General features: G+C 55.1%; 57 protein-coding genes (1 of these 57 only partly in view). 29 read left to right on the forward strand and 28 right to left on the reverse strand.

The features are described from left to right. Positions 1-610: 610 nt before the first annotated feature. The 6 genes from BTJ39_RS17285 to BTJ39_RS24625 form a co-directional block, all read right to left on the reverse strand. On the reverse strand, positions 611-1,279 hold the full coding sequence (locus BTJ39_RS17285; protein ID WP_241825937.1) for a hypothetical protein: 669 nt from the start codon (positions 1,277-1,279) through the stop codon (positions 611-613). Positions 1,280-1,311: 32 nt separating this feature from the next. Then, complete coding sequence (afaD, locus tag BTJ39_RS17290; RefSeq protein ID WP_078003936.1) at positions 1,312-1,761, reverse strand: AfaD family invasin; 450 nt, start codon at positions 1,759-1,761, stop codon at positions 1,312-1,314. Next, on the reverse strand, positions 1,758-4,376 hold the full coding sequence (locus BTJ39_RS17295) for a fimbria/pilus outer membrane usher protein (protein ID WP_078003937.1): 2,619 nt from the start codon (positions 4,374-4,376) through the stop codon (positions 1,758-1,760). The genes afaD and BTJ39_RS17295 overlap by 4 nt, the downstream gene beginning before the upstream one ends. Before the next feature lie 212 nt (positions 4,377-4,588). Next, entirely contained in the window at positions 4,589-5,347 is a 759-nt protein-coding gene (locus BTJ39_RS17300) for a fimbria/pilus periplasmic chaperone (protein WP_078003938.1), read from the reverse strand. Positions 5,348-5,451: 104 nt separating this feature from the next. After that, on the reverse strand, positions 5,452-5,796 hold the full coding sequence (locus BTJ39_RS25440; RefSeq protein WP_422386047.1) for a helix-turn-helix domain-containing protein: 345 nt from the start codon (positions 5,794-5,796) through the stop codon (positions 5,452-5,454). After that, a complete protein-coding gene (locus tag BTJ39_RS24625; RefSeq protein ID WP_139356372.1) occupies positions 5,757-5,984 on the reverse strand; it encodes a hypothetical protein in 228 nt (75 codons plus the stop codon). Before BTJ39_RS24625 ends, BTJ39_RS25440 begins: the two co-directional genes overlap by 40 nt. Positions 5,985-7,072: 1,088 nt before the next feature. Here BTJ39_RS24625 and BTJ39_RS17310 point away from each other — a divergent pair. Then, complete coding sequence (locus BTJ39_RS17310; RefSeq protein ID WP_078003940.1) at positions 7,073-7,537, forward strand: winged helix-turn-helix domain-containing protein; 465 nt, start codon at positions 7,073-7,075, stop codon at positions 7,535-7,537. 279 nt (positions 7,538-7,816) lie between these two features. On the opposite strand, the gene BTJ39_RS17315 is transcribed toward BTJ39_RS17310, so the two are convergent. Beyond that, positions 7,817-8,197 carry a winged helix-turn-helix transcriptional regulator gene (locus tag BTJ39_RS17315; protein WP_078003941.1) on the reverse strand — a complete coding sequence of 127 codons (381 nt, stop codon included), beginning with the start codon at positions 8,195-8,197 and terminating at the stop codon, positions 7,817-7,819. Positions 8,198-8,297: 100 nt separating this feature from the next. Here BTJ39_RS17315 and BTJ39_RS17320 point away from each other — a divergent pair, with 100 nt between their 5' ends. Both BTJ39_RS17320 and BTJ39_RS17325 read left to right on the forward strand, forming a co-directional pair. Continuing rightward, the gene (locus BTJ39_RS17320; RefSeq protein WP_078003942.1) at positions 8,298-9,029 is read left to right on the forward strand and encodes an SDR family NAD(P)-dependent oxidoreductase; all 732 of its coding nucleotides are present in this window, start codon (positions 8,298-8,300) and stop codon (positions 9,027-9,029) included. Positions 9,030-9,281: 252 nt separating this feature from the next. After that, positions 9,282-9,740 (forward strand): GNAT family N-acetyltransferase, encoded by a 459-nt coding sequence (locus BTJ39_RS17325; RefSeq protein ID WP_078003943.1) that lies wholly within the window; start codon positions 9,282-9,284, stop codon positions 9,738-9,740. Between the two features lie 26 nt (positions 9,741-9,766). Here the strand turns inward: BTJ39_RS17325 and BTJ39_RS17330 are convergent, their stop codons facing one another. The 4 genes from BTJ39_RS17330 to BTJ39_RS17345 form a co-directional block, all read right to left on the reverse strand. Then, complete coding sequence (locus tag BTJ39_RS17330) at positions 9,767-10,726, reverse strand: sugar-binding transcriptional regulator (protein ID WP_078003944.1); 960 nt, start codon at positions 10,724-10,726, stop codon at positions 9,767-9,769. Between the two features lie 108 nt (positions 10,727-10,834). Next, positions 10,835-11,767: a sugar phosphate isomerase/epimerase family protein gene (locus BTJ39_RS17335; protein WP_078003945.1), complete on the reverse strand. Its 933-nt coding sequence runs from the start codon at positions 11,765-11,767 to the stop codon at positions 10,835-10,837. Positions 11,768-11,780: 13 nt separating this feature from the next. Next, on the reverse strand, positions 11,781-13,316 hold the full coding sequence (locus BTJ39_RS17340) for a glycerol-3-phosphate dehydrogenase (RefSeq protein WP_078003946.1): 1,536 nt from the start codon (positions 13,314-13,316) through the stop codon (positions 11,781-11,783). A 40-nt stretch (positions 13,317-13,356) separates the two neighbouring features. Beyond that, positions 13,357-14,922, reverse strand: a complete 1,566-nt coding sequence (locus BTJ39_RS17345; RefSeq protein WP_078003947.1) for an FGGY-family carbohydrate kinase — start codon at positions 14,920-14,922, stop codon at positions 13,357-13,359. A 641-nt stretch (positions 14,923-15,563) separates the two neighbouring features. Here BTJ39_RS17345 and BTJ39_RS17350 point away from each other — a divergent pair. The 5 genes from BTJ39_RS17350 to BTJ39_RS17370 all read left to right on the forward strand — a co-directional run bounded on the left by BTJ39_RS17350 (position 15,564) and on the right by BTJ39_RS17370 (position 20,826). Further along, complete coding sequence (locus BTJ39_RS17350; protein WP_078003948.1) at positions 15,564-16,217, forward strand: DUF2291 family protein; 654 nt, start codon at positions 15,564-15,566, stop codon at positions 16,215-16,217. After that, a complete protein-coding gene (locus BTJ39_RS17355; RefSeq protein WP_078003949.1) occupies positions 16,214-17,752 on the forward strand; it encodes a sugar ABC transporter ATP-binding protein in 1,539 nt (512 codons plus the stop codon). Before BTJ39_RS17350 ends, BTJ39_RS17355 begins: the two co-directional genes overlap by 4 nt. Positions 17,753-17,778: 26 nt before the next feature. After that, complete coding sequence (locus BTJ39_RS17360) at positions 17,779-18,831, forward strand: ABC transporter permease (protein ID WP_078003950.1); 1,053 nt, start codon at positions 17,779-17,781, stop codon at positions 18,829-18,831. A gap of 77 nt (positions 18,832-18,908) precedes the next feature. Beyond that, a complete protein-coding gene (locus BTJ39_RS17365) occupies positions 18,909-19,862 on the forward strand; it encodes a D-ribose ABC transporter substrate-binding protein (RefSeq protein WP_078003951.1) in 954 nt (317 codons plus the stop codon). Positions 19,863-19,977: 115 nt separating this feature from the next. Beyond that, a complete protein-coding gene (locus BTJ39_RS17370) occupies positions 19,978-20,826 on the forward strand; it encodes a DeoR/GlpR family DNA-binding transcription regulator (protein ID WP_096777755.1) in 849 nt (282 codons plus the stop codon). Positions 20,827-20,828: 2 nt separating this feature from the next. On the opposite strand, the gene BTJ39_RS17375 is transcribed toward BTJ39_RS17370, so the two are convergent. From BTJ39_RS17375 to BTJ39_RS17395, 5 genes are read right to left on the reverse strand one after another with little or no spacing between them, the layout of a single operon-like run. After that, positions 20,829-21,623 (reverse strand): heme ABC transporter ATP-binding protein, encoded by a 795-nt coding sequence (locus BTJ39_RS17375; RefSeq protein WP_078003952.1) that lies wholly within the window; start codon positions 21,621-21,623, stop codon positions 20,829-20,831. Next, positions 21,616-22,587 carry a FecCD family ABC transporter permease gene (locus tag BTJ39_RS17380; protein WP_422386048.1) on the reverse strand — a complete coding sequence of 324 codons (972 nt, stop codon included), beginning with the start codon at positions 22,585-22,587 and terminating at the stop codon, positions 21,616-21,618. The genes BTJ39_RS17375 and BTJ39_RS17380 overlap by 8 nt, the downstream gene beginning before the upstream one ends. Positions 22,588-22,619: 32 nt before the next feature. Then, positions 22,620-23,435 (reverse strand): heme/hemin ABC transporter substrate-binding protein, encoded by an 816-nt coding sequence (locus BTJ39_RS17385; RefSeq protein ID WP_078003954.1) that lies wholly within the window; start codon positions 23,433-23,435, stop codon positions 22,620-22,622. After that, a complete protein-coding gene (locus BTJ39_RS17390) occupies positions 23,432-24,463 on the reverse strand; it encodes a hemin-degrading factor (protein WP_078004032.1) in 1,032 nt (343 codons plus the stop codon). Before BTJ39_RS17390 ends, BTJ39_RS17385 begins: the two co-directional genes overlap by 4 nt. Positions 24,464-24,512: 49 nt before the next feature. Further along, positions 24,513-26,918 carry a TonB-dependent hemoglobin/transferrin/lactoferrin family receptor gene (locus tag BTJ39_RS17395; protein ID WP_078003955.1) on the reverse strand — a complete coding sequence of 802 codons (2,406 nt, stop codon included), beginning with the start codon at positions 26,916-26,918 and terminating at the stop codon, positions 24,513-24,515. Between the two features lie 357 nt (positions 26,919-27,275). On the opposite strand from BTJ39_RS17395, the gene BTJ39_RS17400 reads away from it, so the two are divergent. From BTJ39_RS17400 to BTJ39_RS17415, 4 genes are all read left to right on the forward strand, one after another. Further along, entirely contained in the window at positions 27,276-27,566 is a 291-nt protein-coding gene (locus tag BTJ39_RS17400; RefSeq protein ID WP_078003956.1) for an Rdx family protein, read from the forward strand. 183 nt (positions 27,567-27,749) lie between these two features. After that, entirely contained in the window at positions 27,750-28,352 is a 603-nt protein-coding gene (locus tag BTJ39_RS17405) for a hypothetical protein (RefSeq protein WP_139356373.1), read from the forward strand. Positions 28,353-28,482: 130 nt separating this feature from the next. Continuing rightward, positions 28,483-30,495 (forward strand): NADPH-dependent 2,4-dienoyl-CoA reductase, encoded by a 2,013-nt coding sequence (locus BTJ39_RS17410; RefSeq protein WP_096777758.1) that lies wholly within the window; start codon positions 28,483-28,485, stop codon positions 30,493-30,495. 117 nt (positions 30,496-30,612) lie between these two features. Continuing rightward, a complete protein-coding gene (locus BTJ39_RS17415; RefSeq protein ID WP_078003959.1) occupies positions 30,613-31,353 on the forward strand; it encodes a purine nucleoside phosphorylase YfiH/LACC1 family protein in 741 nt (246 codons plus the stop codon). Here the strand turns inward: BTJ39_RS17415 and rlmG are convergent. Next, the gene (gene rlmG / locus BTJ39_RS17420; RefSeq protein ID WP_078003960.1) at positions 31,350-32,471 is read right to left on the reverse strand and encodes a 23S rRNA (guanine(1835)-N(2))-methyltransferase RlmG; all 1,122 of its coding nucleotides are present in this window, start codon (positions 32,469-32,471) and stop codon (positions 31,350-31,352) included. The two genes, BTJ39_RS17415 and rlmG, sit on opposite strands and share 4 nt — an antisense overlap. Before the next feature lie 186 nt (positions 32,472-32,657). Next, on the reverse strand, positions 32,658-33,470 hold the full coding sequence (locus BTJ39_RS17425; protein ID WP_078003961.1) for a hypothetical protein: 813 nt from the start codon (positions 33,468-33,470) through the stop codon (positions 32,658-32,660). 537 nt (positions 33,471-34,007) lie between these two features. Here BTJ39_RS17425 and BTJ39_RS17430 point away from each other — a divergent pair. After that, positions 34,008-34,310 carry a hypothetical protein gene (locus BTJ39_RS17430; protein ID WP_078003962.1) on the forward strand — a complete coding sequence of 101 codons (303 nt, stop codon included), beginning with the start codon at positions 34,008-34,010 and terminating at the stop codon, positions 34,308-34,310. Between the two features lie 105 nt (positions 34,311-34,415). Here the strand turns inward: BTJ39_RS17430 and BTJ39_RS17435 are convergent, their stop codons facing one another. Further along, the gene (locus BTJ39_RS17435) at positions 34,416-36,107 is read right to left on the reverse strand and encodes a chloride channel protein (protein ID WP_078004033.1); all 1,692 of its coding nucleotides are present in this window, start codon (positions 36,105-36,107) and stop codon (positions 34,416-34,418) included. Positions 36,108-36,282: 175 nt separating this feature from the next. Here BTJ39_RS17435 and BTJ39_RS17440 point away from each other — a divergent pair, with 175 nt between their 5' ends. From BTJ39_RS17440 to BTJ39_RS17490, 11 genes are all read left to right on the forward strand, one after another. Continuing rightward, positions 36,283-37,284: a Gfo/Idh/MocA family protein gene (locus tag BTJ39_RS17440; protein WP_078003963.1), complete on the forward strand. Its 1,002-nt coding sequence runs from the start codon at positions 36,283-36,285 to the stop codon at positions 37,282-37,284. Between the two features lie 225 nt (positions 37,285-37,509). Next, positions 37,510-38,481, forward strand: a complete 972-nt coding sequence (locus BTJ39_RS17445) for a TerC family protein (protein ID WP_078003964.1) — start codon at positions 37,510-37,512, stop codon at positions 38,479-38,481. A gap of 197 nt (positions 38,482-38,678) precedes the next feature. Next, complete coding sequence (gene sstT, locus BTJ39_RS17450) at positions 38,679-39,923, forward strand: serine/threonine transporter SstT (protein WP_078003965.1); 1,245 nt, start codon at positions 38,679-38,681, stop codon at positions 39,921-39,923. Between the two features lie 712 nt (positions 39,924-40,635). Next, positions 40,636-41,319, forward strand: a complete 684-nt coding sequence (locus BTJ39_RS17455) for a DedA family protein (RefSeq protein ID WP_078003966.1) — start codon at positions 40,636-40,638, stop codon at positions 41,317-41,319. Beyond that, positions 41,319-41,699 (forward strand): EnvZ/OmpR regulon moderator MzrA, encoded by a 381-nt coding sequence (gene mzrA, locus BTJ39_RS17460; RefSeq protein WP_176110354.1) that lies wholly within the window; start codon positions 41,319-41,321, stop codon positions 41,697-41,699. The genes BTJ39_RS17455 and mzrA overlap by 1 nt, the downstream gene beginning before the upstream one ends. Before the next feature lie 136 nt (positions 41,700-41,835). After that, positions 41,836-42,210: a DUF1090 domain-containing protein gene (locus tag BTJ39_RS17465; protein WP_078003967.1), complete on the forward strand. Its 375-nt coding sequence runs from the start codon at positions 41,836-41,838 to the stop codon at positions 42,208-42,210. A gap of 49 nt (positions 42,211-42,259) precedes the next feature. After that, the gene (locus BTJ39_RS17470) at positions 42,260-42,565 is read left to right on the forward strand and encodes an ElaB/YgaM/YqjD family protein (protein WP_078003968.1); all 306 of its coding nucleotides are present in this window, start codon (positions 42,260-42,262) and stop codon (positions 42,563-42,565) included. 2 nt (positions 42,566-42,567) lie between these two features. After that, positions 42,568-42,960 carry a phage holin family protein gene (locus BTJ39_RS17475; protein ID WP_078003969.1) on the forward strand — a complete coding sequence of 131 codons (393 nt, stop codon included), beginning with the start codon at positions 42,568-42,570 and terminating at the stop codon, positions 42,958-42,960. Then, entirely contained in the window at positions 42,960-43,244 is a 285-nt protein-coding gene (locus BTJ39_RS17480) for a YqjK-like family protein (RefSeq protein ID WP_078003970.1), read from the forward strand. The genes BTJ39_RS17475 and BTJ39_RS17480 overlap by 1 nt, the downstream gene beginning before the upstream one ends. A gap of 204 nt (positions 43,245-43,448) precedes the next feature. Beyond that, positions 43,449-43,841: a DoxX family protein gene (locus BTJ39_RS17485; RefSeq protein ID WP_078003971.1), complete on the forward strand. Its 393-nt coding sequence runs from the start codon at positions 43,449-43,451 to the stop codon at positions 43,839-43,841. Between the two features lie 81 nt (positions 43,842-43,922). Continuing rightward, positions 43,923-44,912 carry a glutathione S-transferase family protein gene (locus BTJ39_RS17490; protein WP_078003972.1) on the forward strand — a complete coding sequence of 330 codons (990 nt, stop codon included), beginning with the start codon at positions 43,923-43,925 and terminating at the stop codon, positions 44,910-44,912. A gap of 70 nt (positions 44,913-44,982) precedes the next feature. On the opposite strand, the gene BTJ39_RS17495 is transcribed toward BTJ39_RS17490, so the two are convergent. Continuing rightward, a complete protein-coding gene (locus BTJ39_RS17495; RefSeq protein WP_078003973.1) occupies positions 44,983-45,888 on the reverse strand; it encodes a LysR family transcriptional regulator in 906 nt (301 codons plus the stop codon). A 127-nt stretch (positions 45,889-46,015) separates the two neighbouring features. Here BTJ39_RS17495 and BTJ39_RS17500 point away from each other — a divergent pair, with 127 nt between their 5' ends. Together BTJ39_RS17500 and BTJ39_RS17510 are read left to right on the forward strand one after the other, a co-directional pair. Next, on the forward strand, positions 46,016-46,717 hold the full coding sequence (locus BTJ39_RS17500; protein ID WP_078003974.1) for a pirin family protein: 702 nt from the start codon (positions 46,016-46,018) through the stop codon (positions 46,715-46,717). Between the two features lie 717 nt (positions 46,718-47,434). Beyond that, complete coding sequence (locus tag BTJ39_RS17510; protein ID WP_078003976.1) at positions 47,435-47,659, forward strand: hypothetical protein; 225 nt, start codon at positions 47,435-47,437, stop codon at positions 47,657-47,659. A 35-nt stretch (positions 47,660-47,694) separates the two neighbouring features. Here the strand turns inward: BTJ39_RS17510 and BTJ39_RS17515 are convergent, their stop codons facing one another. The 4 genes from BTJ39_RS17515 to BTJ39_RS24905 form a co-directional block, all read right to left on the reverse strand. Further along, the gene (locus BTJ39_RS17515; protein WP_176110356.1) at positions 47,695-48,282 is read right to left on the reverse strand and encodes a Slp family lipoprotein; all 588 of its coding nucleotides are present in this window, start codon (positions 48,280-48,282) and stop codon (positions 47,695-47,697) included. 370 nt (positions 48,283-48,652) lie between these two features. After that, positions 48,653-49,171 carry an RcnB family protein gene (locus BTJ39_RS17520; protein ID WP_078003978.1) on the reverse strand — a complete coding sequence of 173 codons (519 nt, stop codon included), beginning with the start codon at positions 49,169-49,171 and terminating at the stop codon, positions 48,653-48,655. A gap of 148 nt (positions 49,172-49,319) precedes the next feature. Continuing rightward, positions 49,320-50,174, reverse strand: coding sequence for a DMT family transporter (locus BTJ39_RS17525; RefSeq protein ID WP_078003979.1), 855 nt, complete (start codon positions 50,172-50,174; stop codon positions 49,320-49,322). A gap of 92 nt (positions 50,175-50,266) precedes the next feature. After that, on the reverse strand, positions 50,267-50,407 hold the full coding sequence (locus tag BTJ39_RS24905; RefSeq protein WP_176110358.1) for a hypothetical protein: 141 nt from the start codon (positions 50,405-50,407) through the stop codon (positions 50,267-50,269). Between the two features lie 280 nt (positions 50,408-50,687). Here BTJ39_RS24905 and BTJ39_RS17530 point away from each other — a divergent pair, with 280 nt between their 5' ends. Then, positions 50,688-51,350 carry a YecA/YgfB family protein gene (locus BTJ39_RS17530; RefSeq protein ID WP_078003980.1) on the forward strand — a complete coding sequence of 221 codons (663 nt, stop codon included), beginning with the start codon at positions 50,688-50,690 and terminating at the stop codon, positions 51,348-51,350. Positions 51,351-51,414: 64 nt separating this feature from the next. Here BTJ39_RS17530 and BTJ39_RS17535 read toward each other — a convergent pair whose 3' ends face one another. Then, on the reverse strand, positions 51,415-52,014 hold the full coding sequence (locus BTJ39_RS17535) for a pentapeptide repeat-containing protein (RefSeq protein ID WP_078004035.1): 600 nt from the start codon (positions 52,012-52,014) through the stop codon (positions 51,415-51,417). A gap of 129 nt (positions 52,015-52,143) precedes the next feature. After that, positions 52,144-52,524, reverse strand: coding sequence for a hypothetical protein (locus tag BTJ39_RS17540; protein WP_139356374.1), 381 nt, complete (start codon positions 52,522-52,524; stop codon positions 52,144-52,146). 321 nt (positions 52,525-52,845) lie between these two features. Here BTJ39_RS17540 and BTJ39_RS17545 point away from each other — a divergent pair, with 321 nt between their 5' ends. After that, positions 52,846-53,256, forward strand: a complete 411-nt coding sequence (locus BTJ39_RS17545) for a putative T6SS immunity periplasmic lipoprotein (protein WP_078003982.1) — start codon at positions 52,846-52,848, stop codon at positions 53,254-53,256. A 38-nt stretch (positions 53,257-53,294) separates the two neighbouring features. On the opposite strand, the gene BTJ39_RS17550 is transcribed toward BTJ39_RS17545, so the two are convergent. Both BTJ39_RS17550 and BTJ39_RS17555 read right to left on the reverse strand, forming a co-directional pair. Then, positions 53,295-54,266 carry a YhfZ family protein gene (locus BTJ39_RS17550; protein ID WP_241825938.1) on the reverse strand — a complete coding sequence of 324 codons (972 nt, stop codon included), beginning with the start codon at positions 54,264-54,266 and terminating at the stop codon, positions 53,295-53,297. A gap of 6 nt (positions 54,267-54,272) precedes the next feature. Beyond that, entirely contained in the window at positions 54,273-55,124 is an 852-nt protein-coding gene (locus BTJ39_RS17555; RefSeq protein WP_078003984.1) for a class I fructose-bisphosphate aldolase, read from the reverse strand. Positions 55,125-55,293: 169 nt separating this feature from the next. Between BTJ39_RS17555 and BTJ39_RS17560 the strand changes: the two genes are divergently transcribed. After that, positions 55,294-56,493: the 5' portion of an FAD-binding oxidoreductase gene (locus BTJ39_RS17560; protein ID WP_078003985.1), read on the forward strand. Its footprint extends 198 nt past the window's final position; 1,200 of the gene's 1,398 nt are visible here — the first part of the coding sequence; its start codon is at positions 55,294-55,296; the stop codon falls past the right edge of the window.

Consider the following 56,493-nt stretch of genomic DNA (forward strand, 5'->3'; position numbering starts at 1 on the left):
TCGCGGAATTCAGGCGAATGCTGCTTACGGGGGTTCTTACTGGTTGATACGGATTTTGTCATGTGAGCTACCTCTGGTTGAGAGTTTACTCACTTAGTCGCGTGTCCACTAATGGTGGGTAAGATCAGTTTGCCAGCCTTGCCCTGTCATAGGTCAACGGCTTCTGTTGTTAACGTAAAAATATGACCGCTGACGATGATAGCGCCGTTACTGCAAAGACGGGATGGTTTGGCGGGTAAATAGGTTACTGCTGTCAGTAACGGGCAAAAATTATAATCTATGCTGGTGAGATTGCGTAAAAAAACAGCCCGCCGTAACGGTACATAATTACGATGGGCTGTGCTTTACAAAGTCGAACTCCGCCAGTATCTCCCCAACGTCCCCTTTAACGCCGCTTAACATGAATCACCCAAATTTACAGGGTTAATCCACACCCGGATGAGCCTGAAAACTATCTCATCCGGGCTGTCTGTCAGGGCGTATCCCTACGGGCCAATAGACCAGACTGAATGCCGTTATTTCGTTCCGGGCTGGCTAGCAAATGCAATACCAGCCTGCTCGATATATTACGGCGCCAGAGAACAGGAGCACTGGCTTTCAGACCGAGGTCTTACGGTGTTTTGGTGAACAACTCAAGAGTCATATTCCAGGTACCCGGTTCGACGACTGCGCCATCGAGCATGGTTAATTCAAATGTTTTTTCCGCACCAGCAGCAAGTTCGGCGTTTGATTTATAGGCTGACTCCTCGCCATTCCATGTGCCTCCCAATGCTGTGCCAGGTGCAGGAAACCTAGCAACTTTGCTATTGTCTGCATCGTTATACCAACGGATTGTCCCATCGCTTGCCAGAGACGCGCCGGCTCCCCGGATGTAATAAGTACCGGCAGTGGCCGTTCCGTTTTTGATAATAATGGTTGGTTTGTGATTAAGGATATCATCATTAGTGTACACGTTGCCCGAACCCAGGGTGCCTTCCGCATCCACGCCTTTCCGGATACTCCAGTCAGCGCCGGCGTTCAGGACAATACTCGTGGTAGCCGTGCCGTGAGAAGTCAGTGCCGCCATGCTCTGGGCGCTAATGGTGGCTAATACCGTAGCCAGAATCAGTTTATTCATACGCATTATTTCATTCCCTTTGTTATCAGTTAATGTTTTTACCGTTGTTTGGCCAGCTCGGGCAGGCATTGCTGCTACCGTGAACCAGCCGCCTATCATTGCCCCGAAACCGGGGCTTTTCCTGCAGAGCGCCGTCTTACGGCACCCTGCAAAAATCGTCATGACTTTCTTTTCGCACTGTCTGTTCCGGGCGTTTAAGGTACGATGGCCACCGCGTTAGCCGTAATCACGTACTCATCTGGCGCCGTCTCCTGGTTACCATCTACCACGATATTTACGCTCACCTGCTCATCTGTCGTCTGCCGTGTGAGCCCGCTCTGGCCGTCGTTAGCGTTCGCTGTCCAGCCCTCTCCGGTCAGCCTGATCTTCAGGTTATTCCTGGCGTCGTTTTTTCCGGTCAGCACATACCTGTCTGCCGCCGTAGCGCTTTTCTCCGCCTCAAGCCATACCTGGAACTCCGTATGCGGTTCCCGATACGTGACCCGGATACTGCCGATAAGACCGCCGTCGCGCAGGCGGTTATCCTGCGGTGAACGCATCGTTAAGCTCACCTCTGGGTCTGCGGCGCGCGCGTGGGGGGTGAGCAGTGCTGCGGCCAGCATGGTGGCCGTCAGCAGCAGCTGCTGAATTGTCATGTTTGTCATTTTGTTTCACCTTGTTCTGTCGCCGCCGCCGGGCGCTCTGCGTTAACGCTGGCATTTACGCTGCAGTCGGCCCGTAGGCTGTATACACCGGCCAGGCCTTTTTCCGCCGGCAGCTGGTAATCCGCCCGACAGCGGCTGTCGTCGCCCCAGACGGCCAGCAGGCTGCCTTTCTGCGGCAGACCGCTGAGATAAACCTCGCCGTTATCGCCAACAATGCCCGCACCGCTGCGGCTGCGCGCTTCGCCATCCAACGTCACCAGCGCGCCGTAGGGCACCGGCTGGCCGTTCGCCCGGGTCAGGGTAATCAGCGCCCGGCCACCGGTGCGGGTGACGAAGGTGGCGGGTATCACCGCCCCGGCCGTTGGCACCACCCGGCTGTCGGTTTGCGGTATCTCCGCATCCGGCGGCAGCGTGGTCGGGTCTAACGTCACCGTGTTCTCCTGGTACGGACTCAGGTAACCCAGCGTGGTATAGCCGCGCCAGTCGGTTCTTACCCCCGGCCAGCCGCCGGCCGAAACGCCCGCCGCGCCCGGTGCCTCTATCAGAGCAAGAGTCTGCCCCTGCGGCTGACCGGCGGTAACGCCGTGGCGATGAATGACCATCCCGCCGGCTACTCCGGCGTTCATCTGCCGGCTGCTCCGGCTGTAGCCGTAGCCGCCCTTCAGCTCGCCATAGGTGCCATGCCAGGTCAGATTCAGCAGGCTGCTGCTGCGGTCAGCGTAGCGGCTGCCCGGCGTCATGCGTTCACGAACGTCCCAGTTCAGCCGGCGATCCAGCGCGTCGCCGTTCAGCCCCAGTTCGTGCTGGGTATCGCGACCGCTGCCGCTCAGCGTCTGCCAGCTGGCGCGGGTGTTTCCGCCCAGCCAGCGGTCCAGCGGCAGGCTGAGCCACAGGCTGATCTCCTGCTCATTTTTACTCTCGCGCTGGCCGCTGGAGGCCGCTGTCTGGCGCTGGCGCTGCGTCAGATTGAGTGACCATGACGCGCTCCGGTAACCACTCCCCCAGGAAGCGGTCAGCTCGTCGCGGTGTTGCGACCGCTGCCAGTAGTTTTCCCGGCTGCCGCTCAGGCTGATATAGCCCAGCGCGCCGAGTGACTGGCTGAGCGCCAGGGTGGTGCGGGATCTTCGCTGGTCGCGGTCGCCCTCCTGATAGCGGAAATCGCTCGCCTTACCGCGATAGCTGTCCAGCACCTCAGACAGGCTTTTGAACCCCGATGAAGCATACTGGTAGCTGGCCAGCGAAAAACCGGTACCGGTGGCTTCAAACGTTTTGCTGTAGCGCAGCCGCCAGCTCTGCCCGCGATGGGTATCCTGCCCCCGCGTCTGCCCCTGCGACTGAATGCCATCGACGGAAATCGCGCCCGCATAGCCCAGAGAGGCGCCCAGCCCCAGCGTGGCGGCCTGATAATTCTCCGCTCCCTGCAGGCCGCCGTAAGCCGTCAGCCCCCAGGGCAAGCCGTACATGACGGTTGCCTGCGCCACGCCGGACTCTTTTGTGCCGGCATCTGCCGGCCGGTAACGCCCGGCCATCAGTCCGTATTTCAGGTAGCCTTCACGCAGCGCAATCGCCGGGGTGGTGGCCGGCACGGTGAATAGCTGCGCGCTGCCGTCAGTCTCAGTCACCCGGACCTGCAGGTCGCCGCCGCTGCCGGACAGCGGTAGATCGGTCAGGGCAAAGGCTCCCGGCGCCACGGTGGTGGTATAAATGATGTAACCGTTTTGCCGGACCTCAATCCGCGCCTGGCTACGAGCGATGCCGCGTACCACCGGCGCAAATTCACGCTGGTTAAAAGGCACCATCAGATCATCTGAAGCCAGCATCACGCCACGAAACGGCACGCTGTCAAAAACCTCTGACGAGGTGTAGCGGTCACCCAGCGTCAGCCGGCTTTTCTGCTGATACAGGCCGCGTTCGGCGTAGGTCCAGGCGGTTTGCCATTTTCCCTCTGCCCGCCCCTGCTTTTGCCAGGTTGTCAGATTACGCAGCCGCCACGGCCCGAGGTTCACCCCCGGCTCAAGCTGCGCATACAGCGCTTCGCTGGCCGCGCTGCCGTATCCGCGAGATTCAGAACGAGCGGCATTGGCGCGGTAGTTGAGCAAAAATGCCGGAATACCGTCGTCCCACAGCTCCTGAGGCGCAATCCCCTGCAGCTTAGGACGCAGCGCTACCTGGGGAATACTGAGCAGCAGCCGCTGGCTGTTAAACGCGAAGATCTCCTTCGCCTGCGGGATGGCGGACAGCCGGGCGCACTGCGCCGCATCGCTGCCAACCTCTCCTGCATCAGCAGGGAAAAGCTGCGGGTAAGCCTCCACCCTGACGCCATAGCGCGTCAACTGCGCCCGGGTCAGGCAGGTCTTCAGCTCCGGCCTGCCGTCCGCGTCCTTTGCCTGGTGAAACACCATCTCTCTGTTATCCACCCGCTCGCCGTTGAGCAGAATGTCAACCAGATAGATACCCGGCAGCTGGCCGCCCTGCTCAAATATGGCAATATCGGCGCTACGCCCGCCGCCGTTGAGCATCGACGGGTCAAAGCTCCAGCTATCGGCGTGTGCTGCGGGAGCATGCAGGCCAGCGCAGGCCAGCGCCAGCAATGAATATTTGAACGTAGTACGCATATCAGAACCCGGTAAACCTTAAAAAAAGGGAACGCCCCGCCGATGCCAGAAAATAAACGGCATGCCTGTTGACCAAAGCGAATATATAAGATGCCGTGCAATTTATATTATTTAGATAATTACTTACCGAATTACCATGACGCTATTTCAGATATCACGGTCTATTATCCGCCACGGAATATCGTTTATTTCACCGCAATAATAAAAACGACTTATTTAATGTTGCTCTGATAGGGCCCGCTTTCCCCACCGTAATCATTAACCACTTTCCATTCCACCCGGGCGCCGGTGGTACCGGCGGGCAGGCTGAATTCATGTGCGGAAAAGGGCGCGACGTAGCTGATATCTTTTACCGCCACGCCGCTTACCTTGAGCGAGGAAATATTCATATAAAACGGCGAGTCGTTAACGGCCCGTAACCGGCCGCCGCTGCGCTCAAAGCGCAGCTTTGCCATCATCTCGTCGGGATGCCCCTTAACCGCCGCCGGCCGTACCAGCAGCTTGATGCAGTTGTTAATTGAGAGCTGCACGTTCAGCGACACTTTATCTTTCGCGTCAGTCTTGTTCGCGTTGTCTTTGGCCCATGCATCGCCGGCTTTAGGCGGTATCCCCTTCACGCACAGCCAGTGCAAGGTCTCACGGTCAGCGGCAAAGCTACCACCGGTGCGAACAATGCGCAGGCGGCTTGACTGTTGGCCGTCCAGGCGCATCAGCGGCGGGGTGACCACAAACGGCGCCTTGCTTTTCATATCCTCGTTCAGCAGCTCCGACTGCACCAGCATCGGGTAGTCCTGCGGATTAATAACGGTCAGCGTCGTGGCGCTGGTTGCCGGGTCAAAAATAATGCGGCTGGCTCCCAACCTGACGGAGAATGACTGGGTCGCGCTATCCATGCTGGCAAAAGCCGTCGCGGGAGGCAGAGTTATAAACGCGGATAGCAAAGCAACGTTAAAGAATTTATTTATGTTCATACAAATACATTAACAACAGAGACTCTGTTATTTCCTGAAAATATAATGGGCCAGTTGATAATTGACTTATCAATATTTATTTATGTTATTTCCAAACTCTTCGCTCAGCAAAAATTACTAATAATATCTGCCGCACGCACCGCCGTCGCCATATTCTCATATGGCGAAATACTGAGTTTTGTCAGCGCCCGGTCTTTTATCGAGTACACGGTCTTTTGCGAAATATTGAGCGCGGTCGCAATATGACTAAAATTAAAACCTGCTGACAGCAGGCTGATAACCCGGCGTTCATCTTGCGACAGACTGCCTGCGCTTTTAATTACCGGCACGCACCCTTTAAGAGCAACAATAAGGTCCAGTAAAAAGACAAAAGACAGCGGCGGTATAAATGTAATACCGCTTTTACAACTTAACGGCTCATAAATTCCGCTTGATAGCTGGGTAAGCACCAGAACATCGCAACTGCTATTTTCCAGCAGAGCATAAAGTTTTTTTTTAAAAGTTCAGTACAGGCCAACTTAACAATAAATACATCGCCATGGCGAACTAAAGCGCCGCGTTCTGAATAGTGGCTGAAGCCACAGGCTCTTAGCCCTTCCCGGTAAAAAACATCGTCACTGATGACATATTTGCCCATTTTAATCCCTCACTTCCCGCACTCAGAATAATTAGTGACGGCGGACAATACCCCTGCAATTCATAGATGTATTTATAACATTCGGAAATTAAACTTAACAAGATATCAATAAGAAAAATAAGGAAAATAAGAAATCTTGTAAGAGAGTAGGTTTATAAAACCAGGAATATTCCCACCACTAACGAATAGCATTAGCTTTAATGCTATTCAGAACCATTGAGGCAATACTCTGCCGCTTTTGCACGTAGCCTAACTCCTTATTACTCAATAAAATATTTAAGTTCTCAACAACTCCTCATTTAGCAATGAGAATGTTCCACAGGATTTTTTATAGCCGAAAATTCTTAATTCCTTTCCAGCATAAGACCTGAAAATACGTTTATGCCGGCCGGCCACGATGGCTTTGACTGCGGATTACTAAAAATTTTTCTCCGGGTTTGATATTGCAACGCTACTGCTGATACCGATCTCCCTTAGCGCTATATTGGTTAATTCGACGTAGTTGATACGCCAGTCATCAAACAATAGTCTCCAGCCTGACGGCTCGAAAATGCAAAACGAGTCCATATCCATACCCGATGCCGATAATTAAACCGGCAAGAAATTTTTTTGATAACTACCCACTATCAGACTGATAGGCGATAGCTTTTATCAGGATATTCCGTCACCCAGTGATAATAACTCCCGTTAATATATTTCTTAATAAAAATGGGAAAATACCGGGATACACAAACTACATCAAATTAGTTAAAAATAACCCCAGCAAAATAAGTCATTAAATTTCAATTGGTTACATCAAAATTAAAGCTGTAGTAATTAAATTAATGAGGGTACATTTCAGCTATTTAACTTTGGTTTACGTTACATTTTGTAAAATTTTTAGAAATAAATACCACTTTTCCACTTACAATTAGAAAAATCACACTAACCATGGAGACTCTGTAGAAAATAAGACTTTATGGCGGACACAAAATTTTTATTCCGATTGCCAGCTAAATTTTGCTAGCTAAAAGCATTACTTGAGGAAGTCAGGTAGGTGAAAATCCTTTAGCACCTTGTATCGTTCATTAATTTAACCGGGCCATATAATGTTGTTATCTAAAGATTATTTCTGCATTGAGGACGATGTGATTCGTCTGGATGTCAACAATAACTTAATTTTCTTTAAGCATCTGAAGACTGACATTCAGCTTTCGACCCTCCAATGCCGTTTTTTGTTTTATCTTAAAAATGGAGTAACACGAAAAAACGATCTAATTGAAAAAATCTGGGTCGATAAGCATCGCTATATCAATGATAATAATTATCATCAGCTGATACATCAGTGCAGAAAACTGATGGCGCATAACAACATACCGCCTGACATTATCAGGACCGTTCACCGGCATGGCATTATCCTGGATTTATCAGTGCTTTCACGAGAGGCAACCGGGCAAACCTTAAGAAGCGCGTTGCTCCCCGGCGCGCCTGATAGCCAGGAAAAGCGCAGCAAAGAAGAGGCAATGAAAATTTATTCGTACTTTCTCGATTATATATTGTCTTTACAAAAATAAATTTCACAATGATATAACATGCTGGTTAATTCCCAGCGCTTCAGGCATAAGTTTAATGTCTATGTCTGACCCTTTATAACTAAAAAAGCATGACAGATTTACTTTTAAAAACTACATACAGCGTCTTTATCCGATCTGAGAATATTGAAAAATAGTCTGGCTGGGCAGTATTAAGCGCTTCCCCGCCCACCGGACTTATGCTGGCTTATCTGCCAGGTGATTTTTTGCCACGCCATCGCCGCTGGTGGCGCGCACGTCGATAACATTCAGCGCCACGTTTCAAGCTATTTCTTCTGCCCGACGCCGATCATAATCGCACTGCGCCTCTTCCAGCTCAGGCCCACGCACCAGCGCCCAGTGATAGAGCGCTTCAAACGGCTGGCGCAGCGAATGACCGAGTTCGGTAATACGGTACTCAACGCCAACCGGGGTTGTCGGCAGCACCTCACGCAATATTAAACCGTTTCGCTCCAGCCGCTTTAATGCATCGGCAAGCGCTTTGTGGGTGATACCGTCCAGCCGACGGCGGATTTCGTTAAAGCGCGCGGGCTGGGTGCAGAGCACGGTCAGGATTAATACTGACCATTTATTGGTAATGTTTTCCAGCACCATCCTGGTTTTTCCTATATCTTTCAAATTATTAGGCTGCATATTCGCCATAGCGATATATTCTCCGATATCTGATATAAACAAAGTGCGTAATTGATATTAAATATAAAATTTATATCATCTGGTTTCCACTCTTTTTGGAAAGCGAATTATGAGCAGACTTGAGAATAAAATTGCCCTGGTGCTGGGCGGCGCCAAAGGCATTGGACTGGCGATATCCAGCCGCTTTGCCGCCGAAGGCGCTACCACCTGGTTTACCAGCAGAAACGCGCAGGATCTGCAACTTGCCCGCCAGCAGATTGGCGATCGCGGTCATCCGCTGCAGGCGGAGCTTGAGCAGCCGCAGGCCTTAGAGCAGCTAATGGCGCAGGTTGATCAGCAGCACGGCCGGCTGGACGTTCTGGTTATCAACGCCGGGATGTCAGAATACGCCACGCTGGAAAGCGTCTCGCCAGAGGACTTCGACCGTCATTTCAGCCTCAACGTGCGCTCGCCGCTGTTTGCGCTGCAGGCCGCTCTGCCGCTGCTAAAACCGGGCGCCAGCGTGGTGCTAATCGGCTCGATCGCCGCCAGCATCGGCACGCCAGGCTATGGCGTTTACGGCGCGACAAAAGCCGCGTTGCGCTCTTTTGCCCGCAGTTGGACCAGTGAGCTTGCCGCGCGCGGTATCAGGATTAACGTCGTCGCGCCAGGACCAATTGATACGGCCATGTTCGCTTCAGTGTCCGATGAAATGCGCGAGGCCATCGTTAGCCGCATTCCCGCCGGGCGTATGGGCAAAGCGAGCGAAGTCGCCAACGCCGCGCTGTTTCTCGCCAGCGATGAAAGCAGCTTTATCGCTGGCGGCGAGCTCTGCGTCGACGGCGGCATGACGCAGGTCTGATGCCATGAGTCTGGCCCGAGGTTGTTAGCCGCTTTGCTCTCATCGCCGGGTTGTACATCAACGGCGGTATGACGCAGGTCTGATGCCATGAGTCCGGCCTGATGTTGTAAGCCGCTTTGCTCTCATCGCCGGGTTGTAGATCGACGGCGGTATGATGCGGCGCAATCAATCCCATAATAACGCCCGCCAGCCATAGTCCGAACCGGCTGTTTAAGGCATTATGCTGAAAACAGCCGGCAGGATAACAACACCATGCACACTGCGCTTCAATGGCATAAAGACCGTTTTCTGATTACCACCGACGTCGCGCAGCAGGACGTTGCGGCAATCCACCGCTATCTCACCCGATCGAGCTGGGCGGCAGGAATCGACCTGGAAACCGTGCAGCTTGCCATCGCCAATAGCCTTAATTTCGGCCTGTTTGACGGCGCTCAGCAGATCGGCTTTGCCCGCTTTGTTACCGATTACGCTACCTTTGCCTATCTGTGCGACGTTTACGTATTGGAAAAGTATCAGGGAGAGGGATTAGGCCGCTGGCTGGTTGCCTGCTGCCAGGCGCACCCGGTGTGTGAAAAGCTGCGTCGGATGCTGCTGTTTACCACCACCGCGCCCTGGCTGTACCAGAAGTTTGGCTATCAACCGATCAATCGCCCTGACTATGCCTGGACCATCACCCGGCCGGATATTTATCAGCTGAAAAAAGCCGACTGAGATGAACCGACCGCCAGGGGCATCGCTTACTCAGCCGCCAGCAGCGCCGTTGCGGTCAGCTCATCGGTGATCAAACCATGAAGAATGCCGCCGCACAGCACCGCGCGGATCGCTTCAATCTTGCCGCTACCACCAGCGATAGCCACGATGCGCTGCTTGCGGTTAGGGTCCAGCGACACCGCCAGAGTGCGAGAGGTAAGCTGGGTATTAACCAGATAGCCTTTTTTATCCACGAAGTGGCCGAGGATCTCCCCGACGCCGCCTGAAGCCGAGATGTCGCGGATTTCATCTTCCTGCAGCATGCCGGCTTCCACCAGCTGCGCGGCAGGTTCGACGCCGCCGATGCCGACCAGTTTTAGCGGCGCCCGCTCGGCCATGGCGAACACTTCACTCACCCCGCTTTGCGCCAGCAGTACCTGTTTATCCTGCTGGGTATTGGCAAAAAACGGCACCGGCATGATATAGGCAGTGGCGCCGGTCTTATCGGCAATGCGGTGCATAACATCGTGGGGATTGAGCGCATAGCTGCGAGTCAGGCAGCCGAGCAGTGAAACAAAGCGCACGTTGCGCGCGTCGGTGCGCGGCATCTGATGGATCATCGCCGCCAGCGTACGGCCGTGGCCCAGGCCGATTACCCCCTGCGGATCGGCCAGCAGCTGAGCGCGCAAAAAGGCGGCGCCGGCCATGCCGAGCGCCCGGACGGGCAAACCACTTTCAGCTAAATCCGGCGCAACCTGACAAAAGCTCAGACCGAAACGCTCGCGCAGCCGCTCCTCAAGTTCAAGGCATTCGACAATGTCGCCATCAATGCTGACTTTTACCGCCCCTTCGGCCACCACTCTGGCTATCATGCGGTGAGTTTTGACCGAAGGCAGCCCCAGCCGCTTCGCCACTTCCGCCTGCGTCAGGCCACCAACGTAGTGCAGCCAGGCGGCGCGCAGCGCCAACGAGTCCTCGGTTTCAGTCGACGTCACTGGCTGTTTCATTGCTCACTCCCTTTGCGGCCTGAAAAGGTGAATCTGCCCCGGCGGATAACACATCACTGCACCGATAATTTTCAAGTACCTTACCGTTTCGCTGAATGATGTCCAGCCTCACAGATGCAAATCTTCGAGGCCGGTATCAATCCACGGCTGCCAGAAGGCCACGCTTTCGGCAATATCCTCGACTACCCGGCGGTCGCTGGGTTCGCGCTCTTTGAAGCTGAGTTCAAGACAGATTTCATTATCAACCGCACCGCCGCGTTTAAACGCCTCCAGCAGCGGCGCAGGCTGAATGCGCCCGTTGGCATTATATTCGGCGGTGAACGGCCGATGGCCCCCTTTATCCAGCATGCTCTGCTTAATATGTATAATCGGCGAATATTGCGGTACGGCAGCGGCCCAGGCGTAGGGATCGTAATCCTGCGGATTCGTCGAGGTGACATCGCCGTGATCGATATCCGCCATCATCCACATAGGGATCGCCATCTGCGCCGCGCTCAGCCGCTGCTGCAGTTGCAGGCAGCTTTCAATGGTGGCACCAAATTCGCGCGCAACGCTCATCGGCTCCCAGAACAGATAGTCAAGGCCAGCGGATTTGGCATGTTCAGCCACCTCGGCCCAACATTCGATTGCGCGTTCGATCAGCGCTTCACGTCGCGTCGGCTGGTCAAAATCCTGCCAGGTAAAAATGGCGAACTGCGATCCCACCGATTTGCCCCCCAGTTCGGCGGTGATATCGGCGAAAGTTTTAAACCAGTCGACATAGTAGCGCCGCACATCGGCATCAGGATGACCGAAGTGATTCAGCCGGCCGTAAGGGCCGGTCATACCGGAGGTGACGCGCACGCCGGTTTGCACCAGTGCCGCGTTCATCCGCCGGGTCATGCTGCGGATCAACGGCGCCGGCCAGCCGGGATTAATAAACTCGTGCGTCAGCTGCAAATCGCGAATGCGGATGCTGCGCGCCACGGTGGTAATTAAGTCTTCAGGCTCGGCAAAGCGATTAACCAGCGGATTGGTGTTCAGCGAGAGCGTCAGCGCCATATTGTCACCCTCCCTATTGCGCACTGGCCAATTTTAACGCCGCGTCACTGCTAAACTGGGCGTTAAACCAGGCGTTAAACTGCTGGCGCTGTTCATCGCTGAGGTGCAATCCATGCTTGGTGCGACGAGTAAGAATATCCTCCGCCTGCTGCGCCCACTCATGGCTGACCAGATAGCGCACTTCCGCTTCGTAAAGCTGGCCGCCAAAGTGACGACCAAGCTCGCTGAGCTGCTGCGCTTCGCCCAGCAGCGCCCGGCAGCGGGTACCGTATAAACGCCCATAGTGTTTGCGCAGCGCGCGCGGCAGCCACGGATATTGCATTTTCAGGTGCTGGTTAAAGTTTTCAAAATCGGCATCGGCGATATCGCCGCCGGGCAGCACGGCATCGCGCGTCCAGTCAGCGCCCATCTGCGGAAAGTAGTTTGCCAGACGCTGTAATGCGTGCTCCGCCAGCTTACGGAACGTGGTGATTTTACCGCCGAAAACGTGCAGCAGCGGCGCGCCGCCTTTACTGTCGAGGTCAAACAGATAGTCGCGCGTTACCGCCGAGGGATTCCCCTTGCCATCATCAAACAGCGGGCGTACGCCGGAAAAGCTGGTGATAATATCGTCTGCGGTCAGCTTTACCTTAAAGTAGCGATTAACCGCGTCCATCAGATACTGGATTTCGTTATCCTCGGCCATCACATCTTCCGCCGCGCCGTCCCAGGCGATGTCAGTCGTGCCAATCAGCGCTTTATCCCCTTCATAGGGGTTAATAAAGATCACCCGCTTGTCATGGTTTTGCACCAGATAAGCCTGCTGCCCTTCCCAGAATTTCGGCACGATAATATGCGAGCCTTTCACCAGGCGTACCTTACGGCTGCTCTGGGTGTGAGTCACGTTATGAATAATATCCAGCACCCAGGGGCCGGCGGCGTTAATCAGCGCCTTCGCTTTCACCGTACGCGTACTGTCTTGTACGACATCGTGCAGGATGATTTCCCAGTGATCCGAATGGCGAACCGCCGCCTGACAGCGGGTGCGGGTCAGAATGGTCGCGCCGCGTTCCGCCGCATCCAGCGCGTTGAGCGTAACCAGTCGCGCATCGTCTACCCAGCAGTCTGAATATTCAAAGCCGCGCGTATAGCTATCCAGCAGCGGCGCCCCTTCCGGATCGCGCTGCAAATTCAGAGCGCGGGTGCCGGGCAACTTTTTACGCCCGCCAAGATGGTCATACAGAAACAGCCCCAGACGCACCAGCCAGGCGGGCCGGTCCTGCGGGCTATGGGGTAACACAAAGCGCATCGGCCAGATAATATGACAGGCCGAATTCAGCAGCACCTCGCGCTCGATCAGCGCCTCGCGCACCAGGCGAAACTCATAATACTCCAGGTAGCGCAGGCCGCCGTGGATAAGCTTCCCGGAGCGGGAAGAGGTTCCCTGCGCCAGATCGTCTTTTTCACACATCATCACACTCAGACCCCGGCCAGCCGCATCGCGCGCGATACCTGCGCCGTTAATGCCGCCGCCAATCACAAACAGGTCCAGCAGTGGTGCTTCACTCATGGTCTACTCCTCACGGGCTTTTATCCCGCCCTGTGTTACATCAGGATTCAAAGCGTTTACGTACATCATGCAACCCGCTCCACACCGGCGGCAGCAGCGTACGCGCCTGGCGGTAGCTGTCATACAGCGCGGTAAAGCGGGCCTGTTGCAGCGCATCCGGCTGTTCGCAGCTTCCCAGCAGCGGCGTGACCCAGCTGTCGATGCAGCTTTCCATATCCGCATAGGCGCCAATGGCGACCGCCGCCATCATTGCCGCGCCGGCGGCGCCCGCCTCTTCGCGCACGTTGACGCGCACCGGCGCGCCCAGCGCTGCGGCAAAAATCTCCCGCAGGCGGGCAGAGCGTCCGGCGCCGCCGGAGAGTCGGATTTCACGGGGAACCTCGCCCATCGCCTGATAGCAATCGCGCGCCGCCAGGCCGATGCCTTCAATAACGGCGCGTAGCAGATCGGCAAATCCATGGCGGGGGTTCAGACCAATAAAGCTGGCGCGCGCGTCGGCATTAACAAAGGGACCGCGCTCTCCGGCTTCGGATATATAGGGATGGAATAACAATGAGTCCGGCCGGGCTTCGCTTAGCCAGCGATCGATATGACTGACCAGCTTGCCGTGATCGACCTGACCGCCAAAGTCATTAATCAGCGATTCCGCCATCTGCAATGCCCAATCAAGGTTGAGAGTTGCCGCCATATTGGTCTGCACCTGGGTCACCATGCCAGGCAGCGGCAGCGCGATCACATAGCCGGTCTGCTCCTGGTTAAGCCAGACCTGTTCTGCGGACACCGCGCGCATATGGACGCCGGTCGAACCAACAATCGAACAACCCGTATTCTCTTCACCGGTATGAACGCCGGCGCCGAGGGCGGTCATTACCATATCCACGTAGCCAAGGCAGACCGGCGTTCCTTCATATAAGCCGGTGGCGTGCGCCGCTTCGGTCGTTAAAGGATGAACCGTCTGCGTTCCCTCGATGATTTCCGGCAGCAGGCGACGATGGGCGCTTAGCCCCAGCGCATCAATCACCCGATCGTCATAATGGCGATGGCGAAAGTTACCAAAGGTGAAGCTGGCCTCGGAGGGATCGGTAGCGCGTACGCCAGTCAGATTCAGATACAGCCAATCTTTACAGTGCAACGCCACTTCCGCGCGTTGCAGCAAATCGGGATAGTGCCGGGACATATGTGCCAGCTGCGCGCCTTGCTGGCAGGTATTAAGGCCGGTGCCGGTCGCTTCAAAGCGGGCGCGCGCCTGCGGCGAGGCGCTTAATGCCTGCACGGTCGGCGCGGCACGGCCATCCAGCCAGATCCAGGCATCGCTGACCGGCTGATTATTTTTCCCCACCAGCCAGCTGCCATCACCCTGGGCGGTAACCGCCAGCGCCGCGGTGCGCTGCGCAAGATTGGCAACGTCCAGCGCCAGCAGGCGAATGGCACGCACGCAGTCGCGCCAGGTCCGCGCCATATCCTGCTGGGCCGAACCGTCGGGGCCGCTGTGATAATGATTGCGTACCGCGCCGGTTCCCAACTGCTGGCCCTGCAGATCGAAAGCCACCGCTTTGACCACTGAAGTTCCAGCGTCAATGCCGATAATAATATCGCGATTATCCATGGAGGCCTCCGCTCAGCGGGCAAAACTCATGACGGCAGGTGGAGAGGATCATTTGTTATACCTGTGTATTAGTATTGTTAATCATCAACGGTAACCAGGGGCGCTTACCTCTATCACACAGTTAACATTAAAAGTGTATTTTTTTTCTATAGTGATAATAAATTTCTTTCAGTAAATCGGATCGGATCACATTTTGTTAGCAAAACAGCGCCCTTGTCGCGGGTTAAATCTGCGCCAGGCATCCCTGCCCGTAACGGCCAAAACAAAACGGTTTCCCGTCACTAACCACCCAACAAATAAAAATACAAATCAATAACTTAAAATTAATAATTCGTTTTTTTATCGCATAAAAATCCTCACTGATAACGGCCTGTTTTCCGGTTAAAAAATCGCGCCAGTGATAAAAAAATGCACAGAAGAGAGATCCAGATCGACTCCTGAAAAAAAAGCCTTACCCCATGTTGACAAGCGCCAGGTTATATAACATTTTTCATCTCACTAGTTATCACATTTATAACACATTAAATTCACAATCTCTGAGGTCCGTCTGCCTGCGGCAACGGAGCGCTGTCCGGATAATTCCGGCTCCCGCAGCTAACAGCATGTAATCGGCCCTGTAGCGTTATAACGAGGTCAGCACTATGAATACTGCGTCAGCTTTAACGGTGCAGGTCAACGCACGAACCCGCAAACGGGTGGCGATCGCCGCTGTTGTCACGCTGGTTGTGTTGGCTGCCATTGCTCTGGATACCAAAGTGGTGAAGGTCGGCTCGGCAGAAAACGTTGCCGAACAAGGTTTCTCGCCGGATAGCTATGGCAGCCGTACCTTCCCGGAAATAAAGAAAAGCGTTGAGGGACGTGCCGTTGAAGCCAGCAAACTGTATGACGCACTGAAAGCTGACCAGCAGGCGGCGACAAAGCAATATGGCGTTGGTTCGCCAATGCCGGTGTTCTCCGTCTCCTTTAGCGCCACCGGCGGTGAGTGCAAAAGCGGCTTCTGTACGCTGAAAGTCGCCGGACTACCGCAAGAGGTCCACGTACGGATACAAACCGGGCCGGCGATCAACGGCACCGATCTGCGCGACGCAACGGGTTCAATTCAGTTCGGCGATTTCAAAAACCAGATCGAATACCAGAACGCCGGTTCGGCAATTAACCGGGCGATGAAAGCCAGCGTACTGGAACCGCTGAAGGGGGAGAGTCTGACGGGAAAAGAGCTTAAAGGCACCGGCGTGTTTCGTCTGTTAACGCCGACTAACTGGCTTATTACCCCCGTCAGTCTGGAGGTAAAATGAGTAACGTTCAGCTGAAAAACAGCGAGCGCATCGGCGAAGTTATATTGTCGGCGCGTAACGTCAGCAAAGTATATGGCTCGACCCATGCGCTGAAAGGCGTCAACTTTGACATCCGTCGCGGGCAGGTCACCACGCTTTTTGGCGAAAACGGTGCCGGTAAGTCAACGCTGATGAAGATCCTCTCCGGGGTTATCCAGCCAAGCTCCGGCGAGATCCTGCTTGAGGGAGAACAGCGCACGTTTCATTCAACTAACGATGCCCGGGCCTGCGGCATCGCCATTATTCACCAGGAGCTGAATCTCGCGCTTAACATGAACGTGCGCGATAACATCTTTATCGGCCGTGAAATCATGAATGGCAGCGGCGTTGACTTCGCTGAAGAAGAGCGCCAGGCGCGTGAGCTGATGACCGAACTGGAAGAGGAGATCGATCCGCTGACGCCGGTAGAATCGCTGCGTCTCGGCCAGCAGCAGGTGATTGAGATCGCCCGCGCCCTGTCAGTCAACGCCCGCATCTTAATTATGGATGAACCCACGTCCGCGCTCAGCGCCGCCGAGGTGGAAGTCCTGTTCAAAATTATCCGCGACCTGACCGCGCGCGGCGTGGCGATTGTTTATATCTCACACCACCTGGAAGAAGCGCTGGAAATTACCGATCACGCCGTCGTATTGCGCGATGGCGCGATGACCGCCAGCGCGCCGCGCAGCGACATCGATCTGCCGTGGATCGTACGCAACATGGTTGGCGATCACTTTGACCTTGGCTCACCGCCGGATGGCTATGAAATGGGCGACGTGGCGCTGGAGGTCAGCGATCTGACGGTGACCAACCCGGCCGGCATTCGCGTTGTCGATAACCTTTCGCTGTCGGTCAGGGCCGGCGAAATCGTCTGTATTTACGGTTTGATGGGCGCCGGACGCACCGAGCTGATGGAATGCATCGCCGGACGCCTGCACGCCAGAGAGGGCGAAATTCTGCTACGCGGCACCTCCATCGCCGGGCTGAGCATCGCTGACCGCATTGAGAGCGGGCTGGCGCTGGTGCCGGAAGATCGGCAGCGCGACGGTCTGGTGCAAACCATGTCAGTAGGAGAAAACCTGACGCTGGCAAGCATCAGCGAGTTTATCCGCGCCATGGTGATGGTGCCCAAACGGGAAAAACAGCTGGTGAAAGACGCTATCCGTAACGTGACGGTAAAAACCGCCGGCGGCGAAGCGGCGATAGGCTCACTCTCCGGCGGTAATCAGCAAAAGGTGGTAATCGGCAAAATGCTGGCTACCCAGCCAAACGTCATCCTGCTGGATGAACCCAGCCGCGGTATCGACATTGGTGCCAAAGCCGAGGTTTTCCGTCTGCTGGCGGAAAACGCCCGTAAAGGCCTGGCCGTGGTGTTCTCCACCTCGGAAGTCAGCGAATGCCTGAGCGTCGCGCATCGCATTATTGTGATGCACAAAGGGCGGATTTCAGCGATTTTCGACGCCAACGTAACCAAAGAACGCATTATGGCCGCTTCTGGCGAATCCCTCGTGGCCTGAGATCCAGATTGATATTGGAGCCTGTTATGAACAATAAAACCCACACCCTGCAGTCAGGTAACGCCACGGCGCGCCGCCCGGGGTCTGGTATTAACCTCGCCAGACTGCTGCTGGAAGGCAGAGCGTTTTTTGCCCTGATCGTTATCATCGCCGTGTTTTCATTTCTGTCGGCGAACTATTTCAACACCAATAACTTCCTGATCATGGCGTCGCACGTTGCGATCTTCGGCCTGCCGGCCATCGGCATGCTGCTGGTGATCCTCAACGGCGGCATCGATCTTTCGGTCGGTTCGACGTTGGGGCTGGCCGGAGTGTTTGCCGGGTTTCTGATGCAAGGCGTTAACCTGCAAGCGTTCGGGGTTATCCTCTACTTCCCGCTGTGGGCGGTAGTTATATTGACGCTGGCGCTCGGCGCGCTGGTAGGTCTGGTTAACGGCGTGCTGGTTGCGTTCTTCCGCGTGCCGGCCTTCGTTGCCACCCTTGGCTCGCTGTACGTTGCTCGCGGCGTCGCCCTGTTGATGACCGATGGTCTGACCTATAACAAGCTGTCCGGCAGCCCTGAGCTGGGCAATACCGGTTTCGACTGGCTGGGTTTTAACCGCATTCTGGGTATTCCCATTGGCGTACTGATCCTCGCCGTCATCGCACTGGCCGTTGGCTTTATGCTCAGCCGCAGCGCATTCGGCCGCTGGCTGTACGCATCCGGCGGCAACGAGCGCGCCGCCGATCTCTCCGGCGTGCCGGTTAAGCGCGTTAAAGTCAGCGTTTACGTGCTGTCTGGCATCTGTGCCGCGCTGGCGGGACTGGTGCTCTCATCTCAGCTTACCTCCGCAGGTCCAACGGCTGGCACCACCTATGAACTGACCGCTATCGCAGCGGTGGTGATCGGCGGCGCGGCGCTCACCGGCGGGCGCGGCAACGTGCGCGGCACGCTGCTTGGCGCTTTTGTTATCGGCTTTCTCTCTGACGGACTGGTGATTATCGGCGTCTCAGCCTACTGGCAGACGGTGTTCACCGGTGCGGTTATCGTGCTGGCGGTGCTGCTCAATACCTTGCAGTACGGTAAACGATCGAAGTAACTCCCCTGCGCCGGAGGGTTATCCGGCGCCTGTGCCAACTCTGTCCGACCCTATACAACGATAAATGGAGAAATACCATGTTCACCAACAGCAAACGCTTTCTGATGGTGGCGGCCACCGCTCTCATCACTACCCTTGCCGCTCCGGCATGGGCGAATAACGGACTGATGACTATCATTGTCAACGATCCGTCAAACCCGTACTGGTTTACCGAAGGTATGGTAGCGAAAAAAGAAGCAGAGAAGCTGGGCTATACCGCCATCGTCGGCGCCCACAAAGGCGATACCAACACTGAAAGCCAGCTGATTGATACCGCGATTACCAACAAATCGAAAGCGATTATTCTTGACCCGGCCAACGCCGACGGCTCTATCGGTTCGGTGAAAAAAGCCATCGCGGCAGGCATTCCGGTGATTGTGATCAACGCCGAGCTTAACCAAAGCGGCCTGGCGAAAGCGCAGCTGGTCTCCAACAACGCGCAGGGTGCCGCGCTGGGTGCTATGCAGTGGGTGAAAGCGGTTGGCGACAGCGGTAATTATGTTGAGCTGCTGGGCTCACCTTCCGATAACAACGCGGCGACGCGCGCTAACGGCTACGATACCGTGCTGTCTCAGTATCCGGACCTGAAGCAGGTGGGCAAAGAAGTCGCTAACTGGGACCGTACCCAGGGCAACAACAAAATGCAGTCTTTACTGCAGGCCCATCCGGATATCAAAGGGGTGATCAGCGGCAACGATGAAATGGCGCTTGGTGCCGTTGCGGCGCTGAAGCAGGCCGGTAAGCTGAAAAACGTCGTTGTTGGCGCTTTTGACGGCTCGCCGGATGCGGTTGATGCGGTGAAATCAGGCGAACTGGCCTACACCATTATGCAGCCGGTGTCTGAATTTTCGGTGAAAGCCGTTCAGCAGGCAGACAGCTTTATCAAAACCGGTAAAACCGGTGCGCAGTCGGAAAAACAGCTATTTGACTGCAAGCTGATCACCAAAGATAACGCCAGCAAATACACCTCAGCCTTTACGCTTTCTGAGTAAATGCGCGCGCGCGGCGGGGGCCAGCTCCCTCGCCGCCCTTCAGCGATTTGCCAAATTCGCCAAGAGGCGGTCTAATAAGGCCGGTTCTCTTCCCTCTGATGACTCTGGATGCACTATGGGCCCGATAACGCCGGAAAAAGCCGTTGATATATTCATGGCCGAGCAGATGCCGGGCGACAGCCGCCAGGCACGCCAGCTGGCACGGCGTCAGCTGATTGTCGAAGCGGTGATTGCCGAAGGCGCCATACGCATCGAAGACTTAACCGATCGTTTTGGCATCAGCCTGATGACCGCCCATCGTGACATCGATGAGCTGGTAGAGCGCGGTTTGCTGCGCAAGGCACGCGGCGTGGTTTCCGCCACCTCAACCAGTCAGGTTGAATCCAGCGATATCTATCGCGCCACGCGCGAGCTGGATGAGAAGCGGGCTATCGCCGAAACCGCCGCGACCCTTATCGAAGCCGGCCTGTCAATGTTTATGGATGACTCAACGACCGTGCTGCAGATGGCGCGCTTTTTACCTGCCCGCGCGCCGCTAACGGTGATCACCAATTCCCTGCCGCTAATGGCAGAGCTGAAAAGCGGACGTGATATCACCCTGCTCGGCCTCGGCGGCCAGTTTTACAACTGGTGCAATGCCTTTATGGGTCAGATGACGCGTTATGAAATCGCCAGGCTGCGCGCCGATCTGTTTTTTGTCAGCATGTCGGCCATTACCGACGGCGCGGTCTTTCACCAGTCGGCGGAAACCGTAGAAACCAAGCGCGCGATGTTTGACGCTTCGGCAAAGCGCGTGCTGCTGTGCGATCACACTAAATTTGAACGCCGCGCGCTGCATCACTTTGCCCGGCTGGATGAATTTGACGTGGTGATCGTCAACCAGGGCACTCCGCTACCGTATATCGACAGAATGCGCGACAGCGGTATCAACGTGATGATCGCCCCGGTCAAATCCGGCGCCTAGCCTCAACGGCGCAGCGCGACCTGGGGCACACCTTCCAGCGGATGGGAATAGATTTGCAAATCGGCCCGATACCAGCGCGTCAGCGTTGCTTCCGTCATTACGCCGGCCGGGGTATCGCAGGCGACCAGCTTTCCACCGTGCATTAATACCATTCTGTCGGCCCAGAGCGCGGCCAGATTAAGATCGTGCAGCACACAGCAAACGCTCAGCTCGCCCTGGCGCGTCAAGCGGTGCAGCAGGCGCAGCGCCTGCTGTTGGTGATAAAGGTCAAGGGCGGATGTCGGCTCATCGAGAAACAGCCAGCCGCGCGGCCCCGCGTCGTGCCAGAGCTGAGCCAGCGCCCGCGCCAGCTGAACCCGCTGCTGTTCGCCGCCGGACAGCTGACGAAAATCGCGATCGGCAAGGTTAGCGCTATCGGTAAGCGCCATGACCTGCTCCACGACCTCCCCGGAATGGCGTTCAGGCCAGGGCGCCCGTCCCATCGCCACAATTTCCCGCACGCTGAGTGGAAAAGTAATCTGGTGCTGTTGGCGCATCACCGCCCTTTGCCGGGCCAGCGCCTGACGCGGCCACTCTCCCAGCGCTCGCCCCTGTAAAACGCAGTGCCCGGCATCCAGCGGGAGATAGCCGCTTAGCAAGCGCATCAGGGTGGATTTCCCCGCGCCGTTAGGGCCAATCAGCGCGACCATTTCACCGGGAGCCAGCGTCAGGGATACCCCGTCGACCAGCATACGTGACGCCGCGCGGTAGCTTATGGACTGCGCTGCCAGTAAATGAGCGCCGTCGAAATCAGCCATGGAGGCCCCCTGAGCGCCGCAGGATCAGCCAGAGAAACCAGGGGCCGCCGATCAGACTGGTGATCAGCCCGACTGGCATTTCCGCCGGTGCCACCAGGGTACGGGCGATGGTATCGGCCAGCAGCAGTAGCATCGCACCCGCCAGCACCGAGCCTGGCAGCATCCAGCGGTGATCGCCGCCGAGACACATACGCATCAGATGCGGCACCACCAGCCCGACGAAACCGATAATGCCGCTTACCGCCACCGAGGCCGCGACCAGCAGCGCGCTCAGCACCAGCAGCTGGCGCTGGGTGCGCCGCACATCAATGCCAAGATAATGCGCTTCTTCTTCTCCCAGCTGCAGCAGATTGAGTCGGGCGGTAAGGCGCTGGACTAGCAGCATCGTTGGCAACATCAGGCTGGCGCAGGCGCCCACCAGCGGCCACTGCGCCTGTCCCAGGCTGCCCATTCCCCAGAGTGAAAGCTGACGCAGTTGCTGATCGCTACTGAGCCACGAAAGCACCCCGACCGCCGAACCGCACAGGGCGTTGATGGCAATGCCCACCAGCAGCAGGCGCGCCAGCGAACTGCTGCCGCTGCGGCTGAGCGTAAAAATAATCAGCGTTACCGCCAGGCTGCCAACGAATGCCGCCAGCATCGGCACCCACAGCGCCAGCGCGCCGGGGGCAAGAGAGGTAAAGGTCAGCACCACGGACAGCGCTACCGCCAGTGCCGCGCCGCTGCTGATGCCCAGCAGGCCAGGATCGGCCAGCGGGTTACGAAATAGCCCCTGCATGATGCCGCCCGACAGCGCCAGCGCGCCGCCAACCAGTACCGCCAGCAGCACGCGCGGCAGGCGAATATCCCACCAGACCTGCCACACCATGCTATCCATCGGCTGTTGCCATAGCTGGAGCAGCGTAAGACGCATGGCGCCGAGGTTGGCGGCCAGAATCATCATTAACAACATGAGCGCCAGCATTAACAGCAGCCAGCGCAGAGCGTGAACCTGCCTCATTGCTTAATCCGTTCGGCGGCTTTGCGCAGACTGACGATAGCGTCCGGCGTATCCAGCACAAAGCCCAGCAGAGCCATATCATCCACCACCAGCAGACGATGCGCTTTGCCCGCCGGTGTCAGCGCCAGGCCGGGTAGCGTCCAGATACTGTCTTCGCCGCCATAGGCCTGCGCGCTGGATTTACCGATCACCACCAGCTGAGGTGCGCTGGCTACCACCCCCTCCTGCGAAAGAGGTTGATAGTGCCGAACGTTGCCCATGGCATTGATTAAACCGGCGCTGCGAATTGCCGCATCGGCGGCGGTGCCGGTGCCGGCACCCATGCTGTTCATGCCGCTGTTATTCATGATGAACAGCACTTTTACCGGCAACGACTGATGCGGCACCTGCGCCAGCACTTTATTCATACGCTGAGTCAGCGCCTTACCCTGCGCCTCTTTGTGCAACGCCTGCGCGATAACCGTTATTTTTTTGTCGATAGTGGCAAGACTGGGTTCACCGGGCACCAGCGCCACCTTTACACCGGCGCGCGCCACCTGCTCCAGCGCAAGCGAGGGTTTTGCCAGATCGCTACTCAACACCAGCGTCGGTTTCATCGCCAGGATGCCTTCAGCATTAAGCTGACGCATATAGCCGACGTCCGGCAGCTTAGTCACCGCTGCCGGATGCAGGCTGGTGCTATCACGCGCGACCAAATCCTGCTGCGCGCCCAGCGCATACACGATTTGCGTCACGTCACCGCCGATTGAAACCACCCTCTCGGCGCTGACTGCTGAAAAAGACAGCAGCAAAAGCAGCAGCCAGCACTTCATGCCGCTTCTCCCGTGTCGCTCAGCGTTGCCAGCTGCTCGCGCCAAAGGTTTTGCTCAGCCTGACCTTCAGTACGCTGCCCGTAAAGCTGCGCTATCTGCGTGCCATCGGCGGCAAACAGCTCCAGACTGGTAACAAAGCCATTATCTGTTGGCTTGCGGGTTACCCAGCTCTCTGCGATTTGATCTTCACGTAAATGCAGCGTGAAGTCGGGATTAAAAATGTTCAGCCAGCCATGCATCGGCTGCAGATTGCGGATGACGCCGGTAAAGATCTGCGTGCAACCCCGGTTGCCAACGAAGATCATAATCTCATTGCCGTCTTCTTTTGCCAGTCTGAGGATCTGCGTCAGCGCCTGGTTATCAACCTGACGCGCCAGATCGCTCGCTACGGCCCGGAACGCCTGCTGGCGGGAAATATTATGGCGCTTAAGTAAACCGAAGAACTGATGAACGTCGGTCATCGTCCGCCATTCCTGCTCAATGGCCAGCGCGTCAGGCTGCGGGTTCCACTGTAGCGTTTCCGCTGGCGTAACCGCCAGCGGCGACAAAGCATCATCTTCAAAGCGATCGACCATTGCCTGCCAGGCAGTCATGTCGGTGTTATCGGTGGCGTAAACCTTTAATACCGCGTCGCCCTGATTATCAAAAAACTGAATGCTGTGACGCTCGCCGCGCGTGGTTGCTTCCTGCAAAGCAAAAGCGCTTTGCCACTGGCCGGGGAACAGGCGCAAATCGAGCGCGCGCGGATTCAGCACCAGCCCGGCATGGTTGCCAAGGTGTAGATTTTCATAGCAGCCAATAATTTCATGCACCGCGTATTCATTACGGGTAATAGATTTGGTTTCGCCCACCGCCGAAAGCGCCGTCAGCAGCTGACGGACGTCCGCTTTTAACGCCCGGGCGTCATGGCCGCAACGTGCCTGGCTCAACTCGGCCTCGCTGATCCCCATCTGCGTGGCAAGATCGCGCGCGTATTTTTTCGGTTCGGCGGCTTTCAGCGCCAGATACTGCTCATACCTTTGGGTCATATTCATTCTCTCCTTATGACGCGCTGCACCGGGGCAGCGCGGTAATGCATCAGAAATCGACGTTCACGCCAAGCTGGAAGCTACGGCCAGGCATCACAGCCAGCGCTCTGTCGTAGGCATCCTGATTAGTAACGCTGGTCAGCTGGCGGTCGCTCAGATAATCCCAGTATTTGCGATCGGTCAGGTTATAAATGCCGCCGCTGAGCTTGACGTGATCGGCAACCCGCCACCAGGCGCTGAGGTCCACCAGACCATAGCCCGGCACGCGGTCATACTCTTTGCTGCCATTGGCGAGTGCCGCGCCGCTGTTATTGTAAGCTTCACGGTTGCTGTCGATCGCACGCTTGCCCTTAACGAAGGTGGCCGTGATGGCCGCACCATAACGCTTCGCCGGATCGTCCCAGGCGAGTCCCACCACGGCTTTCATCGGCGGTACGCTGTCGAGATCAATATACTTGTCGCCCAGATAGCTGGACTTCGCTTTACCCTGACTGTAGCCGTATGCCAGGGTGGCGCTCAGACCATCAACCGCTTCAAACCAGGTGCCGAAGTTAATGCGCGTTGCCAGTTCACCGCCATAAATATAGGTTTTATCTCGGTTTTCCGCCTGATAGGTGGTGTAGATGTTCCCCGGTACATTGACGAATTTATCCGGGCTGCCGGCGCGGGTATAGCGGGTATAGGCGATAAAATTGTCATAGTCGTTGTAAAACAGCGCGGTGCTGAAGGTTACACCTTCGGTGAGCGTCCCCTTCATGCCCCATTCGAAATCATTGCTGCTTTCCGTTTTCAGGTCGGTATTACCGATCAGCGCATACTGCTGACGTCCGGCGTAGGAGGCACCAAGGTTCCAGGAACCATAAAGCTGGCTGGCATCCGGGAACTGCACGCCGCGCTTATACTGCAGATAGGTCATCAGCCTGGGCGTCAGGTCATAAGTCAGCGTCAACGAGGGCAATACGCGGGTATCGCTAAAGGACTTGCCATACAGCGTGTTAACGCCATTTTCCGTCAGCACGCTGCTGTTAGCCGTCATTTCGCCAAGATCACGCGGTTTGGTCTCCTGCCGCGCGACCCGCACGCCAGGGATCAGCGACAGATTGTGATCGTTAACGTCGAAGTGGATATTATCCTGCACAAAGCCACCAAGCAACGTCGTCCGGCTGTCCGCCTGCGGCTTGGTGATTGCGCCGAAGGTACTCGGCGCCGGTTCCTGGCGGAAAGGACGTTTGGCGCTTTCAAAACGGGCATTAGCGCCGGCGCTGAAATCATGGCGTCCCCAGTTTTTTGCCAGACGGCTTTCAAACCCGAACGTATCCACGTTGTAATCAGAATAAACGCGCTCTGTGGTGCGGCTGTCGGTCGGCATCAGGGTATTATCATGGGCCTGGGTTTGCTGCCAGAATAGCCGGGTATCAACGGTATCAATCCAGCGGTTAAACGGCGACCATTCATCGCGCAGCGACAGGCCTAAGCGGCGGGTTTCGCTCTGCTGATAGGAGGTGCCGATAGTGCTGCTGCCGCCGCTGTTCCAGGTATCGTAATGGGTATGATTCGTCTTATGGTAATAATCAACGGTGCCGGTCAGCTTATGCTGATCGTTGGGCTGCCAGATACCGGAAGTCAGTAGCGCGGTGGAGTGCCAGTTGGCGGGATAAGCATCGTGAACACCGCTGTTATTTTCCATCTGCTGCCCGTCGCGGCGGCTGAGCACAAAAACGCCGCGTAGCTCACTGTCGCCGGCCGCAGCCGTTAAGCCGTTATGCCAACTGCGGCTGGCGGAGTCATAATCACTCTGATAGCCGAAGTAGCTATCTTTACCCGGATGCAGGAAGTCATCGGCGGATTTTGGCGCAAATGAAACCATGCCGCCGATGGCGGTATTTGCCGTTGCGGTGGAGGTAGCGCCGGCCTCAATATCTACCTGACCGTACATGTAGGGATCGATATAGTCGCGGCCGATGCCAAAGGTATTTAACCCGGCGCGGCTGGCGTAGCTACGCCCGGTTGCATTCGGTAGCGGAATACCGTCCACGTCAATCCCTACGCGATTACTTTCCAGCCCGCGAATGTTGTAACCGGTGTAACCACCGCGGTCAAAACCACTTTTTCCGGCGCCGGAACCACCGCTGACGCCGGTTGCGGAAACCAGCGGCTGATAACGCATAATGGTTCCGAAGTCATCGGCGCCGATTTGCTGCATCTGTTCAGCGGTAATTCTGGTGTGCGAACCGGCTTTTTTTTCCGGCAGCGGCGCCGTGACGACCATTGACGGTTCGTCAGCAGGTTTTCTGGCGGCGAATCCACTTTTAGCCGGGGTAGACTGAACATTATTATTTACCGGATTGCCGGCAGTGTGTTCTGCGGCGCTCGCCTGAACGCACATTGTTGCGATCAGCGTTCCGATTAAAGCGCGCAGGTGAAGCGATCCTTGCTTTAAAGAAGTATTGAGCATGGCTGAACCCTGTAATAGTCCCTGTCATGGTTATTGGGAGCTCAACGATTGCTGGTGTTACGCAAAACATTAAAAAACGCGCCCGACAACGCAGCGCGAAAAATAGGATAACGAGTAACTTTCACGGTGCTTCTGCATGTGAGCGCCTGTGGCGAAAGAAAAGATAATACAAATGATAATCACTATCAATCGTTTTTATGGATTGGAGTTTTAATTTAATCGCTGGCAAAAACAGGGTGCGACACGCATTTATGTAAAGAAGCGCGGATAGCGCTTTTAATTGTGTTGCAGGCATTGCTACTCTTTGGGAAACATCAAATAATTAGCTTGTTTTATTTCGCCAGAATGAGCTAGCCAATGACGACCAAACCGGCAATTACTATCAAATACTGTGTGCAATGCAACTGGCTGCTGAGAGCCGCCTGGATGGCGCAGGAGTTACTGAATAGTTTTGCCGACGAACTGGCATCGGTTACCCTGGAGCCCGGTACAGGCGGCGTGTATCAAATTACCGCCAATGAACAGGTGATATGGGAACGTAAGCGGGATGGTGGCTTTCCGGATGCGGCAGCGTTGAAACAACGTCTTTGCGCACTTTATTTTCCGGACAAAACGCCCGCCCATGGCAGCCATAGAAAGACGCCTTAATGCCTGTCTCAAAAGAGAACGATGATTAACATCAGATCCAGTGCCGCACCGGGCCATAGCGGTCGATAAAACAGTTTAATGAGACAGGATGTTAAAAGGCTCCTTAGGTATTTATTCCCGGTTGGATGATGCCGGCACGCCAACCCGCGTGCCACGGCTTAGTCTGAGCGGATGGAAATTATCATGATAAAAATGTTGTTTGTTGCGCTGTGCGGCGCTCTGCTCTGCCAGCAGGCGGTGGCGGCCTCGCTGGACGGCTTTGGCCGCCACTATAACGCCCGCTGCGCCGCGCCGGCGGCGAAAATTGACAGCGAACGCGCGCTGCCGGCCAAATTTCGCTCGCGTAATTTTCCCATCGTGCTGGAGCGCACCACCCTCGACGATATTCAGCAGCAGTTCAAAGGTGATATTCAGAAAAACGACCGGGAGGAATGGCTTTGCTACCATTCCCAGGCGGAAAATCTTACCTGGTGGTTTATTTCCCGTACCGATATCGAGCACGGGAATTTATCGACTATTATGCTGAGCGCCATCGACAATAAAGCCCATTGCGATATACCAGCCAGACCAATCTATCTTTCCGGCGTTACCGTTCCCTCTCTTGGCGCCACCCGGAGTGAGGTCGCGGACTATTTCAAGTCGCCCGCCTCTGCGCGCGCCAGCTGTCAGCAGTTTGAAACCCGCGCCGACTCAAAAGATGAGAGCACGATAAATGCTCTGCGCTATTACTATGAAAATAATCAGGTTGCCGGCATGTCATTTGAACAGCTGACGACTAACGGCTAAACAATCGGCATCAGACCGACTCCGCTGAGCGCCAGTTTTCGCGCCCGGTCACACTCCGGTTACGCCTGGCTTTGCAAGCGGGTGGCGGCACGCTACAGTTAACTCATCCGACCACTTGATGAGTAATATTATGGCCGCTATTTCCCTCTTCTCACCGCTGGACCTCGGATTTACCCAGCTAAAAAATCGCGTGCTGATGGGTTCAATGCACACCGGGCTGGAAGAGCATCCGGACGGCGCGCAGCGTCTGGCGGCCTTTTATGCCGAGAGAGCGCGCGCAGAAGTTGGACTGATTGTCACCGGCGGCATTGCCCCGTCGCCGGAGGGTGTGGTCAGCGCTGGCGCGTCAGTGCTGGCCGACGAAGCGCCGCTGGCGCACCATCGGATTATTACCGAGGCCGTACATCAGGCTGGCGGTAAAATCGCGCTACAAATTCTGCACGCCGGACGCTATAGCTACCAGCCTGATCTGGTCGCCCCCTCGGCCATTCAGGCCGCAATTAATCCTTATAAACCCCGTGAGCTAACCGGCGAGGAAGTTGAAGCGCTGATTGAAAAATTCGCCCGCTGCGCCGCGCTGGCACAGCAGGCGGGCTATGACGGCGTGGAAATCATGGGGTCGGAAGGCTACCTGATTAATCAGTTTCTGGTTGAACGCACCAATCAGCGTAACGATGGCTGGGGCGGCGATGAGCAACGCCGCCGCCGCTTTGCGGTGGAAATCGTCAAGGCGGTACGCGCCGCCGTCGGCGAAGCGTTTATCATTATCTACCGCTTGTCGATGCTTGATCTGGTCGAGCAAGGCGCCACCCTGCCGCAGACCCTGGCGCTGGCTAAAGAAATTGAAGCCGCGGGCGCCACGCTGATTAATACCGGCATCGGCTGGCATGAAGCACGCATCCCGACCATCGCCACCTCGGTGCCACGAGCGGCCTTTGCCTGGGTTACGCAGGCGCTGAAGCCCCATTTGCGCGTCCCGCTTATCACCACCAACCGCATTAACGATCCCAGGGTTGCCCAGCAGCTGCTGAGCGACGGCTGTGCCGATATGGTCTCGATGGCGCGCCCGCTGCTGGCGGACGCTGAACTGGTGTTAAAAGCGCGTCAGCAGCGACACGACGAAATTAATACCTGCATCGGCTGTAATCAGGCCTGCCTGGATCAGATTTTTCAAGGCCAGCTCACCTCCTGTCTGGTAAATCCACGCGCCTGTCACGAAACCGAAATGCCGCTGCATCCAGCTCAGTTAGTGAAAAACCTGGCAATTGTCGGTGCCGGCCCGGCCGGTCTGGCCTGTGCTATCAGCGCCGCCCAGCGCGGGCATCGGGTAACGCTGTTCGAGGCAGCCGCCGAAGTCGGCGGCCAGTTCAACCTCGCTCGCCGCATTCCCGGCAAAGAAGAATTCAATGAAACGCTGCGCTATTACCGCCGCCAGCTAAGCCTGCATGGCGTGACGCTGCGGCTCAATACCCTGGCCGATACCCCAACGCTTCTGGCGTTTGATGAGGTTATCCTTGCCACCGGCGTTGAGCCGCGGATGCCGGACATTCCAGGCATCGACCATCCTTCAGTGCTCAGCTATCTTGCGGTGTTACGCGACGGCGCGCCGGTCGGTAGCCGCGTCGCGCTGATTGGCGCAGGCGGGATCGGTTTTGACGTCGCAGAATTCCTGAGCCAGCATGGTCCGGCAACCTCGCTGGATATTGCGGCCTTTTGCCAGGAGTGGGGAATCGATCGCTCGCTGCAGCAGCCCGGCGGCCTGCTGCGTCCACAGGCGGAGAAAAGCGCTCGCGAAATCTGGCTGCTACAGCGTAAACCCGGCAAACCGGGCGCCGATCTCGGCAAAACCACCGGCTGGATCCATCGCGCCAGCCTGCAAATGCGCGGCGTACATCAGTGGGGCGGCGTCAGCTATCAGCGCATTGACGATCGCGGTCTGCATCTGCTGCGCGATGGCGAGGCGACCTGCCTGCCAGTTGATAATGTGGTTATCTGCGCCGGGCAGCTCAGCTTTAATCCGCTGGCGGAGCCGCTACGCGCGGCGGGCAAAACGGTGCATGTTATCGGCGGCGCTGAAGTCGCCCGCGAGCTGGACGCCCGCCGCGCCATCGCCCGAGGAACCCGTCTGGGCCTGGCGCTGTAGGCGATTTTCAGGCAAAAATTGTCAACATTATTTGTTAAGCGTTTGTATTAAAAATATCGCATTTCAGCGTTAAGCTGGCAGAATCGCTATTCAACCTTCAGACCACAGGATGAGATGATGTCTGCCACCGCTAGCTCGACTGCGACCGTTCACCGCTCCCGGCTGCTGGACGCTCTGCCATGGGTCGAGTATCAGTTTATGCCAGCCGGCGCGCGTCCCCCTGAAGATGCAGCCTACGGTCACCAGCGCCATAGCGCAACGGTGCTGTCCAGCCAGCAGGCGTTCCCGGCCAAAAGCTGCGAAGGCGATGCGGTCATCGCGACCGATGACCGCCCGGTCGCGGTTTACACGGCCGACTGCCTGCCCATGCTGATCGTCGATCGGCATCAGCGCCGGGTTGCCGCCGCCCACGGCGGCCTGCGCGGCGTTACCGCCGGTATTCATATCAATGTGCTGAATAAGCTGTGCGAGATGGGCGCGGTGCCGGACAGCCTGCTGTTAATTATCGGTCCGGCAATTGGCCCCTGCTGCTACGAGCTGGGTCAGCAGGTGATTACAGATATGCAGCAGCAGCCAGCGCTGGCGCCGCTGCGTGACGCCCTGCCCTGGTCGCCGCAACAGCCCACTAACCGGCTGGCGCGGCGGCCGCAAGCGGTGGCCCAACAGAGCGGCGTCTGGTTTGATTTACCGGCGCTGGCGCAGCGGATGGCTGAGGCCTGGGGGCTGGCGTCAGAGAACGTTGAGCAGCTAAGCGTCTGCACCTACTGCGCCGCCGAAGAGCATGCCAGCTACCGGCGCAACACCCATTTCGACGGCGGCTATCAGCAGCGCTATTCGTGGATACGCCGCGTTGATTAAGGCTGCTTAACGCAGCGTAGCACCACGAATTTATTGTTGCTGGCGACTAACTGGCAGTTACCAAAAAGTTTTTTTAACTTGTGGTGATAATCAAGATGACGGTTGCCGACAATCCTTAGCTCTCCGCCGCGCTGCAAACAGCGCCGGGCATCGCGAAACATCTGCCAGGCAATATGATCGGTAAGGGCGTTTTGCTGATGGAACGGCGGATTGCAAAGCACCGCCGCGGCGCTATCGGCGGCAAAACCGCTCAGTGCATGATTCACGCTGAACTGCGCCCGCGTCAGCGACGCGGGCTGGTTGACTTCAATATTCAAGCGGCTGGACGCCACCGCCATCCAGGACTCGTCGACGAAATGCACCTGCGCCAGCGGATTCTCGCGCAGTGCCACCAGCCCAATAACGCCATTACCACAGCCAAGATCGATAATCTCCCCCGACAGGTTTTGCGGCAGGTGCTGGATAAAAAAACGTGCGCCGATATCCAGTCCGCTACGGGCAAACACGCTGGCGTGATTGGCAATCGTCTCACCGCTATCAAGCGGCCAGCGCTGGATCATCTCATCGTCTTTCAGCGCAGGTGCCTGCCACTGGCAAAATACCAGCCGCGCCTTTTTCCACGCCAGAGAGGTGGTTGTCATACCCAGCACCCGTTCAAACAGTTGCAGCGTCGAGCTATGGATCTCTTTCGCTTTCGCGGCGGCGATGATGCGCGTTTGCGGCGTCACGACATGGCGTAGCGCCCGCAGCTGCTGCTCAAGCAGCGCCAGGGTTTTTGGTATTTTAATCAATACTCTGGCAGGCGCGGCGGGCAGCGGGCTGAGCGAGTCGAGCAGCGTCACTGCTTCCGCTGGCAGCTGATTGAGCTGCAGATTCTGACGCGTAGCCAGCTGGCTAAGCAGCGAATCACTGATGCTGAAGGGAGCGTCGCCATGGCAGGCGCAGGCCAGCGCGCCGAAACTGTCGTTGAAAATCAGGGTAGGCCCGGCAGCCGGTCCTTCCAGCTGCTGCAGTAAGAACTCATCGGCGGCTTCCCAGGCCTGCAGCGGGCTCTCATCGCGCTGGGGCGGGAAACGCTGCAGCGTCAGGTTTTCCAGCGAATAGACAGAATGGCTCATTGGCGCTCCGGTTTAGACAAATGCAGGCGCTTTATCCCTTAAAATCGTTCGCCAGTAAATATTTTTATTTGCCGCCCCAGGTGAAAGCGCCCTTTCTTACGCCTGGGGCAATGCGCGGCGCGTCATGCTGCAATGATTGTTTTTCGATGGCGGCCGCTCATTTATTCCCTTGTTAAATAATGAAATTTATCTATTACTAAACTTACTGGCAAACTCCAGTAACTGCTTCTGCTGCGGGGTCAGGTGCACGTCCCCCAGACGATCGGTCTGCTGCGAGGTAAGCTGTAACTTGTCCGCCGGTTTAATAATGGACTGAGCCTTATTCAGACTGCGCGCCATCCCGGCCCATTTCACGCCGATATCCTCAAGTGAAGTCCACTTGTCCGCATCTGGATGTCGATGGCGCTGATTTTGATAACCATACTCCCGTTCAACCTTTACTGTCTGGTCTGGAAAAAGTGACTGAGTAATCGCGCTGTCCCGGGAGAATGCAGAATAGTGACCACGGCCGATTATTTCTCTGGCCTTACTTTTCGCTTTTGTGTCAGGAAGCCTGTTAATAGCGTCGGCTATTTCTTTGCGATACTCTTTTTCTTTATTTTCCAGCGCAGGAAGTATGTTACGGATGGTTTGTAATGCCTGTTGGATCTGGCCGCTACGCGAAGCACTATTTTCTTCGGCACGGGCGTCAATTGCCTCCGAAGTGAGCTTTTCTTTTGCCTGAGAAAACGCGTTATTAATCACGTTCAGTTTGTCACGCAACTTATCTGAGTGTTGATTTCGCAGAATATTGCTCATTTTTGCGACGCAGCCGGAAATTTGTTCAAAATCTTTCTTGCTCAGCTCTTTTGGTGAGTTCTCAACTTTTTTTAATAGCTTTTCAAGACCTGATGTTGTCACCCTGTTTTTCTTACTTGCCGCTTTGCTGGCATTGAGAAAGGCTTGAGTACTGTCTGTCTGAGACGGTTTTGAAAAACAAGGAAAACAATTAATATTCATATATAAACCCTGGATTTAACGATTAAAGTTGATGAAATAAAAATAATCTTACTGGTGTTAACTTTTATTTTTCTATAAAAAAGCGTTCATTCTGATCCAATTTTTTAGCGTCTGCGTATTCGGTCACTCGCAGAGGTTTAGAGCCAGCCTTTAGCGTATAAAGCAATCAGCCAGTAAATGGGCGAATTTTGAAAGAAATAAAGTAAATAGCTATTTAATGTGCGCTGTTTTAACCAGTGAAGTTGAGAGTAAAAATGACCACAATAAACAACCTGATACAGACTGTGAATCATGATGATTCATTTCACAAGGTTTCAGATAAATCATCGATTAAATGTAATTTTGCATCAAAGATTAATTCAGTAAAAGCCACGTCATTAAAAATTAACCAGCACGGTGTGACCCGCACTCCATAATCCGCTTAACCGGCACGGTAACGTCTTCCAGGGGCTGAATTTTTCAGCGTCAAACTCGCGGCCCGACACCATAAAAAATTCTGCCTTACATTCAGATATTGAACTCAGAGCGAAATCTTATTTGCGCGCCTGCGCTGAGAATAATAGCGTTAATGTATCCCCCAAAATTAACTTAAATAACCCGCCTGATCAGGCTGATAATAACATTTCAACCTTTCACGGCGCGTCTGACGAATTTGCAGAGTGCGTCGATGATAATCATCTGTTTGATAACGTTCCGCTTTTCAGTGATGACGAACAAGACAATATCGACGAAAGCATCCCGCTTGCGCGAAAAAATACAGCGGATCCGGAAGATGACATGAAAAAACTCGATTACCGATTTAATGCATCAAATTACACGCTTACTTATTCCCTTGATTAGGAATACAGCCAGCGGAAGGCACGGTAGCCTTCAGCTGGCTCTGAAGCTAATGGTTTGTCTTGTCAGGCGACGTTCACCTGCGGGGCGGCGTCTGGAGCGGAATCATTAGATAAAGGTTTTGGTCTTCTGAATCAGGCTGGTTTTGCTGATCGCCCCCAGGTATTTACGCTCTTCGGAATTATTCAGCACCGGCAAGCGCTCCAGCGAGATACCGGAGAAGATATCCCATCCCTGGCGAACGGTCTGATACTCAAAGACCACCGGGAAATCGCTGTCCATCACGCAGTTGACCGGAGAGTCGAGGGTAATGGCTTTATCCAGAACCTGGTGCGAAATGTCGTGGATTGATACTGCCCCCAGAAAAGTACCCTGCTCATCAATGATATAAACAAAGCGTTCGCGTTTAATTGAGCTAACCGCCAGCGCTTTACCCACCGAATCCTGCGGATGAAGCGCCGCACCCGCAACAATATATTGTGCAATGATGCTGTTATCAAAATCGAACCAGGCATCGGCGCGATTGAGGTGCTCGGTGACCAAAGGATAGGTGCTGGCAGACTGTAAGCGATACACCGTCATTGACGCCAGGCAGCAGGCTATCATGGTGGGAAACAGCAGGCTGCTGTTAAACGTCATTTCCAGCACCATCAACATTGCCATCAGCGGTGCCTGGCTGACGGCGGCCAGTACGGCCCCCATACCAATAGCAGCGAAGACCAGACTGTTATTGACCGGCATTCCCGCCAGATTAGCAAACAGCGCAACAATTCCGCCGGTCATCGCCCCCAGCATCAGCGAGGGTGTAAACATACCGCCTACCGCGCCGGAGCCGACAGAAAGCGCCGTCGCCACCAGCTTAAGGCCAAACAAAACCAGCAGCGTTTTCAAAACGAAATCGCCGGACATAATGCGCACGATCACTTCATAGCCATTACCGAGAATATCCGTTGACCCGATGGCCAGTACGCCAACCGCCAGCCCGCCAAGGCCGAGGCGCAGAGGCAGACTGGTAATGGTCGCGAACCGACGCTTACTCGACGCAATGAGCCGGATAATCACCCAGCCGGCCAGGCCTGATACCAATCCCACCACCACGGTTAACAGCATGCTGCTAAAGCTAATGTCGAAATGCACCGCAGACAGAGGATACAGCGCAGAGGTGTAACCCAGCATCCACATGGTGAGCACCGCCGCCCCGGCGGAAACCACCAGCGGGATCAGCCGCTGCAACGCGGAAATGCCAAAGGCAATTTCGGCGACAAAAATAGCGGAAGCCAGCGGCGCGTGATAAACCGACGCCAGGCCGGCAGCAGCGGCCATCGCCACAACATCGCTGTTTTTCAGCTTCAACGGACGCTGGATAACCCGGGCAGCCAGGCTGCCTGCCAGCGCCGCCAGCTGCACCATCGGCCCCTCTTTACCAAGGGAAGCGCCGCTGCTGACGCTAAACAGCGAAGAAAGCGCGCGGAACAGCGAGGTGCGGGTTGGCACCGCATCAAGGCGGGCGTTGATCACTTCAAGATAATCGGTCCTGGCGGTCTGCTGCTGCTCAAGGCGCGTTGCATAGCGCAGGAAAAAGCCCGCCGCCAGACCACCCGCGCCGACAATCAGCGGCCAGCTGTACCACGGCCGCGATAGCACCGCGTGGGTAATATCGTCGCCGGAGCCAAAGATCAGGCGGGTTAAAATTTCAATCAGCGCGCGGAACAGCAGCGTTGCCATTGCCCCCAGCATCCCAATGGGAATAGCCACCAGAATGGAGGTCCAGTTAAGAATATGTCTACCGCTTATGCTCATACCGCCCGCGAATCCCGTCAGAAAAAAACTATTCAGAATGAATATATTGCAACAGAGTAATACAGAAAAAGCGCCGGGCTTTATGATCGTTATCATGTCCCTCTTTGCAACAACATTGCGCTGATGACGCCGCGTGCTACTCTGGAACGCCAAATAACCGTAACCGGAACAGGCTATGATCCGCTTTGCCATTGTAGGAACCAACTGGATTACCCGCCAGTTTGTCGATGCCGCCCATGAAAGTGGCAAAATGAAGCTGACGGCCATCTATTCGCGCACCCTTGAACAGGCCCGCACCGTCAGTAACGATTACCCGGTCGAACATCTGTTTACTTCGCTTACCTCGCTGGCGCAGTCTCCTGACGTCGATGCGGTGTATATCGCCAGTCCAAACTCAATGCACTGCGAGCAGGCGCTGCTCTTTATGCGCCACGGCAAGCACGTTATCTGTGAAAAGCCGCTGGCGTCGAATCTGCGCGAAGTGGAGGCGATGATCGCCTGCGCCCGCAGCAGCCAGGTGGTGCTGTTCGAGGCATTTAAAACAGCCAGCCTGCCAAATTTTCATATGCTGATGCAGCAGCTGCCGCTGGCAGGTAAGCTGCGCAAGGTGCTATTCAATTACTGTCAGTATTCGTCACGCTATCAGCGTTATCTGGACGGTGAAAATCCGAATACCTTCAACCCGGCGTTTTCCAACGGCTCGATTATGGACATCGGCTATTACTGCCTTGCCAGCGCGGTTAGCCTGTGGGGAGAACCCCAGCATCTGCACGCGCAGGCATCGCTGCTGGCCAGCGGCGTCGATGGTCATGGCAGCGTGGTGATGAGCTATGGCGACTTTGACGTAACCATTTTGCATTCGAAGGTCAGTCAGAGCACGCTGCCCAGTGAAATTCAGGGCGAGGCGGGCAGCCTGGTGATTGAGATGCTGCCTGAATGCCAGCGGCTGCAATTCATTCCCCGCAGCGGCAAGCAGCCGCAGGATCTGAGCCAGCCTCAGCATATCAATACCATGCTGTATGAAGCTCAAACCTTTGCCGGGCTGGTAGAAAACAACGAGGTTAATCACGCCGGGCTGGTCACCTCACGCATTACCGCAGCATTGCTGAGCGAGATTCGTCGCCAGACCGGGGTGAAATTCCCGGCGGATGACGTTCCGCAAGACGCCGTTGTGTAAAGCTATCTGGTAGTCATTGACCTTTGTGCCGACAGGCACTAATGTCAGCAATAGCAAAGGGGAGTAACTCCTAACTGGTTCATCGTCATTACGAATGCTCAGGCTTCCGGTGACCAGGCAATCAACCGATTGTGAGTGAGACCTTGCCGGAAGGCAAGGTCATGCGTGAAAAGTGCGGCTGGCGTCTTCTGATGCTGGCCGTTTTACTTTTTACAGGACTCGCCCATGAATACCATAGGCACACCCCTGCTGTGGGGTTGTTTTAGCGTCATCGTCATACTGATGCTGGCAATAGATCTTTTTTTACAACGCCGCAGCGACCAGCCCGGCATGTCGGTAAAGCAAGCCGCCATCTGGTCTTTACTGTGGATCTCTCTCACCCTGCTCTTCGCCGCCGCGTTCTGGTGGTATCTTGACGACAGCCAGGGCCGAATGGTGGCCAATACGCAAAGCACGGCTTTCCTCACCGGCTGGCTGCTGGAAAAAGCGCTGGCGGTGGATAACGTCTTTGTCTGGCTGATGCTGTTCAGCTATTTCAAGATTCCTGCCGGGTTGCAGCGGCGGGTGCTGGTTTATGGTGTCCTCGGCGCCATTGTGCTGCGCACCCTGATGATATTTGCCGGTAGCTGGCTGGTAATGCAATTCCACTGGATACTTTATCTGTTCGGTGCCTTTTTGCTGTTTACCGGTGCCAAAATGGCGCTGGCTAAGCACGATAATGCTCAGACGGCAGGCGATACCAGGCTGATACGCTGGCTGGGTAAACATTTGCGCATGACCGATGAGCTGCACGGCGAAAAATTTTTCATTCGCCGCAACGGGCTGCTGTTTGCCACCCCGCTGCTGCTGGCGCTCATTATGGTCGAGCTGAGCGACGTCATCTTCGCCGTTGACAGCATCCCGGCAATTTTTGCCGTCACTACCGACCCTTTTATCGTGCTGACCTCAAACCTGTTCGCCATTCTCGGTCTGCGGGCAATGTATTTTCTACTGGCCGGTGTGGCAGATCGCTTCCCGCTGCTGAAATATGGTCTGGCGCTGGTACTGGTTTTTATCGGTATCAAGATGCTGCTAATGGATGTTTATCCGCTACCGGTGAGCGTCTCACTCAGCGTAGTGGCCCTGATTTTGCTGCTGACCCTGCTGCTGAACCTGATGGTAAATCGCCGCCGCGATCGCCTGAAGTCACAGGCTTAACCCACCGGCAGAGATGCTGATAAAAATTGGCATCTCTGCACGATCCGCGCATTTTTACCGGACTTATTGCGTAAAAATTGTTGCCTGCCCTTCCCTCATCGCCTCAATTCCTTATACTTTCTCGCGCAAACACGCTGCGTAAAGTCCGCCCTCCACGCGGGCTGAGCGCATTATTTTCATAACAATTTGGTTCAGACATGCAAGCAGATAACAAAGGACAAAACTGGCGGCAGCGCCTGTTTCAGGGAAGCCTCATTCAACAAATTCTGATTGGACTACTGGCTGGCATCGCGCTGGCCGCCATTTCACAGCCAGCCGCTCATGCGGTAGGTATCCTGGGAACGCTGTTCGTCAGCGCGCTAAAAGGGGTCGCCCCCCTGTTAGTGCTGATGCTGGTGATAGCATCCATCGCCAGCCACCAGCCCGGACAAAAAACCAGCGTTCGCCACGTGGTCATTCTCTATTTACTCAGCACCTTCTGCGCGGCGGCCGTGGCGGTGGTGATGAGCCACCTGATGCCGCAATTTCTGGTGCTGAAAAGCGTGAATCAGCAAATCACGCCGCCGTCGGGGATACTGGACGTTATCCAGGGTCTGTTACTGAATATGGTGGTTAATCCGGTTAGCGCGCTGATGGAGGCGAACTATATCGGCATCCTGGTGTGGGCAATCGGTCTCGGGCTGGCCTTCCGGCACGCCAGTGACACCACCCGCACGGTACTGAAAGATGCCTCTGTGGCGGTAACCTGGCTGGTGCGCGTGGTCATCCGCTGCGCTCCGCTGGGAATTTTCGGCCTGGTTGCCTCGATTCTCGCCGATACCGGCTTTGCTACGCTGTGGGGCTATGCCCATCTGCTGGCGCTGTTACTGGGATGCATGCTGCTGATGGCGCTGGTAATTAACCCGCTGCTGGTTTACTGGAAGATTCGCCGCAACCCCTATCCGCTGGTGTTTACCTGCCTGCGCGAAAGCGGCGTCACCGCCTTCTTCACCCGCAGCTCCGCCGCGAATATTCCGGTAAACCTGGCGCTGGCGAAAAAGCTTAACCTTGATGAAGACACCTACTCGGTTGCCATTCCGCTCGGCGCCAATATCAGCATGGCCGGCGCGGCGATCACCATTACCACCCTGACGCTGGCGGCGGTCAATACCCTGGGCATCCACGTTGATCTGCCGACGGCAATACTGCTCAGCGTGGTTGCGTCCCTCTGCGCCTTCGGCTGCTCCGGCGTAGCGGGCGGGTCGTTACTGCTGGTACCGGTTGCCTGCAACATGTTTGGCATTCCTGATGATATCGCCATGCAGGTCGTCGCCATTGGTTTTATTATTAGCGTGTTACAGGACTCTTCAGAAACCGCGCTAAATTCTTCAGCGGATATTCTGTTTACCGCCGCCGCCTGCATCAGCGACCAGCGTAAGCAGCAGGCCGAAATCAACTATTAAGCGATCGGGCCGTCCCTGCCGGGGGCGGCTGGTCATCTCCTGCCCACGCCAGCCTAATTAAATATTACCTATACAAACGCAAAATAATTTTGCCCGCGTCAGGCGGTTTACCGTCATCGGTTGGTGAGCAAAGAGTCGGTAATAGCAGCGAACGCTGGGAGCGTGACCCGCAGAACCTCAGAAACGCTGACTAACAGACAGCCACGCTGCCTGCAGCAGGCTAAAAGGCAATATCAGAGCGCGATGTTATCACCGTCGCACACCCAACCAATAAGCAGGGAAAATGCTGCCAGTATACCGGGTTAGCCTTAGTCATACCTGCGGAGGTCGCTACAGAAGAGGTAAAGTCTGACCAAATTGCCGCTCTGATCTAATTAACTATCGCCAGACGGCAAAAGTAATACTTTACCTGGCAATAAGCGGGCGTTATGGCGTCAGAAAGTATACAAAATGTCAGCCTGTGTAAAACTCCTTTGGCTTCCGGTTATCAAACGGTAAAAACAAGAAACTGACTCAGCTTTAGCTGTCGCACTGGCCCGCGATTTGTTACAGTCAGACAGCTTTTCTTACTAATGGTGTTAAGTAACAACGTTAATAACGTCTCGCTTCATAATTTGCATAATGATCGATCTACGCGCGCTGAGAGCAGCAATAAAGTGACTTCTGCTCTTTTCAGGTCGATTGAGGAATACGCAGTCAGGAATGCCCGTTAATGGAAACTCTTAAATCTCTGTTCTATGCCCTGTGGCATCAGGATTTCGTGACGCTGGCGGACCCATCGCTGGTATGGGCAATCTATATCGTTTTGTTTATCATCTTGTTTCTGGAAAACGGCTTGCTTCCTGCCGCCTTTCTCCCCGGCGACAGCCTGTTAATTCTGGTTGGCGTACTGATCGCCAAAGGTACGTTAAGTTTTCCTTTGACCTTATTTATTCTCACCACTGGCGCCAGCCTCGGCTGCTGGGTTAGTTATCTTCAGGGACGCTGGCTGGGTAATACCCGAATTGTGCAAAAATGGCTGACGCATCTGCCCGCTCAGTATCATCAACGCGCCCATAATCTGTTTCATCGTCATGGCCTTTCAGCACTGCTTATCGCGCGTTTTATCGCGTTTGTTCGCACCCTGCTGCCAACCCTTGCCGGTCTTTCCGGCCTGAGCAATACGCGCTTTCAGTTTTTCAACTGGATGAGCGGCCTGCTGTGGGTGCTGATTTTGACCCTGCTCGGCTTCGCTCTGGGTAAAACGCCGTTGTTTCGTCGCTACGAAGACCAGCTAATGTGCGGACTGATGCTGCTTCCGCTCATACTATTGGTGATCGGATTATGCGGTTCACTGCTGATGATTTGGCGTAAAAGACGCACCGCATCGCAACCGAATGAGAAAGGAAACTCATAATGAACCTGTTAAAAATGCCGGGGCTTATCCGCTCGCGGCAACTCCCCTGGCTGTTTATCGGACTGGTGTTAATCTTTGCGCTCGTCGTGTTTCCCTCAATGGTGCGCAGCGACAACGGGATACAGATTCGCGCCAGTAGCCAGGGGATAATGCTGCCCGATGGCTTCTATGTTTATCAACGTCTGAACGAACACGGTATCCACATTAAAAGCATTACCCCCGATCGTGATTCACTGGTAATACGCTTTGATTCTCCTGAACAAAGCGTGGCAGCCGAGCGCTTACTGCGACAGCTTCTTCCCTATGGTTTTGACATTGGTCAACTGGAGGGCGCGGTCTCAGCCGAAGGCCAAAGCAGCCAAATCACTCAACGTACCTGAATCCTCTATCGCGCCGCGGCGCTTTTCTCACTTTTGTGGTTTGTTAAATTAGTGACTATGCTTTAACGAATTGAAAAAGCGACGTCTCTGGGAATCTGTGCCGACTATTGTCGTCATCATTACAAGGAAATCAGTCATGAAATACTGCCTAATTGCTGCGGCTTCACTGTTTATGCTGGCCGGTGTCGCGCAGGCTTCAGATTCGCTATGCCAGCAAAAAGCCGACGCCATCAAGCATGAAATCGAACTGGCTAAAAAACACAACAATCAGCGTCGGGTCAATGGCCTTGAACGCGCGCTAACCGAAGCGCAGTCAAACTGCAGTGATAAAAAGCTACGCAGTGCGCATCAGGAAAAAATTGCCGCACAGCGTGCTAAAGTTAAAGAGCGTGAACATGAGCTGGCCGAAGAGCGTGCTAAGGGAGACGATCGCAGCAAGATTGAGAAACGCGAACATAAACTCACCGAAGCCCGCAGTGAACTGAAGAAGCTGGAGTCTTCATCCTGGTAAGTGAGCTTCATCTGGATTCGGATATTATTTATTTATCAAGGAGCATTTTATGGCTAAAGATACAACCTCAGAAAATCTGCGCGCTGAATTGAAAAACCTGGCGGATACCCTTGAAGAAGTACTGAACAATTCGACTGATAAGTCAAAAGGTGAGCTGGATAAGCTGCGTTCTAAAGCGCAGAGCGCGCTGAAAGACACCCGTGCGCGCCTGGGTGATTCAGGCGAGCGCCTGGCGCAGACCTCACGCGAAGTCGCCGACCGCGCTGATGGCTACGTCCGGGAAAACCCCTGGACCAGCGCAGGCATAGGCGCAGCGGTCGGCGTTATCATCGGCATTCTGATAGCGCGTCGTTAACTATGACTGACTTACAGCAAAATCAGGGCCCCGGCAAAGGGGTCATTTCCATAGGCCAGCGTATTATCACCACGCTGGTGGGGATAGTGGAAACGCGCGTGCGCCTGGCAGTAGTCGAGCTGGAAGAGGAAAAAGCCAATCTGATTCAGATGCTGCTGATGATTGGCCTCACCATGCTGTTTACTGCTTTTGGCTTGATGAGCCTGATGGTGCTGATCATCTGGGCCGTTGATGCCCAGTACCGGCTGATGGCGATTGCTATCACCACGGCGGTGCTATTTGCCTTAGCGCTGATCTTTGGCCTGTGGACGCTGGCGAAATCACGTAAATCCAGCCTGCTGCGCGCAACGCGCAAAGAGCTGGAAAACGATCGCCAACTGCTGGAGAAAGAGTAATGAGCCGCCGCGAGCGTGAGCAGCGAAAAGCAGACCTGCTGCGGCTGGTTCAGCAGCAGCGGCTTGATCTCAGCGCGGAATGTCGCGACTGGGAGTATGCTACCGCCCGCTATGACCGCAGCTGGCTCAGGCTGATGTCGCTACGCCGCTACATCGCCATCGGCAGCAGCCTGGCGGCCATCTGGTCAGTACGCCATCCCCGGCGTATGGGCCGCTGGTTTAAACGCGGACTCGGCGTCTGGAGCACCTGGCGACTGATACGCAGCAACCTGCCGCAGCGATAACGCCTCACTCAGGGCGTGCGTTTTACCCCGCACGCCCTGCATCAATATTTTTGACAAAGTCCTGCAGTATAACTTGCTTACAATACCTGCCCCCTGGCCCTTATCATCATCACACACCAGCATGCTGACCTCTGAAAGTCGTCAGACGCTGCCTTGAACGGCTGACCCGAAGTCAGCTCGCATTTTGATTGATTGGGGTAGTAGATGAAAAAATTAGAAGATGCAGGCTTTACCGTTGCGCGCATCCTGATGTCCATTCTGTTTATCGTCGCGGGCTGGGGAAAAATCGTCGGCTACGGACAGACCCAGCAGTACATGGAACATATGGGCGTACCCGGTATCTTGCTGCCGCTGACTATTTTACTGGAATTTGGCGGCGGCCTGGCGATCCTGTTTGGTTTCCTCACCCGTACCACGGCCATTATTACTGCGGTCTTCGCCGTGTTAACCGCGCTGATTTTCCATAGCGATTTCTCGGTGGCGGGCAACAATATTAACTTTATGAAAAACCTGGTGATAGCCGGCGGTTATCTGCTGCTGTTTTTCACCGGTCCCGGCGCCTGGAGCATTGACCGCGCATTAAATAAAAAGTGGTAACGTTGCCGTCTATACTCTGAAAGTCACCTTCCGACGCCTGACGTCGGAAGGATTTTTCGTTATTGCGAAAAGGAGAGCGATGTGGGCCAGTTAATTGACGGTGTCTGGCATGATACCTGGTATGACACAAAGGCTACCGGCGGGCGCTTCAAACGCAGCGAGTCCGCTTTTCGCAACTGGGTTACGGTGGACGGTGCCGCAGGCCCTGATGGCGAAGGCGGTTTTAAAGCGGAAAAAGACCGCTATCATCTGTACGTTTCACTCGCCTGCCCCTGGGCGCACCGTACGCTGCTGATGCGTCGGTTAAAGGGCCTGGAGAAGCTGATCGATGTCTCGGTAGTCCATCCCCTGATGCTGGAAAATGGCTGGACCTTTGCCGATGATTTTCCCGGCGCCACCGGAGATAGCCTCTATCAGCACGAATTTTTATATCAGCTTTACCTGCATGCCGATCCCCACTACAGCGGGCGGGTAACGGTTCCCGTTCTCTGGGATAAGCAGCGTCACACCATCGTCAGCAATGAGTCCGCCGATATTATGCGTATGCTGAACAGCGCCTTTGATGCGCTCGGCGCACGCGCCGGGGATTATTATCCTGACACGCTGCGGCAAAAAATCGATGAGATTAACGGCTGGGTTTATAACTCGGTGAATAACGGCGTTTACAAAAGTGGATTTGCGACCAGCCAGCAAGCATATGACGAGGCGGTCGGCGCGCTTTTCTCCTCCCTTGAAAGGCTTGAGCAAATGCTGGGGCAGCATCGCTATCTGACCGGGAGTCGCCTGACGGAGGCGGATTTACGACTGTGGACGACGCTGGTGCGCTTTGATCCGGTTTACGTCACCCACTTTAAGTGCGATAAATTTCGCATCGGCGACTATCTGAATCTCAACGGTTTCCTGCGTGAAATCTACCAGATGCCCGGCGTTGCCGACACCGTCGATCTGGCTCATATCCGTAATCATTACTATCGCAGCCATGGCACCATTAATCCTCACGGCATCATTTCCGTGGGCCCCGCGTTTAACTGGCTGGAGCCACATGGCCGGGATGAACGCTTTCCGGTCTAAACGCTGACCTTCTGCTTAGTCGCTGGCTGATAGCCGTTAACGCGATGCTTTCAGCCAGCCACTCTGCTTGTCAGCCCGTCTGACGCCGGGCCAATAGCTTTGGGATCTCGCGCAGGCACCATGCCTTCGCCTCGCCCATGCTATCGCGCCGCCAGGCCATAATAATATCTACCTCACGGGTATATTCCGGGCTGACTACCCGCAGCCGCCCTTCGGCAATGTCCTGCTCTACCATTGGCCAGGGCATGGTTGCCACGCCCAGCCCCTGTAATAAAGCCCGCCGCTTATCTTCCATGCTGCTGACGGTCAGGCGCTGCTGCTTATCCAGCAGCTGAACGGTAAGCACCGGGCGCTCACGCGCGGTGTCCGCCACCGCAATGCCGCGATATTTAACCCGGGTAACCTCAGAAAGCGGCTCCGGCTCCTGATGGATCGGATGGTCGGCGCTGGCAACGTAGACGCTCATCATGCTAAACAGCTTGCGCGTGTTGATCTCCGACGAAGCGCGAAAATGCATATCCGGCGCGATCACAATATCCGCGCGCCCCTGCTCAAGGCGCTCCCAGGCGCCGGCTAACACCTCGGTCATCAGTGAAATCTGCGTGCTGGATTTGGTCGCCAGCTTATCAACCAGCGGAAACAGCAGCTCGGTCGGCACCAGGGCTTCGACAACAATAGTCAGATGCGTTTCCCAGCCGCGCGCCAGCGCCTCGGCATCGGTGGTGAGCTTGTCCGCCGCTTCCAGCAGGACTCTGCCGCGCTCCAGCAGCATCCGGCCGACGTTAGTAAAGCGGGTGCGGTGCCCTGAACGATCGAACAGCACCACGTCCAGTTCTTCTTCCAGTTTTTGCATGGTGTAGCTTAGCGCCGAGGGTACCCGCCCCAGTTCATCGGCAGCCGCGGCAAAGCTGCCGCGCCGATCAATGGCATCCATTACGCGCAGCGCTTCGAGGGTCAGCGCCCGATCTTTTGCCATAACAGCTGTCTCTGTCAGGAAATTTGAATATAGCGAGCAGATTAACTGGCTAACATTCCAACGTCCAGAAACTTACCATGGAATTATTCATGGTCGTGCACAAGCATGCGACCAGCAGGAGGATATTATGATTACCAGTCGAGCAGCGAACGAATGCGGTAAGGCCGACTACGGCTGGTTGCAGGCCCGCTACAGCTTTTCCTTTGGACACTACTTTGACCCAAAACTGCTGGGCTATGCATCGCTGCGCGTACTCAATCAGGAGGTGCTGGCTCCGGGGGCATCTTTCCAACCGCGCACCTATCCCAACGTTGACGTGCTCAATATTATTTTGCAGGGCGAAGCACAATACCGCGACAGCGAAGGCAATCACACGGTGGCCCAAACCGGCGAAGCGCTGCTGCTGGCAACGCAGCCGGGAGTGAGTTATAGCGAGCACAACCTGAGTAAAACCGCCTCGCTGACGCGTATGCAGCTATGGCTTGATGCCTGCCCGCAGCGCGAGAACCGCCTGGTGCAGCGCATCAGCACTCTTCCCGCCCCCTATTTGCTACTGGCTTCGCCGGAAGGGAGCAGCGCTAGCCTGCAATTACGTCAGCAGGTGTGGATCCATCATTTAACGCTGGCGAAAGGCGAGCGCTATACCATCCAGTTGCATGGACCGCGCGCTTATCTGCAATCAATTCACGGTTCACTGCAGGTGCAAACACCGGCGTCAGCCGCTCAGCGGCTGGTCTGCGGCGATGGCGCATTTATTGGCGAAGAAAATCATCTCGAGCTGGTTGCCAGCACCCCGACGCGAGCGCTGGTAATCGATCTGCCGGTTTAATGGTTTTAGCCCCCCTTCACTTCCCCACGGCGTATCAGGCAAAGGTCGCAGCGGCCAACCCGGCAAATGGGCATTTTAGCGTTCAGCAACCGGGTTGACTAAAATCAAACTATTTCAGGAAAAAAAGCTAAATATAAGGGATTCTTCTCTAAACAAATAATAAACTGTAGTCTGTCCCGGCTAAAAAGATTAACATGCCCACCTACAAATAATACGCCGCAGCAGCAAATGAAAATAAAAAGAATCATGCTAACGATGTTAATACTTACTATTAGCGCCTTAGTCATTATTACGTGTCAGGGTACGGTTAAAATCTGCCTGAAGGAAAGTAAACAAATTATTCTTCCCCTGTGCCAGGGATATTACGAAAACGTTACCCCAGCCTCCAACCTGCAACATAAGCCGGCTTTTATTTTATCGACATAAAAGGATACGCCCGTCTACAAAAGGATTTATCTGCGGATGATAAATCTCCTGCGCAGAATAAGCGTTAAACAACCATCGGTGTCTGACAAGCGTGCAGAAAAAAATCCCTCATCGCTATCTGAAGCATACGTAAACATGCTAATCAGCTGTATTTCAATGCCGCGCCCAGGCTTTTTCTAACCGATAAAAATCACCATAACTGCCAAAACATCTTTATCTTATCCTGACAAAAATAAATTTTTTGTCCGGTAGGTTACTGGATACCGAAAGGTCATTGAGGAAAAAGTTAGTATGAGAATTGCAGATGTATTAACAGGTGGAATCTTTCTTGGTATCTCTTTTTTTTCCGCCGCTCAGTCAGTTCCGCTCCAGCCACAACCCGTTCATATAAATGGAGACGCTCACACGCTGACATTAAACAGTGCCGACATTGCAGAAACGCCCGATGAGTTTGTTCCTGCCACGATCTCTCTTACCCAGGTGAGAGAGAAATCAAACATCGCTGCCAGCGGATGAACGCCAAAGCGGCCGTCCGGCCGCTTTTACGCATATTATTTGACTATGCTTTTCTCGACCTGAAAAGACGTCCGCATCGGATACCAGCCCCAATCCATAGCATAAGGGTAAGGATACGCAGACCAGCCATAGTTCCAGTAAGGACCAAATCCATAATTCCAGCTATCGATTGGTATCAGGCTCTCTTTAATGTGCCAGACCTGATAGCCCAACATATCCAGCATGATAAACCTGTATTTTGCCTTACCCACCTCGCCTTGTTCGCTACCGGCTACCGTAGCCAGCACGGTCACCAGACGATTTTTAAGCGTCAGGGGATCGATAAATCCCGCCTTTTTGACCATCACGCGCCCCTGATAAGGCTGGTCGACATCGGGCCTGGCCGCTTTATCTAAAGGCAGAACGGCAATTTCAAACAGCGTTTCGTTCTTGTGGTTAATAACGTTTAATACTTTACCGCCAATTCGAACTTCCTGCCCTTTATACTGGGCTGGATTGCCATATATTTGACTATAATTAGCCGCAGAAACCAGCCCGCTGTTTCCGCCAATGTTTTTGGGTATTGTTGAACATCCGGTAACAATAAAACCTGACATCAGGACGGGCAATAATAACTTTTTCAATTCCATTTACCTTAAATTAGTAGCCGTTAACGTTCCCCATTAACCGGGTCAACTTAGCCTGAGCCGCCATGCAGAGAATTATTATGCCGTTAGCGACTTTGACACCGTTGTTAAGCAAGAAAAACTTACGTCACTGTCAGCACGAAAACAGCGGTGCAGACAGGCTTTTTAATTAACATAAAGTTAAACGATATTATCTTTCTTTTTATGAATTTTAGTTTCAGCGTAATAAGGCAACGTCATCACCCTCGTTACCTGAATGGTTAACTAAAACACCGTCGTTATACTGAGCGTCACCGCTTTCAGGCGACAATATCAGCCATAAAAAAAGGCGCAATAATATTGCGCCCCGGAAAGATGACGGGATGGATCAGTGATAGAAAATATCGCCCGCTTTGGCCTGCAGGATTTTCCCCTCGGCATTACTGATCAGCACGTAGTTGCCGCCCATATAGGTCCAGTGGCTATCCGGCTGCGGCGCTGGCAAATGACGAACTTTGTAATCAGTAATGTAATAAGGTTTGGTGCGATAGAGCTGCGGAACGATATCGCCGATGGTGTATTTCTTGTAATCAGCGAAGAACGTTTTAACTTCGTAATCGTTTTGCGGGCCAGGCACTTGTTCGTGGCTGTCTCCCGGCGTCGCGCCGTTTTGCTCCTGCACGCTGTGCGGCAAAGACTGCGGCTGTTCTGCCTGCTGCTGCTGAGTCGGCGCCTGCGCCGCATCGTTTTGCGCATTGTTCTGCTGACTGGCATCGCTCTGAGCCTGATCAACCGGTGCAGCCTGCTGTCCCTCAGCCTGTTCATTGCTGGCCTTGGCGCAGGACGTTAACGGTAATACCGCGGAAAAAATTAAGGCGGTAAACAGCGCCTTTTTAGTCTTATGCATAACCTCTCCCATCACTTACGGCCATCATGCCGCACAAACACCTCATTGTGACAGACAGTTATAGCCGCAACCAGCCCAGGATGACCAGACTTATTCAAGCTAAAAGTAAACAAGTGTGTTTAAGGCGGCCTTTTCAGGCCGCCTGCCGCTATCTGAAGCGGAAAACCAGCGCCACGCCCCCCAGAATCGCCAGCATACCCAGCAGACTACTCCACGGCATAGCATTCCCTAACAGCAGATAATCCAACGCAGCCGTAACGGCGGGAACCAGATAGAACAAACTGGTCACGTTAACGATGTTGCCGCTGCGTAACATGCGATACAGCAGCAGCTGGGCCAGTACCGAAATGCCTAATCCCAGACAGATAACCGGAATAAAAAACCCCCAGCTGCCGTCGGTATGAAACGACTGAAACGGCAGAAGAACCAGACATGACAGCAGGCTAACCCCATATTGCAGCGGCAGCTGATTACCTGGCGGCTGTGAGTTACGCTTTTGCAGGATTGCGCCTACCGTCATACAAAACAGCGCCGCCAGCGCCAGAGCAACGCCCAATGCGCTGAAGTGTGAAACCAGCAGGCTTTGCAACACCACCAGCACCAGCCCTGCCAGCGCAATTAGCAGGCCACACAGCCGCAGCGGATTAAAAATCCGCTCCACCAGGCAAAGGGTAAGCAGCGGTTGAATTCCCATAATGGTGGCTATCAGACCAGGCGTAATGCCGAAAGCCATCGCCTCAAAGTAGCACATGGCGTAGCAGCCAATTAGTAAAAAGCCGGTCACCGCCACCTGCAAGCGCGTCCCCGAATCGGGCAGCCAGCGGCGGCGATAAAGCCCCATCAACAGCAGCGTAATCAGAGCCAGAGTGAAACGGCAAATCAGCAAGGCAAGCGCGGAGCCGTGATCCAGCCCCCATCGGGTAAAAATCGCCGCGCTGCCCCATAGCAAAACGAACAGCATTGCTGGCGCGAATGAGGCCAGCGGAAGAGTTAAAAAACGCATAGAATTTACATCCTGTTAAAACCTAACCGTCACCGGCTGGCTGACAGCCAGCATCAGCAAGAACCAGTGCCTGTGAAAAGCGGGAAGTGGCTTTAAACCACTCGCGTAAGCATCAACGGCGGCGGCGGGCAGGCTGCAACAGGAAGCATCATCACCGGGCAGGCCACGTCCACCATAACGGATGACTTCACCACTTGGGTTGCATCTTTTAAGGTTGGGACAAGCTGGCGCATTAGTGGGCATACCCTGAATAAAATGAATGGATATCCAGGCTAACATCCGATTTACAATTGCGCAATAGAAATAGCCGGACAAACAAACCGCTGTAGAGCAAAGAAGGCACCGATTAACAGAGCACGGCATTTTTTAGCGGGCGTAGCCAGCGCAAGTTTTATCGATAAATAGTAAACTCGTTGAATCAACGGCGTGTTGGGTGCAGCTGGCCCTCTGATCGGCAATAAGCCCGGCGCCTGTCTGCCACGATTAGCACCCATGATGTCGGGAGGCGTCTGTATGAAAGAAGGTCCATTAACTGACAAAGAGCTGCAATGGCTCGAAGAATTGCTGGAAAAATACGGCAATGATGACTCAATTCTTGATGTCGCCGAGCTGGACGGCATGTTAACCGCCATTTTGTCCGGCCCGACGGTAGTCCCTCCCAGCGAATGGCTGGTCGCCCTGTGGGGAGGAGAGAAAAAACTGCCGTCATGGAGCAACGAGCGGGAAATGTCGCGCTTTCTCGATCTCAGTTTTCAGCATATGAACGATATCGCCGATCGCCTGAATCACTATTCCGACCAGTTTGATCCGCTGTTTGGCGTACGTGAAATGGACGGGCAGGAGTTTACCATCGCCGAGGAGTGGTGCTTCGGTTACATGCGCGGCGTCGCGCTGCGCGACTGGTCATCGCTGCCGCCGCAGCTGCAACCGGCCTTAGAGACTATTGCCCTGCATGGCACAGAGGAAAACTTTGAGCGGCTTGATGATTTATCTCCTGAGGAGATGGCGCAGAGTATTGAAGCCATTCGCCCGGCCGCCATTGCGCTGCATAGCTACTGGGTATCACAACCAGAGCAGGCGCCGGAGCAACCCATAGTGCTGGGTAACCGCCCCGGCAGGAACGATCCCTGCCCGTGCGGTAGCGGCAAAAAATACAAGCAGTGCTGCCTGCACTAATCGCGCCGGACAGAGCGCAAAAAGCTATCGCCGCGGCGCTCAGTGAGTACCCGCGCCGCTGCGATTAATCTACCAGTTCAATTCCCAGACTCTCCAGCAGCGCCAGAGCCTCATAGCGGGAGAACTTCGCCCCGCTCAGCGTATTATTCATTACGTCAATAGTGAAATTCCACGAGTCGGTGAGATCCGCCGCGCGCAGAGTGGTTTTATTAAACAGGCTGCCGGTTAAGTCACAGCCGACCATTTCAGCGTTGCTAAGATCGCATTCGCGAAAATCAACGCCCTGCAGCAGGCATTGATCCATTTTGAGTCCCCGCAGCGCCAGACCAAAAAAAGAACCGCTGGTCAGAATACTTTTGCTGAAGTGCAAATCGGCCTCAAGGTTGTATTCAGGCCAGCTTGCCCCCGTCCAGTCGATGCCACTCAGTTTGCATTCCTCAAAGCTGAGGGCATACAAACGCGCGGCTGACATTTCGACCAGGCTAAGATTACAGTGAGTAAAGCGGCAGTCGGTAAATTTACAGCGGGAAAAGCGCGTGGAGGTAAAGTCGCAGTGGCTGAATTCGCACTCCTCAAAGCGGGCGTTTTCAAGGTTACCCGACCTTAGATCCAGCCGTTGGAAGGATTCTCTGAAATAGTCTTCATTGCTGGCTAGTTTATTCATCGCGTTTGCCAAAATTTGTCCGGGAAAACGCGATGCAATATAACGCTCAGCGCACGAGAGCGCCAGACCAAACGTATGGCCATTTATCATAACCCGCGCTGCGCCGGGCCGAATTAATAATTTCTGTAATTATTCTGCAATGTTAGCGGTATTAACAACCTGATCCTTCCAGATTAATTTGCCTTTATTGTCGAATAGAAAAATAACCGGGTCAGGATTAACTTTAGGGTTATAAATCACAAAAGAAATTAACAATGACTTGCTGCACTTGTTCCAGTCCAGAGAAGTATATGGCGTACCGTCATCAGTAATAGAATCATTTTGCTTATAGCCACGGCAAACAATCGTTCTTTCTTTATTATTTTCAATGGTACTAATCGAATCGCCGTGGACCACAAACTGGCTGTTCGAATGGACTGCTTTATAATACCCGGTACTATCAGCTAGCGCGAAAAACGGCAATACAGCCAGCATGAATAGAGCAACTCGCCGAAACATAGTAAAACCCATCAGGTTAAGAAAATTCTTAGACGGTAATATTACTACCAGCCCGGTCATTCTCATAAATATTTATTGCCGGGATCGGCGCGGCAGATACGCATAAGCCTGCCACAGGCGTCTGGATATCGCAGTGAGGACGCGGCCTTTCGCCTCAGAATCTGTGGTAGCCAGCAGAGGGTTAACCGACTTTACGTTCTGTAACAGGTTGAAACTACAAGTTATTCAGAACAGCGATGAAAGCACGTTATGATAATATGATCCCCGCCGGCACACCATCGCCGGCGGCATAATGATCAATCCCATCGCCGCGACTTCATTAAGGGGTGCCTCGTGAAAAAAATCGTGTTTTTACTTCCCTGCATCCTGCTTGCAGCCTGCCAGAGCCAGCGTCCGGTATCGCCAGACCTTCAGGCTCAGGCTGCGGTTATCAATAACCAACTTTGCGTGAAGATAAACCCACAGGGCGACGAGAAGGTTCGCAGCATATTTATCTACGAAGGGAATAACACCGGCGGCGGCATGATGAAAGAATTTTACCCGCAGCCACAAGTCAGCAGCAATGACTGTCTGCCAGCGCCACCCTATACCTACCAGTCCGGTAAAACCTATACCTGGAAAATCGATCTGCAATCAGCGCAGCGGCTGGAGAAAGGTGACTATCCCAGCACTCGAATTTTTACCGCGCGTTTTACCTGGAAACAAGATGGTGTAACAACGTCGCTGGGACAGGACTCGCCCTGAGCAGCCCCCCGGCCAGTAAAGATAAGAATTCGGCTTTATCACGGTAAGCGAAACGCCAGCGGGATGCCGCTGAATGGGGCACTGTCGCCGTCGGCCAGCTGCAGCGATTGCTGGCGCAGCGTCGCCATATCCAGCTGATGTAGCAGCCGGGCAACCGGCGTGGCAGCACGCACCAGCAGCACCGCGCTGGATATGGAATCGGCCAGCGTCAGCGCGGCGGAATTATCAAGGGGCCGGATGCTAAGGCCAACCCGGTCCAGCGGAATTAATGACGCCTCCTGATGCCAGACGCCGGTGTCGATTTCGCCGAGAAAAACGCTGCGCGGCAGCAGGGTGAAATCAACCTCAACGTAGTCATAATCCTGTTCAGGAAACTGCGCGCGCGTCAGGCGCTGATGGTCGCTGGAATGAAAATCGATGCCGACACGGCGGCGCCCAACCGGCGCTGCGCCGTTTTTTTCCACCACCACCAGGCTCTGCGGGCGATAGTAGCTGCCGTTGCCAACGTCAAACAGTTCATCGTCGGGCTCTCCCGCCTGCGCCAGCAGCATTTGCGCCGAACCGGATGACAACAGTACGATATCCGCTTCCCCCTGTTCGAAGGCCGCCAGCCGGGAGCGAGCGCCGCGCAAATAACCAACGGTAGTCACCACGCTCCAGCGGCTGCACTGGCGAACAAACGCCGAGGCGACCTGAGTTGCCTCCTGGGAACCGCGCGGCGGCAACAGCATATGCACCGGCGCCAGGTGCGCCGCATCCCACAGGCGGGCGAAGTCCCAGCCCACCACGAAGGTGCCCTGATGGCCGCGCGAAACCAGCTGCACCGCGCCGGACTTTTTCAGTTCAAGCAGCGCTTTTTGTACCGTACCGGAGCCAATTTCCAGCGCGTCCTGAAACCAGGAGGTGGTCGGAAGCCGCCCGCCCAGGCCGTGGGACAAAATGACCCGGGCGATAAACGCGACCGGAGAAAGCTGTTTGGCATCGTGCGCCATCACCGTCATTGTTGCCATCAACCCTTATCGTTCCAGAAGCTGTGACGCCTGCTCTACGCTCTGTTTTTCATGGACTACCGCATTCAGCGCCTGCAGTACTGCGGCAGGCTGCGGCGCACGGAAAATCCGCCGGCCGAACATCACCCCTTTCGCCCCTGCCTGCATGGCATCGGCCGCCAGCTGCAGCGTAGAGCGCGCATCATCACCGCCCGCGCCGCCTGCCAGCAGCACCGGAGTATAACAGCTGTCCGTAACCTCAGCAAAAGCCGCCACCGAGCCGGGCCACAAGGCTTTCACCAGATCTGCGCCGATATCCGCAGCAATCCGGCAGTACATACTCATCACTTTTGCGCTGAGCGCCTCGGGATCGCTTCCTTCCAGCGCCGAACGGGGCTCGATAATCAGCGCAATGCCATGGCGCTCGCAGTCCCGGGCGATACGCGTATTGCGGGCGATTTCCGCCTGCTCCAGCGCGCTGTCTTTTTGCCCGAGGTACATATAGGTCATCACCGCGTCAATGCCGCTGACTGACACCTCGCTGATATCAGCCAGCTGCGCCAGTACCCCTTCACTGCGCCCCTCCTTGCCCGGCGTATAAATTGAGCGCGCGTGGTTTTTCCAGTCAAGATGTAGCACCATGCCCGGCCGATCGCGCCCGATGAAGGTGTTTTCCACCAGCGGGATCATGCCAGGCGATACCATCACGCCGTCGGCGGCGCGTAGCTGGCTGAACACCGTTTCAATTTCGTGGCGCGTTCTCAGGCCTGCCGGGGGGCCAGCCATCACGCCATGAGAGGCGGCGACAACCACCGCACTGCCGGTTTCCGGACGTAAAATTCGCCCTAAACGAATGGCCTTACCGGTTCGGGAATCCATGTTGCTCTCCTTCACAAAGTTAAGAAAAAACATAAAATGCAATTTGCAGTTTTCTGCAAATTGATCGTATATTAGCCATCAACCGGCTGTCAATGCAATATGCCCGACCGTTTTTGCCGTCGGCAGGCCGCCCCGGCGCATCGCTTACTTTGTCAATGCAGGAGTCTTTATGGCTGACATTTCTCCCCTCATCGCCGCGCTGAAAAGCGCTTTGCCGCCGCAGCAGGTGCTGACCGACAGCGATACGCTTCAGGCATCCAGTCACGATACCTGGCCGCTGTCTACCAAACTCAAACGGCTAGGTTGCCATGATTATCAGGCCGATGTTGTGGTAAACGTCACCGGCGAGCAACAAATTCAGCAGGTACTGGCGCTGGCGACCGCTCATGATACGCCGGTCACGCCGCGCGGGCTGGCCTCGTCAGTAACCGGTCAGCCGCTGCCGACCCGCGGCGGCATCGTGCTTGATCTCAGCACCATGAGCCAACAGCGGGAAATCAACACCACCAATATGACGGTAGAAGTCTCCAGCGGCTACAACGGCGGCAAGCTGGAAGATGAACTTCAGCAGATGGGCTGGACGCTTGGACATTCGCCGCAGTCGCTATATCAGTCCAGCGTCGGCGGCTGGCTATCAACCCTGGCGACCGGGCAGTTCTCTTCCTATTACGGCGGCATAGAAGATTTGATAACCGCCTATACGGTAATCCTTGCCAGCGGTGAACATATCCGGCTAAAAGCCTCGCCGCGCGCGGCGATGGGGCCGGATCTGCGTCAGCTATTTATCGGCGCAGAGGGTACCCTCGGGGTAGTAACCTCGGTGCAGCTCAAGATATTTCCGCTGCCGCAAACCCGTCTGTTCGATACCCTGGAGTTGCCCTCGGTGGAGGCCGGCCTGCACATCATGCGCGAACAGGCGATGGCCGGGCTGCGTCCTTTCTTGCTGCGGCTTTATGACGCCGCAGAAGCGCGTCACGCCATGCAAAATCCGCAGCAGCCGCTGCCGGTGATGTTCATTGGCACTCAGGGGATAGACGGCGTTGCCCGCGCGGAAATGGACGCGCTGATGGCAATTATCCAGCGTCATGGCGGCCGCTCTCTGGGCTGCGAAGGGGTGCAGGGCTGGATGCAGCGCCGCTTCGATTTCTCCACCGTGGAAAAACGGCTTGATACGCCCGGCGGCTACGCCGAAACCATCGAGGTTGCCCATAACTGGGACGGTATTGCCAGCCTGTACCACGCGCTGGTCGACATTCTGACGCCGCTGGCGGGCGAAGTGCTGTCGCATTTTTCCCATGTCTATCCGCAGGGTACCTCGATGTACATGATCTTATTGGGCCAGGAGCAGGACGATCGTCAGGCGGTGGAA

It is taken from the genome of Izhakiella australiensis, assembly GCF_002006995.1.
Classification (GTDB): Bacteria; Pseudomonadota; Gammaproteobacteria; order Enterobacterales; family Enterobacteriaceae; genus Izhakiella; species Izhakiella australiensis.

Coding starts and splice junctions, on each gene's coding strand:
- BTJ39_RS17285 (WP_241825937.1), bottom strand. CDS start 1,279: ATGACGATTTTTGCAGGGTGCCGTAAGACGGCGCTCTGCAGGAAAAGC.
- afaD (WP_078003936.1), bottom strand. CDS start 1,761: ATGACAAACATGACAATTCAGCAGCTGCTGCTGACGGCCACCATGCTG.
- BTJ39_RS17295 (WP_078003937.1), bottom strand. CDS start 4,376: ATGCGTACTACGTTCAAATATTCATTGCTGGCGCTGGCCTGCGCTGGC.
- BTJ39_RS17300 (WP_078003938.1), bottom strand. CDS start 5,347: ATGAACATAAATAAATTCTTTAACGTTGCTTTGCTATCCGCGTTTATA.
- BTJ39_RS24625 (WP_139356372.1), bottom strand. CDS start 5,984: ATGGGCAAATATGTCATCAGTGACGATGTTTTTTACCGGGAAGGGCTA.
- BTJ39_RS17310 (WP_078003940.1), top strand. CDS start 7,073: ATGTTGTTATCTAAAGATTATTTCTGCATTGAGGACGATGTGATTCGT.
- BTJ39_RS17315 (WP_078003941.1), bottom strand. CDS start 8,197: ATGGCGAATATGCAGCCTAATAATTTGAAAGATATAGGAAAAACCAGG.
- BTJ39_RS17320 (WP_078003942.1), top strand. CDS start 8,298: ATGAGCAGACTTGAGAATAAAATTGCCCTGGTGCTGGGCGGCGCCAAA.
- BTJ39_RS17325 (WP_078003943.1), top strand. CDS start 9,282: ATGCACACTGCGCTTCAATGGCATAAAGACCGTTTTCTGATTACCACC.
- BTJ39_RS17330 (WP_078003944.1), bottom strand. CDS start 10,726: ATGAAACAGCCAGTGACGTCGACTGAAACCGAGGACTCGTTGGCGCTG.
- BTJ39_RS17335 (WP_078003945.1), bottom strand. CDS start 11,767: ATGGCGCTGACGCTCTCGCTGAACACCAATCCGCTGGTTAATCGCTTT.
- BTJ39_RS17340 (WP_078003946.1), bottom strand. CDS start 13,316: ATGAGTGAAGCACCACTGCTGGACCTGTTTGTGATTGGCGGCGGCATT.
- BTJ39_RS17345 (WP_078003947.1), bottom strand. CDS start 14,922: ATGGATAATCGCGATATTATTATCGGCATTGACGCTGGAACTTCAGTG.
- BTJ39_RS17350 (WP_078003948.1), top strand. CDS start 15,564: ATGAATACTGCGTCAGCTTTAACGGTGCAGGTCAACGCACGAACCCGC.
- BTJ39_RS17355 (WP_078003949.1), top strand. CDS start 16,214: ATGAGTAACGTTCAGCTGAAAAACAGCGAGCGCATCGGCGAAGTTATA.
- BTJ39_RS17360 (WP_078003950.1), top strand. CDS start 17,779: ATGAACAATAAAACCCACACCCTGCAGTCAGGTAACGCCACGGCGCGC.
- BTJ39_RS17365 (WP_078003951.1), top strand. CDS start 18,909: ATGTTCACCAACAGCAAACGCTTTCTGATGGTGGCGGCCACCGCTCTC.
- BTJ39_RS17370 (WP_096777755.1), top strand. CDS start 19,978: ATGGGCCCGATAACGCCGGAAAAAGCCGTTGATATATTCATGGCCGAG.
- BTJ39_RS17375 (WP_078003952.1), bottom strand. CDS start 21,623: ATGGCTGATTTCGACGGCGCTCATTTACTGGCAGCGCAGTCCATAAGC.
- BTJ39_RS17380 (WP_422386048.1), bottom strand. CDS start 22,587: ATGCTGGCGCTCATGTTGTTAATGATGATTCTGGCCGCCAACCTCGGC.
- BTJ39_RS17385 (WP_078003954.1), bottom strand. CDS start 23,435: ATGAAGTGCTGGCTGCTGCTTTTGCTGCTGTCTTTTTCAGCAGTCAGC.
- BTJ39_RS17390 (WP_078004032.1), bottom strand. CDS start 24,463: ATGACCCAAAGGTATGAGCAGTATCTGGCGCTGAAAGCCGCCGAACCG.
- BTJ39_RS17395 (WP_078003955.1), bottom strand. CDS start 26,918: ATGCTCAATACTTCTTTAAAGCAAGGATCGCTTCACCTGCGCGCTTTA.
- BTJ39_RS17400 (WP_078003956.1), top strand. CDS start 27,276: ATGACGACCAAACCGGCAATTACTATCAAATACTGTGTGCAATGCAAC.
- BTJ39_RS17405 (WP_139356373.1), top strand. CDS start 27,750: ATGATAAAAATGTTGTTTGTTGCGCTGTGCGGCGCTCTGCTCTGCCAG.
- BTJ39_RS17410 (WP_096777758.1), top strand. CDS start 28,483: ATGGCCGCTATTTCCCTCTTCTCACCGCTGGACCTCGGATTTACCCAG.
- BTJ39_RS17415 (WP_078003959.1), top strand. CDS start 30,613: ATGTCTGCCACCGCTAGCTCGACTGCGACCGTTCACCGCTCCCGGCTG.
- rlmG (WP_078003960.1), bottom strand. CDS start 32,471: ATGAGCCATTCTGTCTATTCGCTGGAAAACCTGACGCTGCAGCGTTTC.
- BTJ39_RS17425 (WP_078003961.1), bottom strand. CDS start 33,470: ATGAATATTAATTGTTTTCCTTGTTTTTCAAAACCGTCTCAGACAGAC.
- BTJ39_RS17435 (WP_078004033.1), bottom strand. CDS start 36,107: ATGAGCATAAGCGGTAGACATATTCTTAACTGGACCTCCATTCTGGTG.
- BTJ39_RS17440 (WP_078003963.1), top strand. CDS start 36,283: ATGATCCGCTTTGCCATTGTAGGAACCAACTGGATTACCCGCCAGTTT.
- BTJ39_RS17445 (WP_078003964.1), top strand. CDS start 37,510: ATGAATACCATAGGCACACCCCTGCTGTGGGGTTGTTTTAGCGTCATC.
- sstT (WP_078003965.1), top strand. CDS start 38,679: ATGCAAGCAGATAACAAAGGACAAAACTGGCGGCAGCGCCTGTTTCAG.
- BTJ39_RS17455 (WP_078003966.1), top strand. CDS start 40,636: ATGGAAACTCTTAAATCTCTGTTCTATGCCCTGTGGCATCAGGATTTC.
- mzrA (WP_176110354.1), top strand. CDS start 41,319: ATGAACCTGTTAAAAATGCCGGGGCTTATCCGCTCGCGGCAACTCCCC.
- BTJ39_RS17465 (WP_078003967.1), top strand. CDS start 41,836: ATGAAATACTGCCTAATTGCTGCGGCTTCACTGTTTATGCTGGCCGGT.
- BTJ39_RS17470 (WP_078003968.1), top strand. CDS start 42,260: ATGGCTAAAGATACAACCTCAGAAAATCTGCGCGCTGAATTGAAAAAC.
- BTJ39_RS17475 (WP_078003969.1), top strand. CDS start 42,568: ATGACTGACTTACAGCAAAATCAGGGCCCCGGCAAAGGGGTCATTTCC.
- BTJ39_RS17480 (WP_078003970.1), top strand. CDS start 42,960: ATGAGCCGCCGCGAGCGTGAGCAGCGAAAAGCAGACCTGCTGCGGCTG.
- BTJ39_RS17485 (WP_078003971.1), top strand. CDS start 43,449: ATGAAAAAATTAGAAGATGCAGGCTTTACCGTTGCGCGCATCCTGATG.
- BTJ39_RS17495 (WP_078003973.1), bottom strand. CDS start 45,888: ATGGCAAAAGATCGGGCGCTGACCCTCGAAGCGCTGCGCGTAATGGAT.
- BTJ39_RS17500 (WP_078003974.1), top strand. CDS start 46,016: ATGATTACCAGTCGAGCAGCGAACGAATGCGGTAAGGCCGACTACGGC.
- BTJ39_RS17510 (WP_078003976.1), top strand. CDS start 47,435: ATGAGAATTGCAGATGTATTAACAGGTGGAATCTTTCTTGGTATCTCT.
- BTJ39_RS17520 (WP_078003978.1), bottom strand. CDS start 49,171: ATGCATAAGACTAAAAAGGCGCTGTTTACCGCCTTAATTTTTTCCGCG.
- BTJ39_RS17525 (WP_078003979.1), bottom strand. CDS start 50,174: ATGCGTTTTTTAACTCTTCCGCTGGCCTCATTCGCGCCAGCAATGCTG.
- BTJ39_RS24905 (WP_176110358.1), bottom strand. CDS start 50,407: ATGCGCCAGCTTGTCCCAACCTTAAAAGATGCAACCCAAGTGGTGAAG.
- BTJ39_RS17530 (WP_078003980.1), top strand. CDS start 50,688: ATGAAAGAAGGTCCATTAACTGACAAAGAGCTGCAATGGCTCGAAGAA.
- BTJ39_RS17535 (WP_078004035.1), bottom strand. CDS start 52,014: ATGAATAAACTAGCCAGCAATGAAGACTATTTCAGAGAATCCTTCCAA.
- BTJ39_RS17540 (WP_139356374.1), bottom strand. CDS start 52,524: ATGGGTTTTACTATGTTTCGGCGAGTTGCTCTATTCATGCTGGCTGTA.
- BTJ39_RS17550 (WP_241825938.1), bottom strand. CDS start 54,266: ATGGCAACAATGACGGTGATGGCGCACGATGCCAAACAGCTTTCTCCG.
- BTJ39_RS17555 (WP_078003984.1), bottom strand. CDS start 55,124: ATGGATTCCCGAACCGGTAAGGCCATTCGTTTAGGGCGAATTTTACGT.